At 51.7% G+C, this 57,671-nt stretch carries 47 protein-coding genes (1 of these 47 running past the window's edge); 17 read left to right on the top strand and 30 right to left on the bottom strand.

Annotated elements, in window-relative coordinates; genetic code table 11:
- The 3 genes in view from glgD to glgB are tightly spaced (at most 6 nt apart) and all read right to left on the bottom strand, a layout consistent with a single transcriptional unit that may run on beyond the window.
- On the bottom strand, positions 1–441 hold the 5' end (the start) of the coding sequence (gene glgD, locus O9139_RS18440) for a glucose-1-phosphate adenylyltransferase subunit GlgD (protein WP_270880937.1). 669 nt of this gene lie to the left of the window's left edge; 441 of the gene's 1,110 nt are visible here — the first part of the coding sequence; it begins with the start codon at positions 439–441; its stop codon lies off the left edge, out of view.
- Between the two features lie 6 nt (positions 442–447).
- Positions 448–1,596: a glucose-1-phosphate adenylyltransferase gene (locus O9139_RS18435; RefSeq protein WP_270880936.1), complete on the bottom strand. Its 1,149-nt coding sequence runs from the start codon at positions 1,594–1,596 to the stop codon at positions 448–450.
- Positions 1,539–3,548: a 1,4-alpha-glucan branching protein GlgB gene (glgB, locus tag O9139_RS18430; protein WP_270880935.1), complete on the bottom strand. Its 2,010-nt coding sequence runs from the start codon at positions 3,546–3,548 to the stop codon at positions 1,539–1,541. Before glgB ends, O9139_RS18435 begins: the two co-directional genes overlap by 58 nt.
- Positions 3,549–4,051: 503 nt before the next feature.
- Between glgB and O9139_RS18425 the strand changes: the two genes are divergently transcribed.
- Together O9139_RS18425 and O9139_RS18420 are read left to right on the top strand one after the other, a co-directional pair.
- A complete protein-coding gene (locus O9139_RS18425; protein WP_270880934.1) occupies positions 4,052–4,918 on the top strand; it encodes a class I SAM-dependent methyltransferase in 867 nt (288 codons plus the stop codon).
- Positions 4,919–4,920: 2 nt separating this feature from the next.
- The gene (locus O9139_RS18420; protein ID WP_270880933.1) at positions 4,921–5,634 is read left to right on the top strand and encodes an RluA family pseudouridine synthase; all 714 of its coding nucleotides are present in this window, start codon (positions 4,921–4,923) and stop codon (positions 5,632–5,634) included.
- Between the two features lie 46 nt (positions 5,635–5,680).
- Here O9139_RS18420 and O9139_RS18415 read toward each other — a convergent pair whose 3' ends face one another.
- Entirely contained in the window at positions 5,681–6,085 is a 405-nt protein-coding gene (locus O9139_RS18415; RefSeq protein ID WP_270880960.1) for a MarR family winged helix-turn-helix transcriptional regulator, read from the bottom strand.
- 251 nt (positions 6,086–6,336) lie between these two features.
- Here O9139_RS18415 and O9139_RS18410 point away from each other — a divergent pair, with 251 nt between their 5' ends.
- Entirely contained in the window at positions 6,337–6,504 is a 168-nt protein-coding gene (locus O9139_RS18410) for a hypothetical protein (protein ID WP_270880932.1), read from the top strand.
- Here O9139_RS18410 and gyrA read toward each other — a convergent pair.
- From gyrA to leuC, 15 genes are all read right to left on the bottom strand, one after another.
- Positions 6,495–8,936 carry a DNA gyrase subunit A gene (gene gyrA / locus O9139_RS18405; RefSeq protein WP_270880931.1) on the bottom strand — a complete coding sequence of 814 codons (2,442 nt, stop codon included), beginning with the start codon at positions 8,934–8,936 and terminating at the stop codon, positions 6,495–6,497. The genes O9139_RS18410 and gyrA overlap by 10 nt on opposite strands.
- Before the next feature lie 24 nt (positions 8,937–8,960).
- Positions 8,961–10,934, bottom strand: a complete 1,974-nt coding sequence (parE, locus tag O9139_RS18400) for a DNA topoisomerase IV subunit B (protein WP_270880930.1) — start codon at positions 10,932–10,934, stop codon at positions 8,961–8,963.
- A gap of 29 nt (positions 10,935–10,963) precedes the next feature.
- Positions 10,964–11,956 carry an ABC transporter permease gene (locus O9139_RS18395; protein WP_270880929.1) on the bottom strand — a complete coding sequence of 331 codons (993 nt, stop codon included), beginning with the start codon at positions 11,954–11,956 and terminating at the stop codon, positions 10,964–10,966.
- A complete protein-coding gene (locus O9139_RS18390; RefSeq protein ID WP_270880928.1) occupies positions 11,949–12,908 on the bottom strand; it encodes an ABC transporter ATP-binding protein in 960 nt (319 codons plus the stop codon). Before O9139_RS18390 ends, O9139_RS18395 begins: the two co-directional genes overlap by 8 nt.
- A gap of 13 nt (positions 12,909–12,921) precedes the next feature.
- Complete coding sequence (locus tag O9139_RS18385; RefSeq protein WP_270880927.1) at positions 12,922–13,737, bottom strand: GDSL-type esterase/lipase family protein; 816 nt, start codon at positions 13,735–13,737, stop codon at positions 12,922–12,924.
- Between the two features lie 202 nt (positions 13,738–13,939).
- A complete protein-coding gene (locus O9139_RS18380) occupies positions 13,940–15,787 on the bottom strand; it encodes an ABC transporter ATP-binding protein (protein WP_270880926.1) in 1,848 nt (615 codons plus the stop codon).
- On the bottom strand, positions 15,784–17,616 hold the full coding sequence (locus tag O9139_RS18375; protein ID WP_270880925.1) for an ABC transporter ATP-binding protein: 1,833 nt from the start codon (positions 17,614–17,616) through the stop codon (positions 15,784–15,786). The genes O9139_RS18380 and O9139_RS18375 overlap by 4 nt, the downstream gene beginning before the upstream one ends.
- 270 nt (positions 17,617–17,886) lie before the next feature.
- Positions 17,887–21,630 carry a dynamin family protein gene (locus O9139_RS18370; RefSeq protein ID WP_270880924.1) on the bottom strand — a complete coding sequence of 1,248 codons (3,744 nt, stop codon included), beginning with the start codon at positions 21,628–21,630 and terminating at the stop codon, positions 17,887–17,889.
- 74 nt (positions 21,631–21,704) lie between these two features.
- Positions 21,705–21,980, bottom strand: a complete 276-nt coding sequence (locus tag O9139_RS18365; RefSeq protein ID WP_270880923.1) for an NAD/NADP transhydrogenase alpha subunit — start codon at positions 21,978–21,980, stop codon at positions 21,705–21,707.
- 25 nt (positions 21,981–22,005) lie between these two features.
- A complete protein-coding gene (gene nth / locus O9139_RS18360) occupies positions 22,006–22,677 on the bottom strand; it encodes an endonuclease III (RefSeq protein ID WP_270880922.1) in 672 nt (223 codons plus the stop codon).
- 191 nt (positions 22,678–22,868) lie between these two features.
- Positions 22,869–25,595, bottom strand: a complete 2,727-nt coding sequence (locus tag O9139_RS18355) for an S-layer homology domain-containing protein (RefSeq protein ID WP_270880921.1) — start codon at positions 25,593–25,595, stop codon at positions 22,869–22,871.
- 29 nt (positions 25,596–25,624) lie between these two features.
- On the bottom strand, positions 25,625–26,218 hold the full coding sequence (locus tag O9139_RS18350; protein WP_270880920.1) for a GerMN domain-containing protein: 594 nt from the start codon (positions 26,216–26,218) through the stop codon (positions 25,625–25,627).
- Between the two features lie 52 nt (positions 26,219–26,270).
- Positions 26,271–27,761, bottom strand: a complete 1,491-nt coding sequence (locus tag O9139_RS18345) for an N-acetylmuramoyl-L-alanine amidase family protein (RefSeq protein ID WP_270880919.1) — start codon at positions 27,759–27,761, stop codon at positions 26,271–26,273.
- Positions 27,762–28,053: 292 nt separating this feature from the next.
- Complete coding sequence (gene leuD, locus O9139_RS18340; protein WP_270880918.1) at positions 28,054–28,659, bottom strand: 3-isopropylmalate dehydratase small subunit; 606 nt, start codon at positions 28,657–28,659, stop codon at positions 28,054–28,056.
- Between the two features lie 49 nt (positions 28,660–28,708).
- The gene (gene leuC / locus O9139_RS18335) at positions 28,709–30,130 is read right to left on the bottom strand and encodes a 3-isopropylmalate dehydratase large subunit (protein ID WP_270880917.1); all 1,422 of its coding nucleotides are present in this window, start codon (positions 30,128–30,130) and stop codon (positions 28,709–28,711) included.
- A 163-nt stretch (positions 30,131–30,293) separates the two neighbouring features.
- On the opposite strand from leuC, the gene O9139_RS18330 reads away from it, so the two are divergent.
- The 4 genes from O9139_RS18330 to O9139_RS18315 all read left to right on the top strand — a co-directional run bounded on the left by O9139_RS18330 (position 30,294) and on the right by O9139_RS18315 (position 33,947).
- Positions 30,294–31,187 carry a LysR family transcriptional regulator gene (locus O9139_RS18330; RefSeq protein WP_270880916.1) on the top strand — a complete coding sequence of 298 codons (894 nt, stop codon included), beginning with the start codon at positions 30,294–30,296 and terminating at the stop codon, positions 31,185–31,187.
- Positions 31,188–31,202: 15 nt separating this feature from the next.
- Positions 31,203–32,153: a helix-turn-helix transcriptional regulator gene (locus O9139_RS18325; protein WP_270880915.1), complete on the top strand. Its 951-nt coding sequence runs from the start codon at positions 31,203–31,205 to the stop codon at positions 32,151–32,153.
- A 277-nt stretch (positions 32,154–32,430) separates the two neighbouring features.
- Positions 32,431–33,315: an SDR family NAD(P)-dependent oxidoreductase gene (locus tag O9139_RS18320; protein ID WP_270880914.1), complete on the top strand. Its 885-nt coding sequence runs from the start codon at positions 32,431–32,433 to the stop codon at positions 33,313–33,315.
- Positions 33,316–33,455: 140 nt separating this feature from the next.
- Positions 33,456–33,947: a cysteine dioxygenase gene (locus O9139_RS18315; RefSeq protein ID WP_270880913.1), complete on the top strand. Its 492-nt coding sequence runs from the start codon at positions 33,456–33,458 to the stop codon at positions 33,945–33,947.
- Between the two features lie 50 nt (positions 33,948–33,997).
- Here O9139_RS18315 and O9139_RS18310 read toward each other — a convergent pair whose 3' ends face one another.
- Positions 33,998–35,380, bottom strand: coding sequence for a glycine--tRNA ligase (locus O9139_RS18310; RefSeq protein ID WP_270880912.1), 1,383 nt, complete (start codon positions 35,378–35,380; stop codon positions 33,998–34,000).
- 360 nt (positions 35,381–35,740) lie between these two features.
- The gene (locus O9139_RS18305) at positions 35,741–36,541 is read right to left on the bottom strand and encodes a carbon-nitrogen family hydrolase (RefSeq protein WP_270880911.1); all 801 of its coding nucleotides are present in this window, start codon (positions 36,539–36,541) and stop codon (positions 35,741–35,743) included.
- A 160-nt stretch (positions 36,542–36,701) separates the two neighbouring features.
- On the opposite strand from O9139_RS18305, the gene O9139_RS18300 reads away from it, so the two are divergent.
- The 8 genes from O9139_RS18300 (at position 36,702) to mtnB (ending at position 45,925) form a co-directional block, all read left to right on the top strand.
- Entirely contained in the window at positions 36,702–37,904 is a 1,203-nt protein-coding gene (locus O9139_RS18300) for a pyridoxal phosphate-dependent aminotransferase (protein WP_270880910.1), read from the top strand.
- A 377-nt stretch (positions 37,905–38,281) separates the two neighbouring features.
- Positions 38,282–39,382, top strand: a complete 1,101-nt coding sequence (gene proB / locus O9139_RS18295; RefSeq protein WP_270880909.1) for a glutamate 5-kinase — start codon at positions 38,282–38,284, stop codon at positions 39,380–39,382.
- Positions 39,383–39,407: 25 nt separating this feature from the next.
- Complete coding sequence (locus tag O9139_RS18290) at positions 39,408–41,117, top strand: proline--tRNA ligase (protein ID WP_270880908.1); 1,710 nt, start codon at positions 39,408–39,410, stop codon at positions 41,115–41,117.
- A gap of 15 nt (positions 41,118–41,132) precedes the next feature.
- Positions 41,133–42,380: a glutamate-5-semialdehyde dehydrogenase gene (locus O9139_RS18285; RefSeq protein ID WP_270880907.1), complete on the top strand. Its 1,248-nt coding sequence runs from the start codon at positions 41,133–41,135 to the stop codon at positions 42,378–42,380.
- Positions 42,381–42,450: 70 nt separating this feature from the next.
- Positions 42,451–43,311 carry a pyrroline-5-carboxylate reductase gene (proC, locus tag O9139_RS18280; RefSeq protein WP_270880906.1) on the top strand — a complete coding sequence of 287 codons (861 nt, stop codon included), beginning with the start codon at positions 42,451–42,453 and terminating at the stop codon, positions 43,309–43,311.
- A 51-nt stretch (positions 43,312–43,362) separates the two neighbouring features.
- On the top strand, positions 43,363–44,631 hold the full coding sequence (locus O9139_RS18275) for a 2,3-diketo-5-methylthiopentyl-1-phosphate enolase (RefSeq protein WP_270880905.1): 1,269 nt from the start codon (positions 43,363–43,365) through the stop codon (positions 44,629–44,631).
- Positions 44,628–45,290, top strand: a complete 663-nt coding sequence (locus O9139_RS18270) for a 2-hydroxy-3-keto-5-methylthiopentenyl-1-phosphate phosphatase (protein WP_270880904.1) — start codon at positions 44,628–44,630, stop codon at positions 45,288–45,290. Before O9139_RS18275 ends, O9139_RS18270 begins: the two co-directional genes overlap by 4 nt.
- On the top strand, positions 45,287–45,925 hold the full coding sequence (mtnB, locus tag O9139_RS18265; RefSeq protein ID WP_270880903.1) for a methylthioribulose 1-phosphate dehydratase: 639 nt from the start codon (positions 45,287–45,289) through the stop codon (positions 45,923–45,925). The genes O9139_RS18270 and mtnB overlap by 4 nt, the downstream gene beginning before the upstream one ends.
- A 114-nt stretch (positions 45,926–46,039) precedes the next feature.
- Here the strand turns inward: mtnB and O9139_RS18260 are convergent, their stop codons facing one another.
- From O9139_RS18260 to O9139_RS18225, 8 genes are all read right to left on the bottom strand, one after another.
- Entirely contained in the window at positions 46,040–46,720 is a 681-nt protein-coding gene (locus O9139_RS18260) for a DnaD domain-containing protein (protein WP_270880902.1), read from the bottom strand.
- Between the two features lie 42 nt (positions 46,721–46,762).
- Positions 46,763–48,052 carry an asparagine--tRNA ligase gene (gene asnS, locus O9139_RS18255; RefSeq protein ID WP_270880901.1) on the bottom strand — a complete coding sequence of 430 codons (1,290 nt, stop codon included), beginning with the start codon at positions 48,050–48,052 and terminating at the stop codon, positions 46,763–46,765.
- A gap of 101 nt (positions 48,053–48,153) precedes the next feature.
- Positions 48,154–49,353: an acetate/propionate family kinase gene (locus O9139_RS18250; protein ID WP_270880900.1), complete on the bottom strand. Its 1,200-nt coding sequence runs from the start codon at positions 49,351–49,353 to the stop codon at positions 48,154–48,156.
- On the bottom strand, positions 49,350–50,222 hold the full coding sequence (locus tag O9139_RS18245; protein WP_270880899.1) for a 3-hydroxyacyl-CoA dehydrogenase family protein: 873 nt from the start codon (positions 50,220–50,222) through the stop codon (positions 49,350–49,352). Before O9139_RS18245 ends, O9139_RS18250 begins: the two co-directional genes overlap by 4 nt.
- A gap of 217 nt (positions 50,223–50,439) precedes the next feature.
- Positions 50,440–51,942 (bottom strand): AAA family ATPase, encoded by a 1,503-nt coding sequence (locus O9139_RS18240; protein ID WP_270880898.1) that lies wholly within the window; start codon positions 51,940–51,942, stop codon positions 50,440–50,442.
- Positions 51,935–52,465 (bottom strand): hypothetical protein, encoded by a 531-nt coding sequence (locus tag O9139_RS18235; protein WP_270880897.1) that lies wholly within the window; start codon positions 52,463–52,465, stop codon positions 51,935–51,937. The genes O9139_RS18240 and O9139_RS18235 overlap by 8 nt, the downstream gene beginning before the upstream one ends.
- 144 nt (positions 52,466–52,609) lie before the next feature.
- Positions 52,610–53,098, bottom strand: coding sequence for a cell wall elongation regulator TseB-like domain-containing protein (locus tag O9139_RS18230; protein WP_270880896.1), 489 nt, complete (start codon positions 53,096–53,098; stop codon positions 52,610–52,612).
- Positions 53,099–53,119: 21 nt separating this feature from the next.
- Positions 53,120–54,415, bottom strand: a complete 1,296-nt coding sequence (locus O9139_RS18225) for an amidohydrolase (protein ID WP_270880895.1) — start codon at positions 54,413–54,415, stop codon at positions 53,120–53,122.
- A 243-nt stretch (positions 54,416–54,658) separates the two neighbouring features.
- Here O9139_RS18225 and O9139_RS18220 point away from each other — a divergent pair, with 243 nt between their 5' ends.
- Together O9139_RS18220 and O9139_RS18215 are read left to right on the top strand one after the other, a co-directional pair.
- Complete coding sequence (locus tag O9139_RS18220) at positions 54,659–55,285, top strand: DUF47 domain-containing protein (RefSeq protein ID WP_270880894.1); 627 nt, start codon at positions 54,659–54,661, stop codon at positions 55,283–55,285.
- 148 nt (positions 55,286–55,433) lie between these two features.
- Positions 55,434–56,435, top strand: coding sequence for an inorganic phosphate transporter (locus tag O9139_RS18215; RefSeq protein WP_270880893.1), 1,002 nt, complete (start codon positions 55,434–55,436; stop codon positions 56,433–56,435).
- A 549-nt stretch (positions 56,436–56,984) separates the two neighbouring features.
- On the opposite strand, the gene O9139_RS18210 is transcribed toward O9139_RS18215, so the two are convergent.
- Positions 56,985–57,278, bottom strand: coding sequence for a hypothetical protein (locus O9139_RS18210; RefSeq protein ID WP_270880892.1), 294 nt, complete (start codon positions 57,276–57,278; stop codon positions 56,985–56,987).
- Between the last annotated feature and the right edge of the window lie 393 nt (positions 57,279–57,671).

Raw genomic sequence — 57,671 nt, 5'->3', positions numbered from 1 at the left:
CGTAATATCGGCTTGCGTATCCTCATGATAGCGCACAGCATCTTCCAGATCGATATTGCACACCATATGGCTGCGGGAAATAATGACGAGCTCTTCTTTGCCACGGTAAAAATAATCGCGATGGCTGTAGAACTGGTATAAGTCTCCGCGGGAAATGCCCGTAGGCTCATCCAGCACGGACGGAAGGACGAACAACCCCCCGCGCTTGCGGTCCAAGTCCCATTCTTTGCCTGATCCTAAGTGATCCATTAGGGAACGATATTTGTGCTGCGTAAACACAGCTACGTTATCAATCCCCGAATTAACCATGTTGGATAACGAAAAATCGATCAACCGGTAGCGGCCGCCATAAGGAACCGAGGCCGGGCAGCGGAAATAAGTTAACTCCTCCAAATCATCTGGTTCATTCACTAAATTGATGACACCCATCACATGCTTCATTTGAACTCATCCTTTCTGATTTGCAGTCGCGATAACCCGTTCATTGCCGCCTATCAAAACAATTTCCCCATTGCCGTCAACAACAGCACCATCTTCAACGACCGTATTTTCACCGATGATCGCTTTATGAATGGTGACATTGTTGCCAATCTTGACGTTCGGCATGATCACGGAGTCGCGAATGACGCTGCCCTCCCCAATCTGCACACCGTAGAACAATACGGAATGGTCAACATCGCCGAAAATCGCGCAGCCCTCGTTGACGAGTGAGCGTTTCACATTCGCCGTAGGCGCAACGTATTGCGCAGGCTGATATGGCGACTGCGAGTAGACGCGCCAGTTCTTGTCGTTCAGGTTCAGCTCATTGCCGTCGTCGAGCAAATCCATATTCGCTTCCCACAGACTGTCGATCGTACCGACGTCTTTCCAGTAGCCATCGAACGGATAAGCGTACATCCGAGCCTGATCGGCCAGCATGGTTGGAATAATGTCCTTGCCGAAATCTTTGCTGGAACTCGCATTCTGATCGTCGTTCATCAAATACTGCTTCAGCGCGCTCCAGTTGAAAATATAGATGCCCATCGAAGCCAAATTGCTGTTCGCCGCCTTCGGCTTCTCGGCAAATTCCGTAATCGCTTGCTCTTCGTCAACGCTCATGATGCCGAAGCGGCTCGTTTCCTCCCATTTCACTTCAATGACGGCAATCGTGGCGTCCGCTTGCTTCTGCTTATGGAAATTCAGCATTTTGTCGTAATCCATTTTATAGATGTGGTCACCGGAGATAACCAACACATATTCAGGGTCATACTGCTCGATAAATCCGATATTTTGGAAAATCGCATCCGCTGTGCCTTTGTACCAGTCGCCACCTTTTTGCTTCATGAAAGGAGGAAGTACCGTCACGCCGCCATATTTGCGGTCCAAGTCCCAGGAGCTTCCAATTCCGATATAGGAATTCAAAACAAGTGGCTGATATTGTGTAAGCACCCCGACTGTATCGATGCCAGAATTCGTACAATTACTAAGCGTAAAATCGATAATCCGGTATTTCCCACCGAAATGTACGGCTGGTTTGGCCAAATTGTTCGTCAGTACGCCTAATCTTCGTCCTTCTCCTCCAGCGAGGAGCATGGCAACACATTCTTTGCTGCGCATAGCTGATTTCCCCCTTTATCATCCTCAAGCTCTGATTGAAACACTTCGATGCATTTGATATATACAGCCGCAAGCGGCGGGATACAGAGAGCCAGACTATAAGGCATTCGGTGCCATGGCTTTGGATCACTTGAACGGGGTACCGGGTTACCTTGGCCGGATCCGCCGAATTCGGTGGAATCGCTGTTAAATACTTCCTTGTATTTGCCAGGTCGCGGAACACCGATTCGATAATCCGGATGGACGACAGGTGTAAAGTTGCAGATCAGAATCAAGTCATCCTCAGGCTTCTTGCCTTTGCGCATAAATGTAACGACGCTTTGGGTTTCATCATGCGGATTGATCCACTCGAACCCGTCGGGGTGGTGATCCAGCTCCCAGAGAGCCGGTTCCTGTAGATAGAAGTGATTAAGCTGCTTCACATATTGATGCATCTTGCGATGCATGTCATATTTCTCAAGCAGGAACCAATCCAATTCTTCCATATCTTTCCATTCATCAAATTGACCGAATTCACTGCCCATGAAAAGCAGCTTTTTCCCGGGGTGACCCGACATATACCCGTATAAGGCGCGCAAGTTGGCAAATTTCTGCCAATAGTCGCCGGGCATCTTATGAAGAAGCGACCGCTTGCCGTGAACAACTTCATCGTGCGAGAGCGGCAAAATATAATTTTCAGAGAATGTATACATGAAGGAAAATGTAATGAGCTTGTGATGATATCTTCGATGGATCGGATCTAATTTCATATAGCGGAGCATGTCGTTCATCCAGCCCATGTTCCATTTGTAATTAAAACCAAGGCCTCCGTCATGGACGGGAGCTGTTACCAACGGCCAATCTGTGGAGTCTTCAGCCATCATCAGTGCGTGCGGGTAATAGGAGAAAATAACTTGATTCAATTTGCGTAAAAAAGCTACGGCTTCCGGATTGTCGAGACCTCCGAATTGGTTGCGGATCGGTGCTTCGTTCCAGCGGCCGAAGTTCAGATGAAGCATGCTGGCGACAGCATCCACGCGGATTCCATCAATGTGGTACATGTCCATCCAGAAAACTGCATTGGAGATTAAAAAGCTCTGTACTTCCGGTCTGCCGAAGTCGAACGTCAGCGTGCCCCACTCCACCTTCTCCGCTTTGCGCGGATCCTGGTATTCATAGAGCGCCTTGCCGTCAAACTGCCGCAGTCCGTGATCGTCCTTGCAAAAGTGGCCAGGTACCCAATCCATAATGACGCCGAGTCCACGCTGGTGAGCGCGGTCCACGAAGCGCATGAAATCCGTAGGTGTCCCATGGCGGCTGGTCACTGAATAATAGCCTGTCGCTTGATAGCCCCAGGAACGGTCAAACGGATGCTCAGCCAGCGGCATTACCTCAAGATGGGTGTAGCCCATTTCGATGGCGTAATCGATCAATTCATCAGCGAGCTGCTCGTATGTATACAGTTCTTCGCTGTGCCTGTCTTTCTTCCGCCATGTGCCGAGGTGCACTTCATAAATCGACAAGGGCTTGTTGTAAATAGCGCCATCTTCCTGCTTGCGCTGCTGCCACGATTGATCCTGCCAATCGTAGCCTTCGAGGTCATAGACCCGTGAAGCCGTACCAGGACGGAGCTCAGAATAAAAGGCATAAGGATCAGCTTTCAAAAGAATGCGTCCGGATTCAGTATGAATTTCATACTTGTAAAAGTCGCCTGCGCGGGCTTCCGGAATTAGCAGCAACCAGACACCTAACGTGCTGATGCGTTCCATGACATGACTCCCGGACTTCCAGCCGTTGAAATCGCCGACGACATGAACCTGTCTGGCATTCGGCGCCCATACGGCAAATCGCACTCCTGCCTGACCCGGAATTTTACAAACATGCGCCCCTAAAAGCTTATAGCTGTGGTGCAGGGAGCCTTCATGAAGCAAAAATAAATCCTCTGAGCTGGGAATCACGCTGCTCTTCACCATATCCCCCCTATTCAGCTATTCTTCAAAGCGAAATGCTTACGCACTCCTCTTACAACAAATACTACAAACAGACAAAGAATTCCTTTAAGTAAGAAGAATAAAAACAGGAAATTCATGAAACTTCATACAACTTTAAAATACTAGCTATCGCGCTTATATGTACGACCACGCAAAGCAGCCTTCCGAAATCTCAAGTATATGCAGATGATGCGGAAAAAGAACCACAGTGTGCGTGTAGCATTCGGTAACCGCAGCGTATCAGACACGGCATTAGCGAGAGCTTAGGAGAGCGCTGCGGCCATCGCCACCGTCATCGCTGCCCATATCAACTACACAACTCGTTTTTTTCAAACATCAGCTGATTCTCCCAAGCATTTTGGTTGAAAATATCGATTTAGGTCAATAAATGGTGTACAATGGATATTTAATCAGGATCTGAACCTACAGCACATCAATGGCGCATTGAAGTTCAGAAGTAAATAAGTTGAAGGATGGATTATAGCATGTTTTATGCAAAAAATTGGCTCGATTATGAACTTCTCGATACAGGCGGCGGCGAAAAGCTGGAGCGCTGGGGCACTTACGTGCTCCGCAGACCCGACCCACAAATTATTTGGCCGCTGGAGAAAGAAACGCAGCCTTGGCGGACCGCAGACGCGCACTATCACCGCAGCTCCAGCGGCGGCGGCCAGTGGCAGTACCGCACCGAGCTGCCTGAGCGCTGGACGATCACCTATGACGAGAAGCTGACGTTCTACATCAAGCCGACCGGCTTCAAGCATACCGGATTATTTCCCGAGCAAGCGGTGAACTGGAAATGGATGATTGAAAAAATCCAAAACGCCGGCCGCCCGATCAAAGTGTTGAATCTGTTCGCCTATACAGGAGGCGCATCGCTCGCTTGCGCATATGCTGGCGCCGAAGTATGCCACGTGGATGCCTCTAAAGGCGTCGTCCAGTGGGCGAAGGAGAACCTGCACCTGTCCGGGCTTGGCAGCCGTCCGGTCCGCTTCATCACCGACGATGTATTTAAATTCGTCCAGCGGGAACAGCGCCGCGGTGTCAAATACGACGCGATTATCATGGATCCGCCATCTTACGGGCGCGGACCTAATGGCGAAACCTGGAAGCTGGAGGACGACCTCTACCCGTTCATCCAGACCTGCATGTCCATTTTGACGGATAATCCGTTGTTCCTGCTCATTAACTCCTACACGACCGGCATTTCGTCAACGGTTCTGCACAACATCCTGTCCATGGCGATGAAGGCCAAGCACGGCGGCACCATCTCCAGCGGTGAAATCGGGCTGCCGATCACCCATTCCGGCTTGATGCTGCCTTGCGGCATTCTCGGCCGCTGGGAGGCGTGACGGTGGCAGGACCTAAGGATGTCTCGGAAGCAGCAAGCATTCCGATTCTGTATGAAGACAACCATATTCTCGTGGTGGTCAAGCCCGTCAACATGCCGACGCAGGAGGACGAGTCGCGCGACCCGGATCTGCTCAGCGTGCTGAAAGCGGATCTCAAGCACCGGCACCACAAACCAGGGAACGTCTACCTCGGGCTTGTGCACCGGCTGGACCGTCCTGTTGGCGGCGTGATGGTGTTCGCCAAAACGTCAAAAGCCGCGTCCCGTTTGTCGGACGCGGTGCGGACAAGACAGTTCGACAAGACGTATGTTGCTGTCGTTCACGGCAAGCCGCCGCAGCCTGCAGCGACGCTGCGGCACTTTCTTCGCAAAGACACGCGGACGAATACCGTCAGCGTGGTCAAACAAGGCCAGCCGGACGCCAAAGAGGCCGTGTTGGACTATCAAACGCTCGGCAGCGCCGACGGCTTCAGCTTGATCAAGATCAAGCTGCACACCGGGCGGCCGCATCAAATCCGCGTCCAGCTGGCGGCGACGGGCTGCCCGTTATACGGCGACCAGCGCTACGGAAGCACGGTCAACAAGCCCGGCCAGCAGCTAGCCCTCTGGTCGACGGAACTGGCCTTCGAGCATCCGACGCTCAAGGAGGAGCTGCGCTTTCGTTCGGTGCCGCCGGAGCAGCACCCGTGGTTCTTGTTTGCAAGCGACAACTACTAACTTGCAGCCCTGCAATCTTACTGCACAGCACGGGATCAGGTCCGAATTAATTCGCGACCTTCCCCAATAAATAAATAAGCAGTTTCTGATTATGAGCGGAAACGCGACTGAGGTACGTATCCAACAATTGTTCACGGACAACGATGCCCCGCTCGCGTTCCGCTTTTCCTTTGTCGGTCACATTTACCCAAACGATACGGCGGTCTTTCTCATCCCTCTCCCGCACGATCAATTCATTCTTCTCCATGCGGTCCAGCAGCGTCGTAACCGCCGCCGGTGTTGTTGACAAGTGTTCGATTAAGTCGGAGGGCTTCATACGATCGTTCAAGTTAAGCAGCTCTAGTACGCCAAGTTGTCCTTCCGTTAAGGTGGGGGCCAGACCGGATTCCATTTGCGACTTTAATTCTTTGGACAGCCTCTGCCATAACTTTCCGAATTCATCGGAATACATGATCATCAACTCTCTTCCAAATTACTCCTATTTCTAGTATATCATGCCCTATAAGAGGTTTAAAGATTAACGGCATTAATACTTTCAGACAAGACTTGACATTTTCCACCAATTGTGCTGTCGATTCCTATGGATTGCCTTGGAAATGTGTAACATCATGGTGTTGGCGAAGTCACGATTAACATTTGGGCGCACTGCGACATATACTGCACAATCGGGCTTGTAGATTAAACACAGAGGAGTGACTTAAGGTGGAAGCTTGGAAAATAGAGCTAGGCCAAAAAGCGCTGCAGTCGGGCATAATCAAAGACCCACAGTGGCTGGATCGATTGGACGAACCGATGCCCCTGTGGGTCTTATTGGAGATTGCTTTTCAACTTATGGAGAAGCTGGATCCGCCTACCGTCAGTTACGATTGAGGGAATCGCAGCACGTTGAGAATCGTTTCCGTCTTCGTAGCAGATACGACTTGCTTGCCTTGGGATTTGCGGTCTTCGAGCGGCGCCGTCTCTGTAGAGAAGCGAATTTTTTCACCATTGCTCATAATGGCTACTACCGTATAATCCATCTTCACAATAAAGGTGCCGATCAACCCTGATCCGTTCGGTCTCACGCGCTTGCCTTCTTTGAACTCAAATGTCAGAATGCCTTTACCGCCGCGGCCCTGAATCGGATAATCGACCACGAGCGAACGCTTCGCATAGCCGAGATCCGAAATGACGAGAACTTCGCCTTCATCGCCATAGATCCACTCCGCTGCGATCACCTCATCGTCATCTTTGAGTTGGATGCCGCGGACGCCGGCAGCTGCCCGGCCCATCGCGTTCACTTCCTCTTCACGGAAGCGGATGCTCATCCCGAGCTTCGTCACCAGCAAAATTTCTTTCGTATTATCGCTCAAAATAACCTGCAGCACTTCGTCCTGCTCGCTCAGCTTGCACGCTACGATTCCGCTTGAGCGGTTCGTCATATACTCTTTCAGCTCTGTCCGCTTCACCTGGCCTTTGCGGGTGACAAACACCAGCGATTTCCCCGGCTCATCGAAGCCTTTGACCGGAATGACGCTGATGATGCGGTCTTCCTTGGAAATCGGTATAACGTTGACGATTGCCGTCCCATTCTCTTTCCATTTGTACTCAGGCACCTGATGGACAGGCAGCAAAAAGTACTGGCCTTTTTGCGTGAAGATGAGCAGGCTTTCAATCGTATTGACATCCAACAGGAAGCGCACGTAATCGCCTTCCTTGAGCCCTGTGCTGTCTAATTCGCCACCAGAACGGGTGAACGACAGTTTGCTCGTCCGTTTCAAGTAGCCCTCATTGGACAGTGTCACGAGAACGTCCTCAGGCGTAACCATGACTTCCAGGTTCACTTTCAGCTCTTCAACCTCGCCTTGAATCTCTGACCGCCGGTCTATTCCGTACTTTTTACGAATATCGCCGATTTCGTCTTTAATGACGCCGAGCAGTTTCTTCAAGCTGCCTAGGATGCCACGTAAATGCGCGATCGTTTTCTCGACCTCTTTCAGTTCTTTTTCCAGCGACGTAATTTCGAGATTCGTCAAACGGTAAAGTTGGAGCACGAGAATCGCATCCGCTTGCCGCTCGGAGAAGCCAAACTTCGCCACGAGGTTGTTTTGCGCATCTTGGCGGTTCTTGGACGCCTTAATTGTCGCAATGACGTCATCCAGAATGTTCAGCGCCTTCACGAGTCCTTCCAGGACGTGCGCGCGGTCTTCCGCTTTTTCCAGCTCATATTGGGAGCGGTGCGTGACCACTTCCTTCTGATGCTCGATATACGCCTCCAGCATCTCTCGAATGCCCAGCTGGCGTGGCGCTTTATTGACGATGGCCACCATGTTGAAGTTGTAGGTCACCTGTAAATCGGTCTTTTTTAGCAAATATGCCAAAATCCCCTGTGCATCTGCATCCTTCTTTAGCTCCACGACGATACGCAATCCGTTGCGACCGCTCTCGTCGCGAACTTCGGCGATACCTTCCACCTTTTTCTCCAGGCGGATGTTCTCCATGGCGGTTACAAGACGCGACTTCACGACTTGATACGGAATTTCGGTAATGACGATTTGCTGCTTGCCGCCACGCAAATCTTCGATCGCCGTCCGGGAACGTACATAGATTCGGCCTTTGCCCGTGCGATATGCTTCGCGAATTCCCTCCTCGCCCATGATAATACCGCCGGTCGGAAAATCCGGGCCTTTGACAATCGCCATCAGCTCTTCGACCGTGATGTCAGGCTTGTCGATCATTGCGACGCAAGCATCAATGATCTCGCGCAAGTTATGCGTCGGAATTTCCGTCGCAAAGCCTGAGGAGATGCCGCTCACACCATTGACCAGTAAGTTCGGATAACGCGCCGGAAGCACGACAGGCTCCTTGGTTGTATTGTCGAAGTTATCTTTGAACAGTACGGTGCGCTTCTCAATATCGCGCAGAAGCTCCATGGCGATTTCGGACAGCCGCGCCTCGGTGTAACGCATCGCCGCGGCCGGATCGTCATCGATCGATCCCCAGTTCCCGTGGCCGTCGATCAGCGTATGCGCCATTTTCCACGGCTGCGCCATGCGCACCATGCCTTCGTAAATCGAGGAATCGCCGTGCGGATGGTAGTTCCCCATCACGTCACCAACCGTTTTCGCCGATTTGCGGTATGGTTTATCCGGCGTATTGCCGGCATCGTACATCGCGTACAAAATCCGGCGCTGCACCGGTTTCAGCCCATCGCGAACGTCAGGAATGGCACGGTCCTGAATAATATATTTGGAATAACGGCCGAAGCGATCGCCTACGACCTCCTCCAGATAAGCGGGTAAAAAATTCTCCAACATGCTCAACTTTCAGTCACCACTCTTTTTGGTCTACTCTTCGTATTCGGTAAAGTCGACATTCTCGATAATCCAGCGTTTGCGCGGATCTACCTTGTCGCCCATCAATGTCGTTACCCGGCGCTCCGCTTTAGCCGCATCTTCAATCTGCACTTGCAGCAGTGTGCGGCTTTCCGGATTCATGGTCGTTTCCCACAACTGCTCAGGATTCATCTCGCCAAGTCCTTTGTACCGCTGGAGCTCGCTATTTTTACCGAATTCTTTCATGATCACCTGCAGCTGATCGTCGGTCCAGGCGTAGCGCAGCCCTGCGTTTTTGCCGCCTTTTTTGGTCACCTTGTACAGCGGTGGCTGGGCGATATACACTTTTCCCGCATCGATCAACGGCTTCATGTAGCGGTAGAAGAACGTCAGCAGCAGTACCTGGATGTGAGCGCCATCTGTATCCGCATCCGTCATAATAATAATTTTGCCGTAATTGGCTTCATCCGACTCGAATTCTGAGCCCACGCCTGCACCAATTGCGGCGATGATGGCCTTGTACTCATCATTTTTCATAATGTCGAGCAGCTTCGCTTTTTCCGGATTCATCGGCTTCCCTTTGAGCGGGAGAATCGCTTGATACTTCGAATCGCGGCCCTGCTTCGCTGAACCGCCGGCCGAGTCCCCTTCAACGATGAACAGCTCATTGCGCTCATAATCTTTGGACTGGGCAGGTGTCAGCTTGCCACCTAGGTTCGAGCTCTCGCTCTTGCCCTTCTTGCCGCTGCGGATTTCTTCGCGGGCTTTGCGCGCAGCTTCACGCGCTTTGGAAGCCTGTACCGCCTTTTTCAGCATCATTTGCGCGACTTGCGGATTCTCTTCCAGGAATACGGACATTTTGTCTGAAACCACGGCGTCAACGGCACTGCGGGCAATCGCGCTGCCGAGCTGGTCTTTCGTCTGGCCGACGAATTCGACCTCGCCCATCTTAATGTTGATGACCGCCATCATACCTTCACGCAAGTCGGTGCCATCCAAATTTTTATCTTTTTCTTTGAGAATGCCCCCCTTGCGGGCATATTCATTCATCACGCGCGTATACGCCGTCTTGAAGCCTGTCTCATGCGTGCCGCCGCCGCGCGTCGGGATGGAGTTCACGAACGAGGCGATCGTCTCGGTATAGCCGTCGTTATACTGCAGCGCGACTTCGACTTCGATCTCGTCCCGCTCCGCTTCAAAGTGGATGACCGGATGCAGCACGGTCTTCTCTTCATTCAGGAAAGCAACGAATTGGCTGGCGCCGCCTTCATACTGGAAGGACTCTTGCTTGTCCGTACGTTCATCCTTCAAGTTGACCTGCAGGCCGGAATTCAAGAAGGCGATTTCCTGCAAACGCTCGGAGAGCGTGTCATAGTTGATCGTTGTTCCCCCTTGGAATACGCGCTTATCCGGTTTAAACGTAACTTTAGTACCCGTACGGTTCGTATTGCCGATAACTTCAAGCCCGGTTACAGGCTCGCCGACATGCTCAACCCCTGCATCATCCACCCAGTATTCGAACCGCATTTTGTGGATTTTGCTATCGCGATAAATTTCAACTTCCAGCCACTCCGAAAGGGCGTTCGTTACGGAAGCGCCTACACCGTGCAATCCGCCGGATTTCTTATAACCGGCTCCGCCGAACTTACCTCCTGCATGGAGAATCGTAAAAACGACCTGCGGCGTTGGAATCCCTGTCTTATGCAAGCCGGTCGGAATTCCCCGTCCGTTATCCTGCACTGTGATGGAATTATCCTTATGAATCGTCACATTGATTTTCGTGCAAAACTTGGCCAGATGTTCGTCAACCGCGTTGTCGACGATTTCCCAAATCAGGTGGTGCAAACCCGATGTGCTTGTGCTGCCGATATACATCCCCGGCCTTTTGCGCACCGCAGCGAGTCCTTCCAGTACCTGAATATCATCAGCACTATATTCCGACGCCGTCGCGTTAACATTTGTGAATACTTCTAGCTGCTCGGTCATCGAAGCCCTCCTTTTTATCTAAACAACCATTAATTCAAAATATCTTTGCGTGTAAACACCGTAAACGAGACGATGAGCGAAGCGATCGCCCAGATGCTCAATACGCTTAAAGAAAAAGTTAAATTCATTCCTTGAATCGGCGGCACGCCGCCTGTTAAATAATTCGTCAGGTCCAGATTCACCATGAATAAATATTTCGCTGTCTCCCAGGAGGATACCATGTTCGAGAGAATGGTGCCAGAGATTAATACCGCCAGCATAACGCCCATGCCTGCAGCCGTGGAGCGGATCAGCACGGACAGCATCAAGGACATCAGCGCTACGACGATCGCCGAGAACCAGACAAGCCCCATCTCCATCAGCAGGAAGAACCATTGATCCACTGCGCGGACAAGACTGAAATCGACGTCTGAGCCCGATAATTGGATCCCGGTAAATACTGGCATCGTCCATCCGTTATAACCGAAAACAAGCCCGGAAATCAAGTAACACAGCACGCCGGTGGACAATACGGTTAGCGAGGTGAAGAACACAACGGTAATTAATTTACTCAATAGGATTTTCCAACGCCTAACCGGTCTTGTCAACAATAATTTAATAGTCCCCGTAGAATGCTCTGATGATACGATATCAGCGGAAATGACCATAATGATGAGCGGAATGAATAATCCGACGGCATTTTTAACGAACTCGCGGGTAAAGGTTACCGCATTCGGCGAGCTCGGGTCAACCCCTTTGTCCAAATAATAGTTGGCGATCTGGATGCGTACGCGCAGCTGCTGCTTCCATTCGTCGGGCGTACGCGCCGAACTTAAGCGCTTCTCCCAGTCGGCAATTTTTTGCCGCTGATCCGTCTTCCAATCCGTCGTGCCAAACTGCTTTTGCGCCTGCTGCGCCACCCGCAGCTGGGCATATGTAAACATAGGGATGAGGGCCAGCAGAATAAGCAGGATGACATAAAATCGCTTTTTCTTAATCATCTTGATGCATTCGTTGCGGACGAGCGCATACATACTACCCAATTCGTTCACCCTCTGTCAGGCTCAAGAACAAATCTTCGAGCGTCGGATTTTTGATTTCAACAGCATATAGGCGAATTCCTGCATCAATTAATTGTTTTGTGACTAGCGGCACATGTTCTTGGTTCATTTGCGCCTGAAAATACGCCCCATCCGCCACGATGTGAACATCGTCCAACCGCTCCAGAGCGGTCACCGCTGACGCTGCGCCCAGCAGCTCCTCCGCTTGCGCGGCCGGGGCCAAGGACCAAACGACCTGCCCTCCTTGCGCGACAAGCTCATCGACCGCGCCGACTTGAATGACTTCGCCATGGCTGATGATCGCCACACGATCGCACATCTGCTGAATTTCGCTGAGCAAATGGCTGGACACGAATAAGCTGAGACCGCCTGCGGCCAAGCGTTGAATGAACTCCCGCATTTCTTTGATCCCCTGGGGATCAAGTCCGTTCGTCGGCTCGTCCAGAATGAGCAGGCTGGGACGACCCAAAAGCGCTTGGGCTATGCCCAATCGCTGACGCATTCCGAGGGAATAAGTCCTCACTTTATCATGAATCCGCGCATCCATCGAGACGATCTCCACGACTTCCGCAATGCGCTGCGCATCGACATCCGGCAGCATGTTGGCGAAGTGTTCGAGGTTCTCCCAACCGGTCAAATACGAGTAAAGTTCGGGATTTTCCACAATGCAGCCGACATGCCGCATCGCCTGATCGTGCTGCTCATGAACGTCAAAGCCGCAGATCTGAATCGACCCTTCCGTCGGGCGGATCAAATCGACGAGCATGCGGATCGTCGTCGTTTTGCCGGAGCCGTTAGGTCCGAGAAAACCGAAGATTTCGCCGGCGTATACGTCAAATGAGATGCCTTTAATAATCTCTTTGTTCTTAATGCGCTTTTTTACATTTGTAACGGACAATACCGTTGTTCTTGGGGAATCCGCTGAAGCTGTCATCTTGACGCCTCCTCTACTTTAAAATTTGCACGATTCGATCAGCTATACGCTCATAACCGTCACCATTCGGGTGAAAATGGTCGGCTGAGGACAAATACTTGATCAAATTTTGTTCAAACAAGTCATAAGTAGGCACCACAACCATATGCGGATAACGATTCGCCATTTCAAACACACTGTTATTCCAGCGCTGCACGATCAGCGAACCTTCACGCTGCGGATCTAGATCCAGGAACGGATGATAGAGGCCGATATACATCACAGTAGCATTAGGATTCGCCTGATTAATCGCTTGAAACACCTGATCCATGCGCTTCAAAGCCGGATCAATCCGCTTCAGCGCGCCTTCCGGATTAAATTCCGTCTGATTCTCCCCTGTAAAAATGTCTTCGCCGCCTGCGAAAATATCGTTGCCGCCGATCGTCAGGAGAATAATATCCGCTCCGGCGAGCGCGTCTTGCGTTTTTTTCAAGGCTAAATCGCTGAGCAGCTGATCGCTTTTGTAACCGGGAATCGCTAAATTGTTGAGGACAAAAACAGGCTTGCCTCTCTGCTGTTCCAGCTTCTCGCGGACGCGGCCGACATAGCCTTTACCGGTGTTATCCCCTGTGCCAGCCGTCAATGAATCGCCGATGGCCACGATGTTCAGCTTGTTTTTCACGTCAATCACTGTTTCTTGTTTAGGCGCAGGGGTCGCTGCGACAAATTCGCCGGAAGCTCTCGGAAACCAAATTTGATTGGCCGCATAAGCAAAACCGACAATAAAGACGAGAGTAGAGATCGAGGCCGTAAGTCCGACAGCGCCCCAGAGGAATCGAGATGATCGCAAGTGAGTCCCCTCCTGCAAATAATGGCATAATTCACTATTAGAGTATAGCTTCTGCAATGAATTTGCAAACTTCGAGCATTTCACAACCCGAACACACGTTTGTTACCATTATAAAATCAGTCATCCCCAATATCAACAGACGCTGCCAAAATAAAAAACTGCCTGACCGCATTCGCAGTCAAGCAGCCTGGCAAACGTGCTTTTAGCCCACTTCTTTCAAAAATTTGTACTGGGCTTGAATAAGCCCGTAGTAGATTTTTTGCTCGCGCATCAGTTCCTCGTGATTGCCGCTTTCCATCACACGGCCGTGGTCGAGCACGATAATTTTATCTGCGCCGCGAATCGTCGACAGCCTATGCGCGACGATGAAGGAAGTACGGCCGGCGAGCAGCGTCTTCAGCGCTTCCTGAATTTTGAGCTCTGTCTCGGTATCAATGCTTGCCGTAGCTTCATCCAGAATCAGGATGCGCGGATCGGCAAGCAGGGCGCGGGCGAACGAAATCAGTTGCCGCTGCCCCATCGACAGCACGTTTCCGCGTTCCTGAACCTCGGTGTCATAGCCTTGCGGCAGACCGAGGATGAAGTCATGCGCATGCACCGCTTTTGCGGCCATCTCGACCTCTTCATCCGTGGCGTCCAGACGGCCGAAGCGGATGTTATCGCGAATCGTCCCGGAGAAGATAAACGTATCCTGAAGGACGATGCCGACTTGGGAGCGAAGGCTTTGGATCGTCACTTCGCGAATATCCGTTCCGTCGATAAGCACACGGCCTTCCACCGGATCGTAAAACCGGCAGAGCAGGTTCATAATCGTACTTTTGCCTGAGCCTGTATGTCCGACGAGCGCGATCGATTGACCGGCCTCAGCCTCGATGTTGATCCCTTTGAGCGCAGGTCTTCCCGGCTCATATTCAAAGACAAGATTCTCAAACTTCACATGACCGGTGATCGAAGGCAATTCCTTGGCAGCAGGCAGCTCCGCCACGGTAGGCTTTTCGTCCAAATACTCAAAGATACGTTCCGATGAAGCCATCGCCACGAGAAGCTGCGAATACATTTGGCCCAAGCGGGTAATGGGCTCCCAGAAATAGCCGATATATGTAGCAAAAGCAACCAACAAGCCGATCGTAATCTCTTCCGTTTGGATCAGATGCGCACCATACCAGAACAGGATGCAATATCCGATAGCCCCGGTGATCTCAATCAGCGGCCCAAAGCTCTGATTCAGCATGGAGGCGCGGTTCCAGGACAGCCGATTGCCCATGTTCATATGATTGAAAAAGCGGATGTTTTCCTTCTCTTGCGTGTACGCTTGCGTCACGCGAATCCCTTGAATACACTCATTCAAGTGGGAATTCAAGCGGGATTGCTTGATCGTCACGTCCTGCCAGGCACGGCGGATGCGCAGGCGCAGCTTCGTCGATATCAGAAACATGAGCGGCACGGTAATAATAATGGCGGCGCCCAATTTGAAGTTAAAACTGAGCAAAATGATCATGATGCCGCAAAGCTGCACACAGTCGATGAGCAGGTTGACGACGCCGTTCGTAAACAAATCTTGCAGCGAATTGACATAGTTGGTGACGCGCACCAGGACGGAACCCGCCGGGCGCGTGTCAAAAAAGCGGAAGCTCAGCTTTTGAATATGGCTGAATAGATCGTGGCGCAGATCGTAAATGACGCGCTGCCCCACGATATTCGTATATTTGATCCGAAACGTATTCGCAAGCCATTGGATAATATAGACCCCGAGCATGATGCCGACGATCGCAAACAGCAGTTTATTATTTTTCGGCGTAATGGCATCGTCAATGGCGACGCGAATCAGCAGCGGAACGGTTAATTTCGTAATCGCCCCGACGAACATCATGATGATAATAATCGGCAGCATCTGTTTCCGGTAAGGCTTCATGTACGTAAACAATCGTCTTAATTGATTCCAGTCAAACGGTTTATCGATAAGCTCATCGTCCTGATAGACAAAGCGCTGTCCAGCCTGCGATTCAGCCGGATTCTCAGCCGGATTGGCTTGCTTGGCGTGCGTGTTCAATGCGCTAACCTTCTTTCCAGAGAAGATACGTGTTTGTCAGCTTTCAATGCCGGTTCATAGGCAGCTGCCGCAGCCTCGCCCGCGCCAGACTGCTCGCGCGGCTGGTCGGCATATTGAATATTATACGTCTGGCGGTACAGCCCTTCCTGCTGAAGCAGCTCTTCATGGGTGCCCCGCTGCACGACCCGGCCTTCATCAAGCACAATAATCTCATCGGCATGCTTCAACGAGGAAATCCGGTGCGCAATAATAAACGTCGTGCGCCCTTTCATCACTTCACCGAAGCCGGCTTGAATCTCGTGCTCGGTCTCCATATCGACAGCGCTTGTCGCGTCATCGAGAATGAGAATCTTCGGATCTTTCAGCAAGGCGCGAGCGATGGAAATCCGCTGCTTTTGCCCGCCGGAAAGACCCAATCCGCGTTCCCCGACGACCGTGTCGTAGCCTTCAGGCAGCTCCATGATGAAGTCATGCGCTTTGGCAAATTTCGCGGCGCGGACAATCTCCTCCATGGTCGCATCCTTCTGTCCATAAGCGATGTTATTGCGGATCGTGGATGAAAATAGGAATGTTTCTTGAAACACTGTCGCAATCTGATCGCGGACGCTTTTCACTTGCAGGGAGCGGACATCTTTGCCGTCTAAGGTAATTTTGCCATCCTTGACATTGTAAGCCCGCATCAGCAGGGAAATCACGGTGGATTTACCCGAACCCGTGCTGCCGAGCAGACCGATCACCGAGCCTGGAGGCGCATCGACGGAGAAATTATACAGAGCCGGTTGCTTTTCCGGATATGCAAAGGTGACATTTTCAAAGCGGACATGTCCCTTCACTTCAGAGTCGTTCAAGGCTGCAGCATTCGGCTGATCTTTGACATGCAGATATTGGTGCAGCACATCCAAAATTTTCTCACCGGAAGCCTTTGTATTCGTAAAGTTGTTGATATGGAAGCCAAGTCCCCACATCGGGCTGATAATGTACCAGATCAAACTGAAGCAAGCGACAAGCTCGCCGAGCGTAATGGTATTGTTAATTACCATGTAGCCGCCGGCACCCAGCAGGATGATGACGCTGAGGTTCGCCAAAATCTCCATAATGGGAAAATATTTCGCCCAGATGCTGGACGTTTGAATATTCATGGAACGATACGTTTCGTTGCGCAGCGAGAATTTGTCAACTTCATGCGGTTCGCGGGCGAATGATTTGACGGTGCGCACCCCGGTAATATTTTCCTGAACAGCCGTCGTCATCGTGCTGAGCGATTGCCGTACTTGGCGGAACGCCGGATGAATTTTGCCTTCGAAGCGGATCGCTGTGTACGCCAGGAATGGCATGGAAATCATCGTAAGCAGCGCAAGCTTCCAGTTAATCGAGAACATCATGGCCGTCCCGAAAATCAGCATAAACATGACGTTCAACAGTTGGGCAAAGCCAAAGCCAATAAATTGGCGAATTTGTTCCAAATCCGCTGTCAAACGTGACATTAGATCCCCTGTACGCGCTTGATCATAGTACTGAAAAGATAAGTACTGCAGCTTTTCATAGAGTGCGTTTCGCATGTGAAAGGCCACACGATTGCCTAGGCGTCCTCCGCTTAGACCATGAAAAAACTGAAACATACCTTTGAGACTGACGACACCGACAACGAATAATGACAGCTTCGGCACGAGCCCGAAATTCTTTTTGCTAATGACGTCATCGATCAAATACCGAAGCAAGTTCGGATACACGAGGCCGAGTCCAGTGGCCACCGCCAAGCAAAAGATTGAAACGAATAACAATTTTTTCTCTGGCCAATAAAACTGTTTCAATTGCCTGAAGACATCCACCTGTAGAAGCCCCCTCCTCAAGAAGGAAAAATTGGAAAAGCCTAAGAAAGCGTTTTAAAACCTTTATGAATATTAACACCATCCCTATAATGGGGCAAAGAGAGAATAAGAGGATTTAAACGCTTAAATGACCATAATTTCACAAAATCAAGCAGGAATCCACCCTATTCTTGGAAATCATCCAGATAACCGCCAATGTAAGCCTTTACATGATGGCACAAAAAGAAGCCGATCTCGTGAAATCTCACGAATTCGGCTTCTTACGATTTGTCAATCCATAAATGCTTTTAATTGATGCTGTTTGGAGATGAGTTCGGTCAAATCAATCTTCATTTCCAGTGCATCCCGCATGCCGCTGACATGCTCATGAAGCTGCTGAAGCATCAGTTCCTTCAAGCTGCCCAGCGACACTTCCAACTGATCGGCATAAGCGAGCTCAAGCTCCTTCGTTTGCTCTTCCATCAGCGCAGCGACAGGCGCATTCATCCGGCTTTCGAGCTCCGCACGCAGCTTGCTCTTGCCGTCGCCTTCAAAGAACTGCTTCGCGTTCTTGAAGTAGCTTTGCAGCAGCTTAATGGTGACGTCTTGCACCTGCACATTCACCGCGACTTCAGGCGTATTGAACTTGCGCTCCTCATAGCCGCCGCTCTCGAATCCGTCGATCAGCTCGCCGAGCTGTTCATCCCATCGGCTTACACGGCTTTTGCTGAGCTGATTCATTTTGTTCTCGACGCGCAGCGTCGTCGCCAGCACTTCCTGCGACAGGTCAAAAGCGATCATGCGCAGAAGCTCCGCCCAAGCGCCTTGCAGCGCCTGTTTCGGATCGCGCGCTTCCTCGCGGAATGTCGAAGGGTTGAAGGCGTAATTATAGAGCTCGCCAAAACGGAACATCGTCCGCTGTTTGACATAGTAAAGAAGCTCTTGGATTTCCTTCTTCATCTCTTTAAGCTCGGTCCCGTACTCGGTATTCTGAAGCAGTGTCACGGCCTCAGCTTCCGCAGATTGCAAGCCGGCAATACGCTGCTTCCGCTGCTCCTCCCCGGACTGGGCGCTGGTGACCCATTGCTGCATTAGCTGCACCGCTCGCCCCAGCTCCAGGTTAGCCGCATGGATCGCCACGTCGCTCAGTTCATTAAACGTAAAGTTTACAAAATCGTGCTCAAACGGCCGGATACCCGACTGTTCGATCAGCGCTGCACTGTTTTTAATTTTGCCTTCAGCCGCCAAATAACTGGAGATCGGATAAATCCGCGGATTGCGGATGCCGTGCGCAAGCAGATTCGTCTCCACATGCTTCACGACGCCCTCCAGCTCCTCCGTACTGGAAGCCAAGTCCGCCGCGTTGACGATGAAAAACATTTTATCCATCTCAAAGCTGTCCTTCACCCGGCCGAGCTGGAGCAGGAACTCGCGGTCCGCTTGGGAGAAGGCGTGGTTGTAATAAGTGACGAACAAGATCGCATCTGCGTTCTTGATATAATTAAACGCTACGCCCGTATGACGCGCATTGATGGAATCTGCGCCCGGCGTATCGACGAAGATAATGCCCTGCTCCGTGAGCGGATTCGAATAATACAATTCAATAAATTCAACAAAACAAGATTTGGACTCATCCGCCACATAACCGGGGAATTCGTCTTTCGTAATTTTCAACTCTTGGCCTAGATGCGATTCAGCCAAGGACCAGCCCTTCTCCACCGCTTTGAGGAAGGAATAGTGGGGCTTGCCTTTAGGCGTCACGCCCGCCGGCGACAGCGCGCTGATGCGCTTGAGCGCAGTCGCCATATCATCTGCCGCAAGGCCCAGCAGCTCCAAGGAATAGAAGACGTCCTGGCGGATCGCATCCGCGGACTTCATCTTCACCTTGGCTGTGCCGTGCGGCCAGCCGTCTTGCGGCGGCATGATCTTATTGATCGCCGCCGTCGTCGGGTTCGGCGACACCGGCAAAATCCGTTCGCCAATGAGTGCATTGGCGAACGACGATTTGCCGGCGCTGAAGGCGCCGAACAGCGCAATCGTAAACGTCCGGTCTCGCAGACGTTCCGCTTTGCCCTGCATGGAGCGCGCGATCGACTTCATCGACGGCAATCCGTCGATGAGAGCCGCCGCCGCCTCGAGCGAGGCGGCCTTGCGCTCCATGCGCTTCCCGTGTTCACCCGAGGAGAACGCGGAAGGCGCCGCCGTTGCCGCTGCTGCAGTGTCGCCAGCGGGAGCGGCCGTACCAGCTGCCGCCTGCGCGCTCGCAGCGTTGGCCGCATTGGCAGCGGCTTGTAAAATCGTATCCATGGCTGTCACGTGCAGCCTTGAAGCAGCATCGGCCGCCGCGTTACCGCCGGCCAGCCCAAGAGCCGCCGCAAACAGCGCGGCGTCCTGCGCTGTGAACTGCTGCAGATCCGGCATGGCCGGCAAGGACGGCTTCGGCCAGTCCGCCATTTGCAGCAGGGCAGCTTGGGCAGCGGCTTCTTTGTCTTCGAGCCGCTGCAGCTCGCGGTAAGCGCTAAGCCGATCGTTCAGCCCCGCCAGCTCTTCCTCAAGCGCAGAGATCGCTTGTATAGAGCGCTCGCGCACAGCGTCTGCGACCAGATCAATGACCGCAAACGCCTGTCTGCGGTACAGCTGCTTGAGTTCTGCCGCAACCTGCTTCATGTAGTTGAGCGTGTATTCGCCGCCGAATACGGCTCCCGCAAGCACTTGCGCGGCGAGCCAGTCCGGCGTCACGTCGACCTTCAATGCCTCGATCTGACTCAGCAGCTCGGCATCGTGCAGCCCTTGCTGCTGCGCGCTCTTCTTCAGCGCATCCCGCAAATGCCAATCGAGCTGGGCTTCCACCTGCTCGGCCAGATCGTCACGAAACGCTTGCAGCCGTTTCGCGATCTCCGCTTGCGTCTTCTCCGCACGCGCGAACAATCCGACCTTGAACCCTGGCTTGCGGCTCTCCAAATACGTGTGAGCCTGATCCCGGGTCAAGGCTGGCGTAATATTGGCGTTCTCGATGATGCCGCCAATATCTTTGCGCAGTGCTGCCGTCAGCGTCTCCGGCAGCTCGCGCAAGGCCGCGAGCTCGCGCTGCTTGGCCGCCGCCAGCTCCTGCGCCTCCTGCACGTCGCCCTCCTGGCGGATTTGCTCCATGAGCTCCGCCTTCTGCGGCTCATGCTGCTCCGCCAGCCAGCCTCCGTGCTCCGTCGCCAAATAGCGCGCTGAGGCGTCGAGGCTTACGCTTTGCAGCGCCTCTCCGCGCTCGATCAGCGCGCCCAGGAGCCACTTCAGCTTCGCGAATTCGTTATGGGCATGGTTCGGCTCCTTCATCGTCACATAGAGCAGCCCATCAGGCTCAATACCCCAGCTTAGAAATGCCTGCTTCGTGCCTTCTTGATATTGCGTAAAGGACAGTTCCCATTCTTTATGCTTATCAATCATGTTGACAATCAGATAAAGCGGTTTGCCCCACTCTTTCATCTTCTTCGTGAATGCCAAATTCACTTCCGACTGCACATGGTTATAGTCCATGACATAGAAAACCACATCCGCCAAATGCAGCGCAGACTCGGTCGACTGATGATGCGCATCGTCCGTCGAATCGATCCCCGGTGTATCCAGCAGCGCGGCGTGCCCGCCAAGAAACGGTATCGGATACGTAATTTCCACCGATTCAATATCGGTCCCATTGACCGCATAAGCTTCCAGCTGCTCAAGGGCGATCGTCTGCATCGCCTCGCTATCTTTCAGCTTCACATGCGCCCCAGGCTCCCCATTGCGAATGCTTACGATATTCGCACTTGTCGGAATCGGACTTGATGGCAGCAGCGGATGTCCGCATAGCTGATTAATCAAAGTCGACTTGCCTGCGGAAAAATGTCCGCAAAAAGCAATGTTCATGCGATCCAAGCTTATTTTTTCAAGCAGCTGCTCCATTTTCGCCGCATTTTCCTCATCGCCGGTTTGACGGAGGATGCCATGCATTTGCTTCATTGCAGCCGACATCGCTGTCATTTTCGTTTCAACCATTTGATTCATCGTCAATCTCCCCCAGCTGAACTTGCCCTCTACAACCTAACATTATAACAGAAAAAAATCTCCCTGAGGGAGATTTAGGACATGACTACTTTTTCGTTTTCCGGTAAGAAAATTTCGAATACATCACGATGTTGCAAAATCGTAATATCGGAATCTTTTACTTTCATCACGACAACTTCAGGCTTCGTTTTCATTTTGTCTATGTAGTTTTGCGGAACCTCACCGGATTCGCTGACCGTAATGCCTTCGATGACTTTCTCTTCGTTCTCTTTCAAAGGAGTCTTAATCACTTGCTCATAGATATCAGAGAACATTTCAAAACTGCTTGTGTATACGGCGATGCATTTCATTTCCATCCCATCCTTTGTTTGCATATCAATTGTTGGTACTAGTTTTTCTACGTTTACTTGGTTTCATACGTTGTTTGCCTTCACGGCATTTATCCAATAAGGGACAAACGTCGCATGCCGGATTTTGCGCTTTGCAGTGGTACCGTCCGAAAAAAATTAAACGATGATGCGTCTGTGTCCATTCATCACGCGGCACTTTCTTCATCAGCTTCTTCTCAACTTCAAGTACAGAGTCTTCCTGACCGGCAAGACCGAGTCTCTTGGAGACGCGCTCCACATGCGTGTCTACAGCAATCGCAGGCACGCCAAACGCATTCGAAACAACGACATTCGCCGTTTTCCGACCGACGCCAGGCAGTTCAACTAGTTGCTCGTGTTTTTCCGGGATTTGACCGTCATACTTGTCCAGCAGCAGCTGACATAGCTTCTGAATGTTGCTGGCCTTGTTGCGGAACAAGCCGATCCGGCGAATATCTTGCTCTAACTCCTCAAGCGGAACGGCTAAGTAATCTTCTGGCCGCTTATACTTTTGAAACAACGTATGCGTCACTTTATTGACTGTTTCATCTGTACACTGTGCTGAAAGCAGCACGGCAATAGTCAGCTCAAACGGGTTGCTGTGGTGCAGCTCGCAATGCGCATCCGGAAACAGCTCACCAATCGTATCTAAAACATGCCTTACCAGCTTCTGTGTCATCTCAGTTCTTCCTTGAGGCGTAATATTCTTCAGTTTAGCGAATTGTGCAGGCAGAATCAATGCTTATCAGCAGTTAAATGCGAACATTTTTTAAAAGTTGAGCGAATTTTTATTAACTATGACAAAAAATCCGTCTGCATAAGGAACAGCGTTCCTACATAACAGACGGATCACCTTGAAATTAGTTCAACTTATTGCTTATCCAGCTCGACAATTTTATCATCCAACACATATACCATCACTTGGTCGCCAGCTTGGAACGACGAAGCGGTTAGAACATCAGCGCCTTTATGATAGTACGCGCGCGAATACAGATTAAACGCCGTCTTATCGCCGGAGCTTACAGCTTTGAAATTCATCTGGTTCACGATGTTGTTGTAGCTGACAAATTCACGTTTGGCCGAAGTAGCGACTTGTACCAGCATGCGGCTGCTCGCATCTTTCATCACTTGAATGCGATCGCCGACTTTAATCGAATTGAAGCTTAGTGCCGCGCCGCCATTCATCGTGACCGCATAGTTGCCGCCTAGCGCAATGACTTGGCTATTGCCGCTATAATCTTGCACAGTCAAACTGTTGCTCGCCGTATCAACGGCTGTAACTTTCCCACGCACCGTGTTCACGATCTCAGCGCGAGTGGCTGACGAACCTTTGAAGGAAAGCAGCACGTATTCATCGGTTACGAAATCGGAAATCGCTCCCGTATTTTGATCGGCTCTCACGATTGGCACGCCGTCCAAACTGACGACATACGTCTTATTCGCTGAATCGGATACAGTTAACTGATTGCTGTTCACACTCGCCAGGACGGTTTTGAACATCTCGGTTTTGCTTGTGACGATTTTCGTGACGATGGATTGATCGTAGCTCAACATCAGGCTGATTTTATCGCCGATCGACAAGTCGGACAGCGTGCTGCCCGTTCTGTTGGCCAGGTCCACCGTTGGCGAGAAAGTCAGCTTAAAGCTCAAGCTTTGTCCGCTGTCTGTTTTCAACGTCAGATCGCTTGTCGTCAAGTTCAGCTGCGTCAGCACGCCATCCAGCTGCTGCGACATTTGGATCTGTGTGACATTATTTTTGGAAACCAACAGGTCTACATACTTCCCAGGTATAAACGTCACGGCAAAGCTGCTGAAAGGCAATTTCGTGCCGGCATACATGATGGTCATTGTATCTGTCAATTGATACGCGTGCGGTAGCCCGGAATTATCAGTTACCGTCAAAATTTTGTTCGTTTGATCATAAGAAATAATTTTAGCAAAATATAAGTTCTCGATCGAGCGGTTTACAACTGTAATTTGCGTTACTTTATTGTTGAGGATATCCAGCTTCAATTGGTCTCCAGGAGCAATATCGTAAAGACTGGCGTTCGTCAGGCCGGTTATGTTGATCTTCACGTTATCTCCGATCAAATAAGCACCCAGCTGTGCATCTTGCGTTTTGCTAATAGTCAGATACGTTTTGTCGCTGCTGATGTCCTTCAAGGTGCCTTCTACCGAGACGCCGACTTCCGCTTGTTTCTTCACGACAATTTTGACAATTTCACTGTTCTGCACCGTATAGTCGATCGTATCGCCAACATGTAAAGATTGCAGATCGACGAGCGTGTTATCAGATAACGTCGCCACCAGCTTACTGGAGAAGCCATACGTTTCCGCTTGACCAGAAGTGCTGTCCAATACCGTTAGCTGCAGCGTGTCTTTATTCAGTGTCTGAATCGTACCCGATGCCGTCTTGTTGACCGGAACTTGCTTGACGATCACTGATGTAATTTTGTCGCCCTGCACCAGTTTGCTCTTCCGCAGTTCTAGCGTACTGCCGGCAACTAGCGCGCCCAAGCTGAGGCCATGTCCATCCGCATCCGTGACTGTAGCATCCGGCGCCAAGTCGTAGACTTCGTAATTGTCCAGCGTCGCCTTCAGCGCATTCATATTTAAGTTCAAAAGCTTGCCTTGGTAAATATCCATTTGCAGCTCATCGTTCAAAACTTCAACGTAATACGCAGTTCCGTTGACTTGCACAAGTGAAACCTGATAAGTCTCTTGGATCGTTTTGGGATCAATCGGTGTATCATTTTTCAAGCCGTAGAACGTCGTGTTCGAAGCTAGCTTGTATGTACTCGTGTTACCTTCATCATCCATAATGGCGATACTGCCTGTTGTCAAACCTGTCACGTAGCCTTTCTTTGCGCGTGCAGGCAGCGTATCCAGCTCTTTCTGCGAGCGGCTTAAGAAAGCGGCCATTTGCGCACGTGTGACGGCGCCTTTCGGTTGGAAAGAGCCATCTTCAAAGCCGTTGACGATGTTAAGCGCAACCGCCGCATTCACATACCCAAGCGTCGAAAAGCTGATCGCGCTGTTGTCGTTGAATGCGCTTGGCGAAGAGCTCATGCTCTGCGCCAAGGACGCTTTGCCAATAGCACGAATGACAACTTCGGCGACCCATTCACGGCTTGCTTTGCGCTGTCCCCAGCTATCCTTGGACGTTTCGTTCTGGGCTCTTGCTTTCTCCTCTTCATTGGAGATCAGGCCCTTCTGCAGTGCAACGGCTACATAATTACGGGCGTAGGAATCCACCTGCATGAAATCAGGGAATACAGTAGCAGCTGTCAGGCTGTCCACTTGGCTCTGCAGCCCCATCATACGGACCGCCATAATCAGCACGTCCTGCTGGGAAACGGAATTTTCCGGACGGTATGCCCCGTCTTCATAACCTTGAATAATGCCTTCAAGGGCCAGCTTGGAAATATGGCGAATTCCCCAATAATCCGATGTGACATCCGGGAAAGAAAGCTTCACTGCATCGGAGCTTGTATTGGATGTTGTTGACGTAGTAGAAGCTGCCAAAGCAGGCGTTCCCGCCAAGCTTGTCACGATTAATGAGCTTACAATTGCGCTTGCTAATTTCCTATTTTTCATTGATTCATTGGACTCCTCTGCTTGATCCTTTAATTAGGACGCTTAATTGGATAAGGCAATTCGAGATGGCCCATCAAGCTCTCCACTTGTTTGCCATCCTTCAGCACATAAAGCGTTTTGACTTCTGGAAACTGGAATGCGGTTTTCTTCAAAGCCTGTAGAAAAAGATCCTCGCCTGGCGCTCCTAATTGCGTCTTCGGACCGAACTTCATATCCACATGCAGTTCGCCTTTGGCTGCATCCAGCTTCACGCTCGTAAACGCCATATCGTCGAACAGCGATACGGCGTTCGCATCATTGCTCGATTTCAGCGCGTTAAAAGCAGCTTCATACATGCCGCTGTCCTGCTTGTAACTGACGGTAACTTCCTTCTCGACCAGCTTCATCTCGTCCGGATCGCTGTAGTACGCTTTTACCTTCTTCTGGTGCAGTGGCTCCTGCGTAGGCTGTGGCGTAGCTGTCGGCGTCGGTTGCGGAGTTTGAACGGCCGGCGAAGTAGCTTGACTTGTAGACTGAGGGGCAGCGCCTCCAACCAGCAGCTGTTTCTGCCCGCATGCAGTTAATGTTAAGGTGAGGGCACCTACGAGAAGCGCCCCTTGCACCAGGCGGCTTGTTTGAGACATCTGATTCACTCCTTAAGGGCTTCCCGACGGAAAGCAGGTTTCATCCGCGAAGCTATTTGAGATTCAAGTATTCTTTGATTGCTGCTACAAGGGATGCGGCTACCTGACTTTGAAAATCATCCTTATACATGGCGGCTTCGTCATTAGCGTTGGACAAATATCCGACTTCGACCAACACGGCCGGCATCGTCGTTTTATTAATGACCCGATAGTCGGCTACACGTACTTTGCGGTCTGGAAAACCGGTTGCAGCCGTTACATATTTATGAACGACTTTCGCAAAATCCAAGCTTTCCGGTCTGTAATAGTACGTTTCCGTGCCGGAGATCGTCGCTTTGGCGCTGTTGCCGTGAATAGATAGGAACAGGTCCGCCTGCTGGTTATTCGCAAACGCCACACGGTCGTCCAGCGGAATAAATGTGTCATCCGAGCGGGTCATCAACACGTTAATACGCTTGTCCTGAGAGAGAAGCTGCTGTACTTTCTTCGCTGTAGACAGGGTAAAATCCTTCTCATGCCTGCCGGTAATGGACAGCGCCCCCGGATCTTGATCGCCGTGTCCGGCGTCGATTACGACGGTCAAACGGCGTTCTTCAATGACGGCATTCCATTGATTAGGCGTCTTAACGGGCTGTACGCGGTAATCCGCACCGCCGTCTTTGAGATCCAGAATCACTCGTACCGTAGCAGGACTATCGGAATAATTGGAAAATCTTACTTTCTGAACGAGCGGATGTTTAGAAGGCATCTCACCGGCGTTCTTCACAAGCATCTTCTGGAAAGAGTCATCCAGCGCCATATTCGGAAAATCAAAAACGATCCGTGTCGGATTGCTTAGTTTCATTACTGCTGGCTGCAAGGTTCCGTCCTTTGATTTGACGATTAATTCTTTATCCGTCAGCTCGATGGACGTGATGAGGCTCGCCTGTACCGAAGGCTTCGTCCCCGTAGTCGGCGGCTGATTCGTCGCGGTTTGACCTGAAGTTGATTGGCCCGGTGCCGGTTGGTCCGGCACTACTGCGGGTGGAGTCCCTTCGTTCTTATCGTCACCTTCGCCGTCAGGTGTTGCTGTTACAGGAACGGATGCCGAATCGTCCTTTTTGAACATATGTACGGAAGACGTGATAGCGTCCCAATTGAACTCAATGCCCAGCTGTTCGCCAACAAAACGCAGCGGCAGCATCGTATTGCCGTTCATAATGACAGGAGCGACTTCCATCGTCTGCTTCTTGCCCTTGATGATCGCCGTCGTGCTGTCAATCGTCAGCTGTAAGTTCATATCGCCTTTGGCAATTGTCACCTTGCGAGTGGCTCCGTCCCACCCTACCTTGGCGCCGATTTCCTCGGCAATAATCCTTACAGGTACGATGGTGTTGCCATTGACAATAGTCGGAGCTACCTCGCTTACGACCAGTTGCTTTTCATTCATAAAAAGCTTGATGGCCGGTTTGGCAGCTTCAGCTCCAAACGCATAGGCAGGCATGGTTAGGATGAAAACGATGAGAATTAAAAAAATAGCGGGTAATTTTGCACGCAGTTTCATTATTCACCTCTATGTAAGTCGGATTGTAATTTTCATAATCGCACCCATGGTTTCGTCTTCTAGCAGCAGCTCTATTATTATAGCAAAATCACCATTGATCTGACAGCACAACCTCCGTTCTTACGACAATCTAGTAAAAAGTTAGACGCGGAAAACTGCCAAAAGTTGCAAGATGACTAGAAAAAAAGAGGAGGCTCTCCTCCCCTTGAAAACGCACAAAAAAGCAAATAGCGGAAGAATCTCTTCCGCTATTTGCTGTATGAAACCTTACCTGGCGCTCGCAGGAGGCTAATTATTTATAAGCCAGACGCTGTTTATGCAACTCTTCGTATGCGGAAATTTTGTCCGCATGCTGAAGTGTTAAGCCGATGTCATCCAAGCCTTGCAGCAGGAACTGGCGGCGGTGCTCATCCAGCGCGAATTCAATGCTGAGGCCGTAATCGTCCGTCAGCTTGTTGGTCTCCAAGTCAACATGCAGCTTGTAGCCATCATGCTTTGCTGTACGCTGGAACAAATCTTCCACTTGCTCTTCAGAAAGCTTGATCGGCAAAATGCCGTTTTTGAAGCAGTTGTTGTAGAAAATGTCCGCATAGGACGGTGCGACGATGACGCGGAAACCGAAATCTTGAATCGCCCAAGGCGCGTGCTCACGGGATGATCCGCAGCCGAAGTTGGCTCTGGAGATTAGCACGGATGCTCCTTGAAAGCGCTCCTGATTCAGCGGAAAGCTCTCAATGACGTTGCCCGCTTCGTCCCATCTCCACTCGAAGAATAGGAACTGGCCGAAACCTGAGCGTTCAATGCGCTTCAAAAATTGTTTAGGGATAATTGCATCTGTATCTACGTTCACACGGTCAACAGGACCGACAAGGCCTGTATGTTGTTTAAAAGCTTCCATATTCACATTCTCCTTTAACTAAGGTAAGCTCAGCTTTCCCTCATGCAAATTAAGCTTGTTGGTACGCTTTGATTTCCCAGTCGCGCACATCGACGAAACGTCCTCTGATTGCGGCAGCAGCTGCCATTGCCGGCGATACCAGGTGCGTACGCCCGCCACGGCCTTGACGGCCTTCAAAGTTACGGTTCGACGTTGATGCACAACGCTGTCCCGGTTGCAGAACGTCCGGATTCATCGCCAGACACATGCTGCATCCCGCATCGCGCCATTCAAATCCTGCTTCGGAGAAAATTTTGTCCAAGCCTTCTTTTTCGGCTTGAATTTTAACGCGTCCGGATCCCGGTACGACGATCGCCGTTACGGAAGGATCCACTTTGTATCCTTGCGCGATTTGTGCTGCTGCGCGAAGATCCTCGATACGTCCATTTGTACAAGAGCCGATAAAGACATAGTCCACGTTCAGCTCCGTCATTGGCGTTCCAGGCGTTAAGCCCATATATTCAAGCGCCTTCTCAGCCGCTTTGCGTTCGTTCTCAGTAGCGAAGCTTTGCGGATCCGGAACCAATGCGTTCACGTTCGTTCCCATTCCTGGGCTTGTGCCCCAAGTCACTTGCGGAATCAAGGAATCGGCATCAAAGTCAACGGTCCAGTCATAAACCGCGCCTTCGTCGGTAACATAATGCTTCCATTGATCTACAGCAGCATCGAACGCTGCGCCTTGCGGCACATATTCACGTCCGCGCAGATAGTTGAATGTCGTCTCATCCGGTGCGATCAGACCTGCTCTAGCACCAGCTTCGATGGACATATTACATACAGTCATACGCTCTTCCATCGAAAGACCGCGAATCGCTTCGCCTGTATATTCGATAACGTAGCCCGTCGCGAAATCCGTGCCGTATTTGGCGATTACGCCCAGAATCAAGTCCTTCGCCGTAACGCCCGGCTTCAAGCTGCCGTTCACGCGCACTTCCAAAGTTTTGGCTTTGGATTGCTGCAAAGTTTGTGTCGCCAAGACGTGCTCAACTTCACTCGTTCCGATACCGAAAGCGAGCGCGCCGAACGCGCCGTGCGTGGACGTGTGGCTATCGCCGCAAACGATCGTTTTGCCCGGGTGTGTAAGTCCAAGCTCAGGTCCCATAACGTGTACGACGCCTTGATCAATGCTGTCAAGATCAAATAAAGTAACGCCGAAATCACGGCAGTTTTGCGAAAGTGTATCAATTTGCTGTTTGGAGATCGGATCTGTGATGTTGTAGCGATCCTTCGTCGGAACGTTGTGATCCATCGTTGCATACGTCAGGTCCGGTCTGCGGACTTTGCGTCCCGACATGCGGAGACCTTCAAACGCCTGCGGCGAGGTTACTTCGTGCACCAGGTGCAAGTCAATATAAATGACGCTAGGCTTGCCAGCTTCCTGGTGAATGACGTGATTTTCCCAAATCTTTTCAAACATCGTTTTTTTACTCATTTCCAGTCACCTCTTATCATTATCCGCTCTACATTGATAAATGTATTACCCTCATAACGTATACTAGCATGGATTTCGTCATAGTTCCAAGATATAATATCTATAGAGTTGATAGGTAAAAACAATAATAAAAGCGACGAATACGTACGAGGAGTTATCAATTATGGAATTGCGCCAACTACAATATGCCATTCAAATCGCCGTGGAACGCAACTTTTCACGTGCAGCCGAGAAGCTTCATATCGCTCAGCCTTCGCTCAGCCAGCAATTGTCCAAGCTGGAGAAAGAGATCGGCGTGCTGCTCTTCCAGCGGAGCACGAATTCGGTCGAGCTTACGCATGCGGGATCGCTGTTCGTGGAAAAATCGCAAAAAATTCTCGACATGGTCGAGCAGTTAAAAAAAGAGATGGAAGACATCTCGCAAATGAAAAAAGGACGCCTCGTCGTCGGCAGCATGCAGATTACAGGATCTACGATCCTTCCGTTCGTCGTGCCGGCCTTTCAAGCGGCTTATCCGGAAATTGAAATTTCGCTTGTCGAAGAAACATCGGCGAATCTCGAGACGCTGACAAGCAACGGGCAGACGGACATCAGTCTCCTTTCGCTTCCGCTGCGCGAAGACTCATTGATCTACGAAACGCTGCTGGAGGAAGAGATCGTGCTCGCTGTCCCGCCGAAGCATCCCCTTGCAGACTCGGCGCAGCCGATCCGCATCGAACAGCTGGCAAATGAATCGTTCATCGCATTAAAAAAGGGTCAAGGCTTCCGCACCCTGACGCGGGACTTGTGCCAGAGTGCAGGCTTTACGCCTAACATCGTATTTGAATCCAGCAACATGGAGACGGTGCAATCGCTGGTAGCCGCCGGAATGGGCATCGCCTTCGTTCCTTATCTGATATCCCGGCGAAGCTACAGCGAGCTTGCGCCTGTTCATGTGCCTTTGGAAGGGCGGCCTGTGCGGACGCTCGTGATCGCCTACAAAAAAGGGAGATATATATCCAAAGCGGCTGAAGCCTTCATCTCCACCATGAAAACAGTGATGAGCGGAATCGTCTAAAGGAGGCTGCTTCAGGTGAACAAGACGCAGAGACTGATTCAGTTGATGCTGACCGTCAACGAGCGCATGCAGTTTACCTTGAAGGAAATGGCCGATGAATTCGGCGTTTCCGAAAGAACGATGCATCGCGACCTGCAAGAGTTGTCCGAAATGGGCATGCCGCTCTATACAGAGTTCGGCCCGCACGGCGGTTACCGGGTGCTCAAGAAACGCATGCTGCCGCCTATTTTATTTTCCGAGCAAGAGGCTGTGGCGATGTTTTTTGCTTTTCAGTCTCTGCAGTACTATCGTGCGCTTCCTTTTGAAGCGGAAACAGCTTCGGCGCTGAACAAGTTTTATCACTACCTCCCTGCGGATGCCAAAGCTAAAATAGATGCCATGAAGGATCGCGTTGTATTTTGGACGCCATATCGGACCACGAGCTCCCCGTATTTGCAGCAAATTATGGAAGCTGCACTGGAAGGCAAGGCACTAAACATCGACTATGCTTCAAAAAATGGAGCCAGGCCAAGAGTGATTCAGCCTATTGGCCTTTACGCCAATCAGGGCTATTGGTATATGCCGGCCTACTGTTTCGAGAGGGAGAAAAATCTTTTGTTCCGCTGCGACCGAATTCTCGCCTTAGCTCCTGCAGAAGACAGTCATCCGGTACGCGAGATCAAGAGTATGACGATTACAGAGTGGCTCCGCAAAGCTCCTGCTGACGGCAGCAGGGTGACACTGCGCGTTAGACTGACGCCGGAAGGCGTACAGATGTATGAACGCGGACAAGGGATGAGCGGCTCATTGCAAAAGCAGCCCGATGGCAGCGCAATCCTGCTTGACGAAATGCATGAAGAGAACATGGGCCACTTCTCTCAATACTTTTTAAGCTTCGGGGGCAACGCCATCGTCGAAGAGCCGGAAGCAATGGTGACTTGGATTCGCGAGCAAGTTCAAGCCATGGCCAAAGCTTACGGCGGATAAAGGTTTCTGGCCACTATCCCTTAGGCTCAGGAGCACTCTTCCTTGGTCGCCTTCTTCTGTGCAGGATCCCCTTGACTCAGGAGCTCACCTTTCTGAGCAAACGGGATCATCGTGGTGTGAGCACGGGCTGCCAGGACAAAGTGATGGCAAGTACATAACCTCTTTCAAATACCATGACAGAATCTGTCATGGTTTTTCTGTATCATTAGCGGTATAGGGATTCCTAAACTATTTTAGGCTAACCTAAATAGATGAACGATATGAATTGGAGGCGCTTATGAAACAATGGACAATTCCTAACTTGAAAGGGAAAATAGCACTCGTTACCGGCTCCAGCAGAGGTGGCGGGCGCGGAATCGCCCAAGTGCTTGGCGAGGCCGGGGCTACGGTGTACGTCACAGGGCGCAGCACCAGACAAAGCGCCAGCAGAAGCGATGTGACGGGTACCATCGAAGATACCGCGGAAGCCGTGACGAGACGCGGCGGCATCGGGATCGCGGTGCGCTGCGACCACACAGTCGATGCCGACGTAGCCTCCTTGTACGCGCGGATTAAAGAGGAGCAAGGAATGCTCGACATCGTCGTGAACAACGCTTGGGGAGGATATGAAAATTACGATGACGTTGATTTTCTCGCCCCGTTTTGGGAGCAGCCGATGAAACGGTGGGACAATATGTTTCAGGCCGGGCTGCGTGCGCAAATGCTTTCAAGCCGCTTGGCCATGAGCAAATTTTTTCTCGAACAAAAAAATGGACTGATCATCAATACCGGCGTCTACCCGGACATTGGCGGCAATTATCCCGTGAACGTCTTCTACGACACGGTCAAAAGGGCTGTTGCCATCATGACGCGCGGCATGGCGGCGAATCTCCAAACGGGCGGCATAGGCGTGACCGTACTGGCGCTTGCGCCGGGCTGGATGCGTACGGAAGCTGTCAACCAACATTACGGACTGGAGCCGGACGACCCGGATTTCATGAAGGTAGAAGAGCTTCATCCTACCGAGTCGGTGGCGTACATCGGCCGTGCCGTAGCCGCGTTAGCTGCAGATCCGGTCGTTCACAACAAAGCGGGCTTGCTGCTCGAGGTCGGCAACCTGGCGGCCGAATATGGTTTTACGGATATTGACGGCAGACAAATCCCCCCTTTTCGAGTCGTGTAAGCTGAAGTTACTTCCATTTTTTTCTTAATTGCACAAACCGCTTCGCCTCCTACTGCATACGATATATCAGAAAATCTTATCAAATCCCTAATAAAAATTGATAAGAAAACCGAGGCATTAGCCTCTAGGAGGCGGACATCATGACATTCCTAAAAGCAATTGAGCAGACATTCTGCAAGTTGCAGCAACCTACCCTGGAAGATCTAAAAGCTGCGCTGACTGCGCTGGGACCTAATCTGCAGCATGTGCCAGCGTATAAAACGGAGCCTGCGCACCTGCCTTATGGTCGTAATGTGATCTATGGCAACGATCAGATTGAAGTGATTGTGATTCACATTCCAGCGAACCGGTCGACGGCGATTCATAACCATGGCGCGTCCATCGGCTGCGCCTATCTGGCTGAAGGGTCGCTGGTGAATACGACGCATGTGCTGGATGAGCACGGGTATCCGAAACCGCAAAAGGATGATTTCATTCAAGCCGGGCAGCTGTTCGTGGCCCCTGCTGACCAAATCCATCAGCTCAGCAACCCGTTTCCCGAGCGTGCGATTTCCCTGCATGTCTATTCTCCACCGCTGAGGAATACGAACCGATATCTTCCCTATACTGACGTGCTCGATTATGTCATATAAAAAAATCCCCTGCACGAGCTCTCACGAGCCCGCTACAGGGGATTTTTGCATTAAAATTGCAGCTTGCTTTCGATGAACGCTTTCAGCTCGCTGATCGGCATGCGCGTTTGCTCCATCGTGTCACGGTCACGAACAGTCACTTGGCCATCTGTTTCCGATTCAAAATCGTATGTGATGCAGAACGGTGTGCCGATCTCATCGTGGCGGCGGTATCTTTTGCCGATCGAACCGGCATCGTCATAGTCTACCATGAAGTGCTTCGCCAAATCGGCGAACACTGCTTGCGCGCCTTCCGCCAGCTTCTTCGACAGCGGGAACACCGCCGCTTTGATAGGCGCAAGCGCAGGGTGGAAATGCAGCACCGTGCGGCTGTCATCACCTTCGAGCTGCTGCTCCTCGAATGCATCGATGAGCAGCGCCAAAGTTACACGGTCAGCGCCGAGGGACGGCTCGATGCAGTAAGGGATGTAACGCTCATTCGTTTCTTGATCGATATAGTTGAAGTCTTCGCCGGAATGCTCCATGTGCTGCTTCAAGTCAAAATCCGTACGATCGGCAATACCCCACAGCTCGCCCCAGCCGAATGGGAATTTGTACTCGATATCCGTCGTTGCGTTACTATAGTGGGACAGCTCATCCTCGTTGTGATCGCGCAGGCGGAGATTTTCTTCCTTCGCGCCCAAGGACAGCAGCCAGTTATGGCAGAAGCTTCTCCAGTACTCGAACCATTTCATGTCTTCGCCCGGCTTGCAGAAAAATTCAAGCTCCATTTGCTCGAATTCACGTGTACGGAACGTAAAGTTGCCCGGCGTGATCTCGTTACGGAAACTTTTACCAATTTGGCCGATACCAAATGGCAATTTTTTACGCATCGTGCGCTGCACGTTTTTAAAGTTCACGAAAATACCTTGCGCCGTTTCCGGACGCAGATAAACAACGTTAGCGCTCGACTCCGTTACGCCTTGGAACGTTTTGAACATCAAGTTGAATTGGCGGATGTCCGTGAAATCGTTGCTGCCGCAATCCGGACATACGATGTTGTGCTCCTTGATGAGCGCCGCCATCTGATCGAACGTCATGCCGTCGACGATAATTTCGATATCTTTTTCAGCCAGTTTGTTCTCGATCAGTTTGTCAGCACGGTGGCGTGCTTTACACTGTTTGCAGTCGATCATCGGGTCATTGAAGTTGCCCACGTGGCCGGATGCGACCCAAGCTTGCGGATTCATCAGAATCGCGGCGTCCAAGCCTACGTTGTACGGGGATTCTTGAATGAATTTTTTCCACCATGCCCGTTTGATATTGTTCTTCAGCTCAACGCCGAGCGGACCGTAGTCCCAAGTGTTGGCCAGACCGCCATAAACCTCGGAACCTGGAAATACAAAACCTCTGTGCTTCGCCAGTGCGACGACTTGATCCATAGTTACGCTCATGTTCATACTCTCCTTCATCTGTTGAAAAATGGGTCCTTCGACCAGCGACACCGTTGTGAAGATGAGCATACAAAAAAGGCTCATCATCCAAAGGCATCTAAATATGCCTAGGGACGAGAGCCTTACGCACCCGCGGTTCCACCCTAGTTGACACGCGCCTAAACACTCGCGCATCCCCTTTATCGACACGGCTCCGGATTGCCTTTTCCCCGAACTTCATCTCTGGGCTTGCACCGACCCCAGCTCGCTGAACATGAAGGCGCTTCGAGTACTATTCATCCATCACTGCCGCCATTGTTATCCAATTGCTCTAAGTGTACAAAAAAACGCGAAAAAAATCAAATGATGTTCGCCCTCATTCTAATACAATTGCGGACGGCGGTCTTCGAAAACAGGGATTTTACCACGCACACGCACAACTTCGCTCAAATCGATCGTCGCCCGCAAAATCGCTTCGTTCTCGTCGCCCTCGACCAACACCTCGCCCCACGGGTCGATGACCATGGAGTGGCCGAAGAAGTTCGTCGTTCCGCTCGTGCCGACGCGATTGCAGGAGACTACGTACATTTGATTCTCTATGGCTCTGGCCATGAGCAATGTACGCCAATGATGCAAACGCGGATGCGGCCACTCGGCCGGCACAAACAAAATGCGCGCGCCATCTAGGGCAAGCTTGCGCGCAAGCTCCGGAAAGCGGATGTCATAGCAGATCATCGCGCCCGCCGGCACGCCTTCCAGCTCAAAGCGGCCAAGCTGTTCGCCGCTGTGCAAGTATTTCTCTTCATCCATCAGGCGGAACAGATGAATCTTGGAATATTCGGCGATTTCCGCGCCTTGGCGGTCAAAAGCATAAATCGTATTAAGCACGCGATCCCCGCGCTTATCGGCAATGGAACCGCCAATGAGGTTCACTTGATGGTTGCGGGCAAATTCGCTTAAAAAAGCTCTCGTGCGCTCGCCTTCCCGATCGGCCAGCTCGTGGATCTCGGTCAGCGCGTAACCGGTGTTCCACATTTCCGGGAAAACGATGACATCCGGCTTCACTTCAGCGGAAACCGCTTCGCCCAGAAGCTTTTCCAAATGCGTATAGTTGGTATCGGGTTCCCCGATGGCAATGTCCATTTGAATCAATGCAACATGCAATAGCTGTGTTTCCTCCATCTGAATGCCCCTTTCAGCCTCATCGCTGATCTTTTTTTTCTATATTAGTCGAATCGGATATTCCCGGCAAGATGGGAACAATCTTACTATACACCACAGGGCAATCGTGGTACATTAGTGTTATTATGCCAATCCCGACCTACGGAGTGTGAATTAAATCGTGTCTAACGTACCCCAAACACAATCTGCCTTTTCCATACATCCCGCCGAGCGGATGCAAGGTCTGCCTACGCAGTTTTTTGCGACGCTTGTAGGCAAAGCCAATGCCCAGATCACCCAAGGCCATGACGTCATCAATCTGGGGCAAGGCAATCCGGACCGTCCGACGCCTCCCCACATTGTGAAAGCGATGCAGGAAGCGTCTGCCAACCCGCTGTACCATAAATACCCGCCTTTCAGCGGTTTTCTTTTCTTGAAAGAAGCGATTGCGCAGCGCTATAAGGAAGATCATGGCGTTGAGCTTGATCCGGAGACGGAGGTCGCGATCCTATTTGGCGGCAAAACAGGGCTGATCGAAATTGCTCAATGTTTGCTCAACCCAGGCGACGTTTGTCTCGTTCCCGACCCGGGTTACCCGGATTATTGGTCAGGCGTAGCTCTGGCCGGTGCGCGGATGTCCTTCATGCCGCTCAAAGCGGACAACGCCTTCCTGCCGGACTATTCCGCGATCGAGCCAGCTGATCTGGAGCGCGCGAAGCTGATGTTCATCAACTATCCGAACAATCCGACCGGCGCGACGGCGCCCGCTTCTTTTTACCAGGATACGGTAGAGTTCGCCTATAAAAATAACGTTGTCGTCGCCAGCGATTTCGCGTATGGCGCCATCGGTTTTGACGGCCAGAAGCCTGTCAGCTTCCTCTCTACGCCCGGCGCGAAAGAAGTCGGCGTGGAGTTCTACACGCTGTCCAAAACTTACAACATGGCCGGCTGGCGCGTCGGTTTTGCCCTCGGCAACCGCGAAGTCATCCGCCTGATCAACCTGATGCAGGATCATTATTACTGCTCCCTGTTCGGCGGCATTCAAGTTGCGGCGCAAACAGCGCTGACAGGCCCGCAGGACTGCGTCAACGAACTGCGCAGCGTCTACGAAAGCCGCCGCAATGCGCTTTATGCAGCGCTGCACGAAATCGGCTGGCAGGCCAAACCATCGCAAGGCTCGTTCTTCTCCTGGCTGCCTGTGCCTAAAGGCCATACGTCGCAAAGCCTGTCCGATTTGCTCCTGCAGGAAGCCAAAGTCGTTGTCGCACCCGGCGTCGGGTTCGGCGAACATGGCGAAGGCTATGTCCGGCTTGGCCTGCTCTCGACGGAAGCCCGCTTGGAGGAAGCTGTGCAGCGAATCGGCAAGCTTCGCTTATTTGAATAAAAGCCGCTTTACAAAGGCTTGTACAGCGTGCTATTCTAGATAGAACAAAAAACGGAAACGATCGGTGTAACGCCACGTCTTCCATATAGCAACGTTATGATGGGAATAGTAGGAAGTGTGCAACACGCTGCAGAGAGTAAGCTCCATCGGCTGTGAGAGCTTACCGTGATCCGGTTCCGAACCCGCCCCTGAACGGTCAACGATGAGTTGAACAGTCCCCTGCTGTTATATAGGGATTCCAGAGTTGGGTGCAGCCTATAAAGCGTGCGCCAATCTAAGGTGGTACCGCGGAAGTGTCAGACTTTCGTCCTTATTTGTCATGAGGACGGAAGTCTTTTTTGCATTTACATAATGATGATTAAAAGGATGGGATCAAGATGACTCAGCGAATCGTTGTCAAAATCGGCAGCAGTTCATTAACTTCAGAAACGGGTGGCTTGAACCCGGATAAAATACGGTTCTTCGCCTCCGAGCTGTCGCGGCTTCAGGAGGACGGCTACCAAGTGCTGCTCGTCACCTCCGGTGCCGTAGCCGCAGGCTTTACGTCCTTGGGCTACAAGACGCGGCCCAAGGTGCTGCACGAGAAGCAGGCCGCCGCTTCGGTCGGCCAGGCACTGCTGATGCAGTCGTACCACGAAGCTTTTGCCACCCATGGCATCCGTGTGGCACAAATATTACTGACCCGGTACGACTTCTCCAACCGCAAGCGCGTGCAGAACGCGCTGATGACGATCGACGAGCTGCTGCAGCGCGGCGTCGTGCCGATCATCAACGAGAACGACACGGTGTCGGTGGATGAGCTCAAATTCGGCGACAACGACACGCTGTCGGCGCTGGTCGGCAATCTGGTGAAAGCGAGCCGATTGATCATCATTACCGATATGGACGGCCTGTACACGGACGACCCGCGCAAAAACGCGAACGCGCAGCGCATCGAGCGCGTGGATGCGATCAGCGACGAGCTGTTCAGCTTCGCTGGCGGGTCCGGGAGCGCGGTCGGCACCGGCGGCATGCGCTCCAAGGTCGAAGCCGCCCGCATCGCGATGCGCGGGGGCGTGCCGGTCTTCATAGGGCGCGTGCTCGAGCCCTATGATCTGCCGCTTGCCGTCGACGGACGCGGCAAGGGGACGTATTTTGACACGTCGCTGAACAATCTGCCGGTCAAGAAGCAATGGGTCGGCTTCCACTCGCTGCCCCAAGGAAGAATCCTCGTCGACGCAGGCGCCAAAGCGGCGCTGCTCTCCGGCGGCAAGAGCCTCCTCCCCGCCGGCATCACCGCCGTGGAGGGCGACTTCCACCCCGGCGCTGTCGTCGAGGTGGCAACGAGCGACGGCGCACTGCTCGGCCGCGGCGTCGTCAACTATGCGGCCTGGCAGCTGCAGGCCGCCGCAGGCTTATCGACCGATGAGGTGCAGAGGCGCGTCGAGGTCGCCCGCATTGAAGTCATTCACCGGGACGAATGGGTCCCATTAACGTAAATATCGGAAAGCGAGGCGCATCGTCATGCGACAACAACATTTGCTTCATCCGACGCTGCGCGACAATCCGGCGGAAGCCGAAGCGCTGAGCCACCGTCTCATGCTTCGCGCGGGCTTGATCCGCCAGTTATCCAGCGGCGTCTATACGTATTTGCCTCTCGGCTTCAAGGCGCTGCGCCGTATCCAGGACATCGTCCGCCAAGAAATGGACGCAGCCGGCGCGCAGGAGCTGCTGATGCCTGCCCTGCATCCTTCCGAATTATGGAAGGAATCGGGACGCTGGGACGTTTACGGTCCAGAGCTGATGCGGCTCGAAGACCGCAACGGGCGCGAATTCGCCTTAGGCGCTACACACGAAGAGGTCATCACCACACTTGTCAGAGATGAAATTCAATCGTACAAAAAACTGCCGGTTACTTTGTACCAAATTCAGACGAAGTTCCGCGATGAGCGCAGACCGCGCTTCGGGCTGCTGCGCGGGCGGGAATTTCTGATGAAGGATGCCTATTCCTTCGACCGTTCCGCAGAAGAACTTGATGAGAGCTACCAGCGCATGTATGACGCTTATACTTCTATTTTCACGCGAATAGGGCTGAACTTCCGTGCGGTGGAAGCCGATTCAGGCGCGATCGGCGGCACCGATACACACGAATTTATGGCGCTCGCGGACATCGGCGAAGATACTATCGTGCACTGCCCGGCTTGCAAGTACGCCGCCAATATCGAAAAGGCGGCCGGCGTTGCCCCTCCGCTAGCTAAAGCTGCCAACCAGTTCGCCGCAGCCGAAAAAGTGTATACACCGAACACGACGAGCATTAAACAGTTGAGCGAATTTTTGCAAGTATCTCCGCAGCAAATCATTAAAGCGATTGCGCTAAAAGCGGACGGACGGCCTATGCTGGCTTTATTGCCAGGACACCGCGAGCTGAATGAGATCAAGCTGAAGGCGATCATCGGCGCCACGCAGGTGGAGATGCTGAGCGAAGATGAGATCGCCTCTGAACTTCAATCCGTTCCCGGATTTATTGGACCAAACGGCTTAAGCCACATCCCGATTATCGCCGACCAAGAAGTTCGCGGAATGACGGATGCCGTGATCGGAATGAACGAACGGGATTACCACCTCGTTCATGTCGACGTCAGCCGGGATTTACCCGAGTTCACCTATCGCGATTTACGCAATGCCGCCGAAGGCGACCGATGCACGCGCTGCGGACATGAGCTTGCTTTTACCAAAGGCATTGAAGTCGGGCACGTATTTAAATTAGGTACCAAATACAGCGAAAAGCTGGGCGCGCTCTTCAGCGATGAACATGGCGCATCCATGCCGATGATCATGGGCTGCTACGGCATTGGGATCTCCCGCGTGCTCGCCGCCGTGATCGAGCAGCATGCCGACGAGCAAGGCATCGTCTGGCCTCACACCATCGCCCCGTTCGCGGTTCATCTGCTCACGGTGAGCATGCAGGATGACACGCAGCGGAACGTGTCCGAGGACATCTATCACACTTTAACGCGTGCAGGCATTGAAGTGCTGTGGGACGACCGTGAAGAGCGTGCAGGCGTGAAGTTTCACGACGCCGACCTGCTCGGCATCCCGCTCCGCCTTACCGTCGGGCGCAAAGCGTCCGAGCAGATCATTGAATGCAAAGAACGCCGCAGCGGTAAGCAGTACGAACTGAATGTGCTGCAGTTGCTGGCGCATTGCCAGTCCTTTTATTCAACCAACGACTAATTAGGAGGTTTTCCCATGAGTGAAGTTGTACAGAAATCCAAGCTCGCCAAACAAGCCGCCCGCCAAATGGGCAGCTTGACCACCGAGCAAAAAAACGCTGCTTTACTGCTGATGGCCGACAGCCTGATCACAGAGCAAGCAGCCATTATTGAAGCGAATGCCAAAGATTTGCAGCGGGGCAAAGAAAATGGTCTCAGTGCCTCCCTCCTCGACCGGCTTGCGCTGAACGAAGGGCGTATTGCTGCCATGGCTGACGGCTTGCGGCAAATCACCGAGCTGCCGGATCCAATCGGCGACACGCTCGAATCGTTCGATCGCCCGAATGGGCTGCATATCCAAAAAATCCGCGTCCCGCTCGGCGTCATCGGCATTATTTATGAAGCTAGACCGAACGTGACTGTCGATGCAGCAGGCTTATGCCTGAAAACAGGCAACGCGGTCGTTTTGCGCGGCGGCTCTTCAGCTCTATTTTCCAATGAAAAAATTGTCGAAGTGCTTCATGGCGCCCTCAGCCGCTCGGCGATTCCGATGGACGCTCTGCAGCTTATATTGAATCCGGACCGCTCGTCGGTCGATGAAATGCTCAAATTGAACGGGTTGATTGACGTTCTTATTCCACGAGGCGGCCATTCGCTAATTCAAAATGTTGTCAATAACGCTTCGGTGCCTGTCATTGAAACGGGCGCAGGTGTATGTCATACTTTTATTGATGAAAGTGCACAGCTCGACATGGCGATCCGCATCGCGGTCAATGCCAAAGCTCAGCGTCCTTCCGTTTGCAATTCCATGGAGACGATGCTGGTGCATAAGGCTTTCGCTGAACAGCATTTAGACGCGCTGGCCGTGGCTTTTGAAGCAGCCCGCGTCGAATTGCGGGGCGATGAACGCGCACGGACGCTAGTTCCTTCCATGAAGCAAGCAGAAGCCGGCGATTGGGGCACGGAATATGGGGATTACATTCTAAATGTGAAAATCGTGCAAAATTTGGATGAGGCTTTGACGCACATCCGGACGTACGGGACCATGCACTCCGAGTGCATTGTCACCGAACATGCGGAGAACGCCAGCGTATTCCTGCAGGAAGTCGATGCCGCAGCGGTCTATCATAACGCGTCAACACGCTTCACAGACGGCTTCGAATTCGGCTTTGGCGCCGAAATCGGCATTTCCACGCAGAAGCTGCACGCTCGCGGTCCGATGGGATTGCCAGCGCTGACTTCAACCAAATACCGCATTTATGGAAACGGCCAAATCCGCGAATAGCGAATCCCGTTAATTCCGGCGGATCTGCCGCCCCCTATTCAGGCTATTGCAATCATAAGGAGGAAAACTCATGTCGAATTTATTATCTCAAGTTAAAATTGCTTTTGTCGGCGCAGGCTCGATGGCGGAGGCCATCTTCCGCGGCCTGATCGAACGCAAGGTCGCCAGCCCGCAGCAGCTGTATGTCATGAACCGCGCGAATCAGGAGCGCATGGAACAGCTCCGCGCGCAGTACGGCGTCCACACGACGAACGATGCGCAGACCCGGGAAGCTTATATCCGCGAAGCTGACGTCGTCGTCCTTTGCATGAAGCCGAAAGATGTGGAAACGTCGTTCCAAGATTTGAAGCCGCTTTTCCGTGAAGAACAGCTGCTCATCTCCGTCATCGCCGGCCTTACGACCGACAAGATCGAGCGCTTGCTGGCGACGCGCATGCCAATTGTCCGTACGATGCCGAATACGTCCAGCACGATCGGCTTAGGCGCCACAGGCATGTGCTTCTCTTCCACCGTCACGCCTGCCAACCAGCAGCTTGCTATTGACATGTTTGAAGCCGTTGGCATCGTAAGCGTGATTGAAGAGGACAAAATGGAAATCCTAACCGGTGTATCCGGCAGCGGCCCTGCTTACGTGTATTATCTCATGGAAGCGATGACGAAGGCCGGCATTGAAGGCGGGCTTACAGAGGAAACCGCGCGCGAGTTGACGCTGCAAACGGTGCTCGGCGCCGCCAACATGGTCAAGTTAACCGGAGAAGATCCGGCAGAACTGCGCCGCAAGGTCACTTCGCCTAATGGTGCCACTCATGCGTCCATCCAAGTGCTGGACCAGTACGACTTCGGCGAAGCCGTCTCGCGCGCTGTAGCCCGCTCCGGGGAACGCTCCAAAGAAATGGGCGATGCAATCGCAGCCCAAAGCACACAAGCGTAACCATCTTCATGGTTGCTGCTCATATTATTTGAAGCAGGTGAAATTAGAACAATGAGCGCATATTGCTTAGCTACATATCGGTGTTTCGACGAGAAGGCCGATTTTCATAAAAAAGCGACCGGCATCGCCGTCGGCTTGACGGTTGGCAGCTGGACGGAGCTGCCGGAAGCGCAAAAAGCGCAGATGGAGAAGCATTTGGGTAAAGTGGTCGCTGTTGAAGTCCATGAGCCTGCTCCCGGACAGCCGCCGTCCGAGCGCTATGCGGACATCCAAATCGCCTATCCGGACGTTAATTTCAGCCGGGATATCCCCGCGCTGCTCGTGACGGTATTCGGCAAGCTGTCCATGGACGGCAAAATCAAGCTGATCGACCTGAACTTCTCCCCTGGATTTATGGCCGGCTTCGCCGGTCCTAAATTCGGCATGCAAGGTGTGCGCGACCTGTTAGGCGTACATGATCGTCCGCTATTGATGAGTATTTTTAAATCTGTCGTCGGCTATGAGCTGCCTGCGCTGCGCGAGCAGTTTTACTTGCAGGCTGCCGGCGGCGTTGATTTGATCAAGGATGACGAGATTTTATTCGAAAATCCGTTGACGCCGCTGGAGAAACGCATCGAGGTCTGTCTTGAAGCCGCTGAGCAAGCGACAAAAGAAACCGGTCAAAAGCTGCTCTACGCTGTCAACTTGACCGGCCCGACGTTCCAACTCGCCGAACAAGCCAAGAAGGCGATTCGTGCGGGAGCGAACGCTTTGCTGTTCAACGTGCTGGCTTACGGATTTGACGTCCTGCAAGCGCTTAGCGCAGATCCGGAGATCAACATTCCGATCATGGCGCATCCCGCTATGGCAGGCGCGACGTATCCGTCGCCGCATTACGGCATCTCCGCTTCCGTGCTGCTCGGCAAGCTTATGCGTCTCGCCGGTGCGGACCTGGTGCTGTTCCCTTCTCCGTACGGCTCTGTCGTGATGCCGCGAGAAGAAAACTTGGCGATCAAGCAGGTGCTGCTCACGAATGATTTGCACCGCGATTATGCCTACGGCGCCGCATCGGATACGGACTTGAAGCTGGCTGCCAGTTTTCCTGTGCCATCGGCTGGCATTCATCCAGGGCTCGTGCCGCTGATCCTGCGTGACTTTGGCGGCGATGTTGTTGTCAATGCCGGTGGCGGCATTCACGGTCATCCGCTGGGCACGATCGCCGGCGGACAAGCGTTCCGTCAAGCGATTGACGCAACCTTGCAAGGGATCACCCTACGCGACTATGCCAACAATCATCCAGAACTGAAAGCAGCTATTGACACTTGGGGGATCAAAGAATGAAGAAGGAACGAATTATTTTCTGCGATTTCGACGGCACGATTACCGTGAGCGACAACATCGTAGCGATTATGAAACATTTCAACCCGCCGGGCTGGGAAGATTTGGTGCAACAGCTGGTAGATAAAAAATTGTCGCTGCGTGAGACGGTTGGCGCAATGTTTGCGCTATTTCCCGCTTCCCGCAAAGAAGAAATCGTTAGCTATGCCATTCAAAATGCAATCATCCGCGACGGCTTCGGCGAATTTGTCAGCTATTGCCAAGACAACGGCATTAAGCTGCTCGTTACCAGCGGCGGCATTGATTTCTTCATCTATCCGCTGTTGAAGCCGTTCCCGATCGCGAACGAGAACATTTTCTGCAACGCCAGCTCCTTCGAAGGCAGCACGATCGAAATTCTCTGGCCGAATAAGTGCGACGCGCATTGCCAAGCGGATTGCGGCATGTGCAAGACAAGCATCATTCGCTCCTACGATGCGAACCGCTATGAGCGCATTCTGATCGGTGACAGCATCTCCGACTTTGAAGGCGCGAAGCTGGTGGATACGATCTTTGCTAGAAGCCACCTGATTGATCTGTGCAAAGAAAAAGGATATGCATATTATCCGTTTGAAACGTTTTTTGATATTATGAAGCAATTGGAGGCTGAACCGGTTCGATGAGTATTTTATTGGAGGAGAAACAGCGCGCATTCGCTGAATTGCGTGACATCAAGGCTAACTTGGCCGCTAGAGGCTGGTTCCCGGCTACAAGCGGCAATCTTTCCGTACGTGTAGGCGGATTCGATCCTGATGTGTTTACATTTGCCATCACTTCGAGCGGAAAAGATAAATCCGTGCAGACGCCGGAAGACTTTTTGCTCGTGAATGAGAAAGGCAAACCGACGGAAGCGACAAGTCTCAAGCCTTCTGCAGAAACGCTGATTCACAGCGAAATTTACCGTTTAACCGGTGCTGGCGCTATTTTTCACGTACATACGATTTTTAACAATCTCGTTTCAGAGCTTTATGGGGAACGCGGCAGCATTCCGGTGGATGGCGTCGAACTGATTAAGGCGTTCAACATCTGGGAGGAAGAAGCCCACATCGATATCCCGATTTTGCCTAACTACGCGGAAATTCCACGGATCGCCGAGCTGGTAGAAAGCGCAATCGTCCCTCGTATTCCTGGTATTGTGCTGCGCAAACACGGCATTTACGCTTGGGGAGCGAACGCTTTTGAAGCGAAGCGCCACTTGGAAGCTTTTGAATTCCTGTTTGAGTATGTGTATCGCTCGCATTTGCTGTTCAAAGCTTAATGCTCTTAATCAAGTCAGGCTATCTCCCCAATGGAGGTTGGCCTGATTTTTTTTGTGCTGACGCTATAAAAAAACGCCCTGACTTCCACGTGGGAAATCAGGACGTTCATTCCGTTATCTCGACTGCCGGTATCGCTGCGAATATTCTTTCGCCTGTTCCACGGTGGCAACCCGATTGCGGCTCCATTCGAGCAAAATCCGGTCGATGTAGCGGAAATATACTTTACCGGCGAAAACAGCCTCTTTCAAGGCGGTAAGAATGAGATCTTCGCGGTAACGGTCTTTGTCCAGCCAACCGCTGATCGTTTCCAGCTCCATGGGCGTAAGCGGCCGTGCGAACTCTTGTTCGAAGGTGCTGAAAATGTCCTTGAATGCAGCATCGCTGGCCACTGGCGCGCGCGGCGCCGTAAGCGCGGCTGCCTCAAGCTCAATGACATGCTGCGCCAGCTTGCTGTACAACGAGGACAAGTTGTACCGTTCAATCCGTATGTCTGTCGCCAGATCCGTTTCCTCGTCGATGGCAATGAACTGATCGTGCAGCAGCTTCTGCAGGCTAGCGATCACTTGGTCTGGCGAAGCCGCCATGCGCGATTGAATTTCCTCAATCGTCGGAAAATCTTTCTTTTCCTTTTCCACAAAAGCAAGCAAGTGAATAATCGTCATGACATCGATTTCGGTCAATGATAACGCACGGTAATGCTTCAAGAGAAGGGTCGGGACGCCCACGCTCCCCTCTCGCACGCCGATCAGGAGAGCGGATTCCAGTTGTCTGCGTTGTATGTCCAGTTTGCTCATCCGAGTCGTTCCCCCCTTAATACCTGCGGTCTATCCACCTTATTACGGATACAAGCGGTACAGCAAGCGAGGGAATGGAATGGTTTCACGCACATGATCCAAGCCGCAAATCCAAGCTACCGTACGCTCAAGGCCAAGTCCGAAGCCGGAGTGAGGCACTGTGCCGTATTTGCGCAAATCGAGGTACCATTGGTACGCCTCGTTCGGCAGATCATGCTCCTTGAAGCGCTGCTCCATCAGTGCGGGATCGTCGATCCGCTGACTGCCGCCGATAATCTCGCCATAGCCTTCTGGAGCGATCATATCCGCACAAAGCACAACTTCAGGACGGTTCGGATCCGGCTTCATGTAGAACGCTTTAATCTCCGTCGGCCAATGCGTAATGAATACCGGCGTTTCGTACGGGGATGCAATAGCCGTCTCATGCGGCGCGCCAAAATCTTCGCCCCACTCGAATTCGTGGCCGTTATCCTTCAAATATTTAACAGCATCGTCATATGTAATCCGCGGAAATCGGCCTGTGATTTTCTCCAGCTTGCTCGTGTCGCGCTCCAGCGTTTCCAGCTCGGCTTTGCAATTCGCCAGAACCGTTTGCACGATGTGGGAAACAAACTGCTCCTGCACTTCCAAATTCTCTTCATGGTCGACGAACGCCATCTCCGGCTCGATCATCCAGAACTCAATCAAGTGGCGACGCGTTTTGGATTTCTCGGCACGGAACGTCGGACCGAAAGAATACACTTTGCCCAATGCCATCGCGGCTGCTTCCATGTACAGCTGACCGCTCTGTGTCAGGAAGGCGTCTTCATCAAAATATTTGGTGTGGAACAAATTGGTTGTACCTTCGCAAGAAGAAGGCGTCAAAATTGGCGGATCTACCAGATGGAAGCCGCGTTCGTTGAAAAACTGCTGAACAGCTTGAATGATCTGCGCGCGAATGACCAGCACGGCGCGCTGACGCGGGCTGCGGATCCACAGATGGCGGTTATCCATCAGGAAGTCGACACCATGCTCTTTCGGCGTGATCGGATATTCTTCCGTCAATTGAATGATTTGCACGTTGTTTACTTCCAGCTCGAAGCCGCCTTTACTGCGGGTATCTTCTTTGACAATCCCTGTCACATAAAGCGAGCTTTCTTGTGTCAGCTTCGTAGCCGCTTCCCAGGCTTCCTCGCTGACATCGCTTTTGACAACCACGCCTTGTATATATCCGGAACCGTCGCGCAGCTGCAAAAATTGAATCTTTCCGCTGGAACGCTTCTTGTTTAACCAGCAGCCAATCGTGACCGATTCGCCAACGTGATGTTTAACTTCTGAGATCGTACACTTCATACTTCTTTCATGCCTCCTGTAAAATACCGGAAACCCGGTTTATGAACATCTTCTCTATTGTACACTATTTCCACAAAAGAAACAGTTGCTCCATGCGATGTTCAATGTTTCACGAGCGCGTAAGTGTCACGGGCGATCATCCATTCCTCGTTGGTCGGAATGACCAGCACTTCCACCTTCGAGCCTGGCTTCGTGATCCGCTTCTCAAGCCCCCGCCCGGTGAGGTTCGCTTCCTCATCGAACTCGATGCCGAGGAACGACAGCTGCTCGCACACGGCTTTGCGCAGCAGCGCCGAATTCTCTCCGACACCGGCGGTAAAGACGACCGCGTCGAGCCCGTTCATCGCCGCAGCGTATGCCCCGATATATTTACGTATCCGATATTCGTACATGTCAAATGCGAGCTTGGCGTTGCGATCGCCCGCTTCCATCGCTTCCACGATCTCCCGCATATCGCTGCTGAGCCCGGAGATCGCCTGCAGCCCGCTGTGCTTGTTCAGCATGGAGCTGATCTCGCTCAGCGTCAGATCCTCCTTGCCCATCGCATAAGGTACGATGGCCGGATCGAGATCGCCGCTGCGCGTGCCCATCATCAGCCCTTCGAGCGGGGTCATGCCCATGCTCGTATCGACCGAGCGGCCGCCTACGATAGCTGCGCAGCTTGCGCCGTTGCCGATATGGCACGTCACGAGCTTCAGCTGCTCCAGCGGGCGGCCGAGGAAAACGGCGGCACGTTCGCTGACGTAGTTGTGCGACGTGCCATGAAACCCGTAACGGCGCACTTTGTGCTTCCGGTACAAGGCCATTGGTACCGGATACAAATACGCCGGCGCCGGCATCGTCTGGTGGAAGGCGGTGTCGAACACAACGGCCTGCGGCACGCCCGGCATGTTCGCTTCCACCGCCGCGATGCCGAGCATCGCCGCCGGGTTGTGCAGCGGCGCCAGATCGAAGAGGCGCTTGATCTCCCGCTTCACTTCGTCATCGACGAGGACGGAGCTCTTGAACGCCTCGCCTCCGTGAACAACGCGGTGGCCGACGGCGTCAATCTCTTCGATCGCGCCAAGCACGCCGTGCTGTGCATGCAGCAGCATCTCGAGCACTTTGCGAATCGCGGTCGTATGCTCCAGAATCTCACCGACCTCACGCGCCTCTGCCTTGTCGGCAGGTTCATGCGTAACGATGGCGGTATCCATGCCGATGCGCTCGACTTTCCCTTTTGCCAGCACCGAATCATTTTCCATATTAAATAACTGGTATTTCAGTGAGGAGCTGCCTGCATTAATGACGAGTATATTCACAGCCGGTCACCATCCTTGTCATAACGGAAAAAGCCTTCGCCCGTTTTAACGCCCAAATGGCCGGCGCGTACCATCTGCTTGAGCAGATAGGAGGGGCGGTATTTGATATCCCCGTATTCACGGAACATGCCTTCCAGCGCGGCCTGGACCGCATCCAGACCGAAGCGGTCGCACATCTCCAGCGGACCATAGCGGAAATCGTAGCCGATGCGCATCGCGGTATCGATATCTTCTGCTGAAGCCACACCTTCCGACAACGTGTGCAGCGCTTCATTTATCAACGTACAAATCAGCCTTGTCGTAATATAGCCCGGCGATTCGTTCACTTTGATGCTTTTTTTCTGGATTAGCTCTGTGACGAATTTGCGGGTACGCTCATAGGTCTCATCTGTCGTTTTCATCGCACGGACAATTTCGACTAAGTCAATTTTGGCTACCGGATGCAAGAAATGAAGTCCGATAATCCGGCCAGGGTTCGTCGTGACCGCGGCAATTTCAGTGACGCTAAGCGTCGACGTATTGCTGGCTATAATGACCGATGGCGGACAAATTTGATTCAGCTGAAAAAAGACGTGCTTTTTCGCATTCAAATCTTCTTTGATCGATTCAATGACCATATCGCAAGTGCCCATTTCCTGCAGAGAATCGGTCACTTTAATTTTATTCAGAATGAGCTTCTTCTCTACTTCGGTAATCGCCCAGCGCTCAATCTGTTTATCTAAGCTTACGGTTATCATTTCAAGGGCATATGCGGCCTTCTCCATTGTTTTCTCGGCAATCAGCACGTCTAGCCCGCGAGCCGCCAACATCTCCGCGATGCCTTGTCCCATCGTGCCGCCGCCGACGACACCTATCGTCTTGAATGTCATAGCAGTATCTCCTTTGCACACCTGAACTTGCACGTTCTCAATGTATTCTCAATTGCTATCATGATTAAATATACTGGTTTTTATAGCTCTTTGCATTAGTATACACTAAACATTCATAGCCTTTGTGGGCGTGGACACAAATTCGACAAAACCGATGCTAGAAACGCAAAAAAAAACCGTTGACCATTGGTCAACGGGAATGGATACGGATTGCGCACTAGGCCACTTGCGGCGCGTCCAGCAGCTTCCGGAACGTATCGCCCGACAGCACTTCCTCTTTCATCAGAATGTCCAAGGAATGAACGAACACATGGCGCTGTTTTTCCAATAGTTCTTTCGTGCGGCGCATTAATTCATCGAGGATTGCCGCGTTTTCTTTCATCAACTCTTCTTTTGTCACCATATCGCGGTCGATAATGCCAAGTCCAGTCAAACCGGCATCCATCATGTTGCGCACCATCGACAACGCTTGTTCAAAGTCGTTGCGCGAACCTGTGCTGCGGCCGCCGTAAAAAATCTCTTCCGCCGCCGCGCCACCAAGCGAGATAATAATTTGCTGCTCGATGTAATCTTTCGTGTACAAGTAATGTTCCTGCGGCGGATTGTGGCGTACATAACCGAGCGCTTTGCCGCGCGGGCTCACCGTTACTTGCTGTACGGAACCTGGACGGACGAGCTCTGCGGCAATCGCATGGCCCAGCTCATGGTAAGCGACCCGCTCTTTTTCACCTTGCGCCGCTTCTTTGTCAGTCCGCTCACCCATCATCACTTTATCAATCGCAGAAGCCAAATGCTGCTGCTCAATCGCATCTTTCTCTTCACGCAGCGCATAGATCGCCGCCTCGTTCAATACACTTTCCAGCTGCGCGCCGGAGAATCCGAACGTTTGTTCGGCAATGCGATCCAGCGATACATTTTCCGCTAAAGGCTTATTTTTCACGTGGATGTTCAGAATGGACAAACGGCCTTTTTTATCCGGCAAGTCGACATCAATATGACGGTCAAAACGGCCTGGACGCAGCAAGGCGCTGTCCAGCATCTCTTTGCGGTTCGTCGCTGCCATGATCAGCACACGCGGCGCATCGCCAGTATGAATACCGTCCATCTCGGTCAGCAGTTGGTTCAGCGTCTGATCGTACTCACGATGCTGGCCGCCGTCGCGCTTACCGCCGATGACATCAATCTCGTCGATGAAAATAATCGCGCTCTCTTTGCCTTCTTTTTGGGCACGCGTTCTCGCTTCCTTGAACAAATCACGCACACGGCTTGCGCCGACACCGACATACATCTCGACGAATTCACTGCCTGATGCAGCGAGGTAAACCGAATTCGTGTAATGCGCGGCTGCTTTCGCCATTAATGTTTTACCTGTTCCCGGAGGGCCTGTCAGCAAAATACCTTTCAACGGACGAATACCCAGCTTTTGAATCTGTTCATGCTTAATCAGAAAATCCAAAGCTTCCATCAATTCATGCTTCGCTCGATCCTGACCGCCGATTTGATCAAAGGTCAAATAAGCCGGCGTCCGGTTCTTACTTTCCCGCTTGCCGCCACCGCCGCCGGAAATGCCGATGTTGCCGCGGCTGCGAATCACAAAGAATAGAGAAATACCCATTACAGCGATAAACAATAACGGAATTACATTCACGCCAATAAACGCCAGAAAAATAAGAAGCACAGGAACAAAGCCTATGCCGATTTCTTTATAAATTTTACTCATTCGGCCACACTCCTATCTGAGAGACTCTAGGGAGCATTTCGAACTTGGAAGATTCACCATCTGTCATGCGAATATAGACGTACGTGCTGTCCATTTCACTATCGACTTTCAAATTCGGCATGTCAGTCGCATATTTCTGAAGAGTTGCCGGAATATCGGCATAATGCTTCGTTTCCATCGCTTGCGCGACATCAAATAATGCTTTGGACCACCACTCATCTAGCTTGGCAGAAGGTGTGCCTGTCAAATCAAAATGAACCGTGCGCTTTCCAATAATCGAAGCACCGTCGGTTTGAATATGATTCACAATTTCCCGCAAATTCGCATCAGGCTTCAATTGCAGCTTTATATTCACTTGGGTGCTATCCAGCTTCATTTCACTGCTCGTAACCCCTTGCGATTGATTAATAATCGATGATAACGGATTTTCCATAGCTAAACTTGTATAAGTAAACCAACCGCCGAACAAGACCGCGGCAGAAATTACAACGCTCAAGACAACAGGTAAGAGACGTAGCTTCATCAGACAACGTCCCCCTTTCTTTGTTCTATTTTGTCGAACATGCCATACGAACAATCTCGAATTCCATCAACTCGCTACACACAGAGTATATCACTCCGTATATCAGATAGCTCTATGAAATGAGTGGAAACAACAAAACTCAGCCTATTGCAGGCTGAGTCTGAATGTATCGATATAAGTTCCGTCTTTGAAGCGGTAATAATCATAATAATAACGCGTGCCCGCGCCTTCATCTTTTTTGTAGAACACTTCCCATACGTAATCATTGCCTAACTTGCCAGGGAGTACGCGCTCAATCTCGTACCCAGTTCCCTTCTTGGCCATCACGTCTCGCACTTGCGCTTCTGTGAAAGCTTCCGCGGCCATTTCGGTGTGAACTTCCTTATCCGATACCCACACCGTGACCGGCTGACCGATTTTATCCTCGCCCATGACCACCTTGTAAGGCTCATCGCCGTAGAACGACTCGACCCGCGTCGCCTTGGTCAGAATCGATTTTTCATAAGCGGTTTCGACGGCCTGGCTGTTATCAGCCCAATGCTGATCCTGGATGTTCAAGTAAAATCGGCTAAGCACGACGCCAAGGGACACAATGATGAACGCACACAAGACCGCGATTCTCTTCCAATTCATGTGCGTCACTCTCCTTCTCATTTATCCGATTAAGCGATGAAAAGAGAGCTCGAACTCACGCTTGATTTGCTCTTCATCCAACGTCAAACATTCGTTGTTGCGAACGATCCAGTTGCCGTCGACACACACATCGACCACATCTTTGGCGGATGCGGAATACACCACATGGGACACGAAATCCGTCTTCGGCAAGAAATGGGGCTGATCGATATCCAAGGCGATGAAATCTGCCTTCATGCCTGCAGCCAGCAGACCTACATCCTCCAGCCAAATCGATTCCGCCCCCATCTTTGTGCCCATGAGAAGCGCTTCTGCAGCTGGAACGGCAACCGGATCGCCGGATACGCCTTTGTGGATCAGCGCCGCCAGTCTCATCTCCTCGAACATGTCCAAATTGTTGTTGGACGCCGCGCCGTCTGTACCAAGCGATACTTTTACACCGGCACGCAGCAGCTCAGGCACACGCGCAACTCCGCTGGCGAGCTTCAAGTTGCTGCCCGGGTTATGGGAAATACGAACATCATATTGCTTCAGCACTTGAATCTCTTCATCGGTCAAATGGACGCCATGCGCCACCAGCGTAGGTCTCGAAAAGACGCCGATCTTCTCCAGATGAGCTACTGGACGAAGGCCGTACTGATCGACATTCGCTTGTACTTCGCGGCTGGTCTCTGACATATGCGTATGGATCGGCAGGTTTAAGTCGTGAGCCACTTGGACAATCTTTTCAATATAGTCCGGAGGACATGTATACGGCGCGTGCGGAGACATCATTGTCGTAATCCGGCCATTCGCTTGTCCGTGCCAGTTGCGGGCGAACTCCGTCGCATCCTTTAACTTGGCGTCCTGAATTTCCGGCGGACATAAGCCGATCACCCCGCGGGTCAGAACACCGCGCATACCGGAAGATTCAATCGCCATCGCGACTTCATTCATATGATCATACATATCGACAATGGTCGTCGTTCCGCCTTTGATCATTTCCAGGATGGCGAGGTACGAACCCCACTTCACATCGTTCGAGCTGAACTTGGCTTCCATCGGCCACATTTTCTCTTCGAGCCAGATTTGCAGGGCAAGGTCATCCCCATAACCGCGAAGCAGCGTCATCGCCGCATGGCCATGTGTGTTGACAAGGCCTGGCATGTACAATTTATGCGAGCCATCGATGATTTCATCATATTGCTCATTCGGTTCTGGCGCTTGTTCGCCAATATATGTAATGCGGGAGCCTTCAATGACCATAAAACCCTTCAGCCAAGATTTCGATTCATTTAATGTAATGAAAATTCCATTCTTAATTAATGTTTTTTTCATACTAAAAAACCCTCTCTATGCTCATTCTAAAAACAACGACCGCCTTTTCAAATGTACATCTTCATGCTTGTAAAATCAAGAAATTGCGAAATGTTGAGGAATTGTAAAAGTACACACTTTTTTCGTTGATTTAGTCTCCTACAATATGATATTTTTAATTTCGTGAGTTTTTTCTACAAATTGGTCTGTTTATTTACAAAAATTAGACAATCATTTGTACATAGAGACAATTGGGAGGTTTTTATGACTACGTTATTTACTAAAAAGAACGAGATTGACTTCTTACAGCTTTTGATCCGTTCTGCGGAAAATGCTCTACAAACCGCACAGCTATTTCGCACAGCCATGATGGGTGACAAGTCACCGGTTGAGTATGTCAAAGCGATCAACGATCTGGAGCACCAAGGCGACTCGATTACTCATGAGATTTTCAAAGGCCTTAATAAGGTGTTTATTACCCCTTTGGATCGTGAAGATATTATGGAATTGGCGTCCAAAGTGGATGACGTTACAGACGGCATTGAAGCAACGATTGCACGTTTCGACTATTTGAACGTTACGCAAACCGATAATTTCATGAGAGACTTTTCCGCTGTCATCGTCGACTCCTGCCAACATATGCTCGATTCGTTCAAGTTGCTGGCGAAAAAAAAATATATGCAAATCCCTGAACATACCGTTGCTATCAACAGCCTTGAAAATGAAGGCGATCGCTTGATGCGGGAAGGTATCCGGCAAATTTTTATCACTCGCAAAGATCCGTACGAAGATTTTAAATTGAAAGAAATTTATGAGCGCCTGGAAGAAACGACAGATGCTTGCGAAGATGTTGCCAACATCTTGGATAGCGTTGTCCTTCGTTACTCATAATAAAGTTTTACATACTTATCGTTTCCATAGCGGAACACCCAGCATATGCGGCTGGCATCGGTTTGGGCTTGTTTGGGCCATGCCTAAGCTTCAGCCTATGCGCACGAAGAAAGCTTCCTTAAATCGCGGAGGCTCCTAGGAGGAACTCATGCTAACCTATCTGATCGTCATCGTGGCCCTGGCATTATTGTTTGATTTTATTAATGGATTTCACGATACGGCGAATGCAATTGCTACATCTATTTCAACTAGAGCACTCAGTCCCAAAATTGCGGTCGTGATGGCCGCCGTCCTCAATTTCGTCGGTGCGATCGTCTCCTCAGAAGTTGCCAAGACCGTAGGTGGATCCATCGCTAACCCGGCGAAAATTGAAAACGGTGTTGAAATCGTCATCGCCACTCTCATTGCGGCCATCATTTGGAACTTGCTGACCTGGTATTTAGGGATTCCGTCCTCTTCATCACACACACTGCTCGGCGCACTCGCTGGTGCTGTTATTGCCGGAGCCGGATTCCATTCAGTCAATTGGGGCGGCTTTACGCAAATTATTATTATTTTGATTTTATCGCCGATTATTGCATTCGCACTGGGTTATGTCATCATGGTGCTTATCAAATATATCGTCATCTGGTCAGGCAATACTTCGAGATCAAAACTGAACCGCATGTTCCGTACGCTGCAGATATTATCAGCTGGTTTGCTTTCCTATTCCCACGGCGGTAATGACGCTCAGAAAGCGATGGGCATTATCGTATTCGGTCTGGTTGCAGCAGGGTATCAAACCGATCTGAACGTACCGCTATGGGTGAAAATCGCCGCTGCCCTAGCCATGGGTCTCGGCACGTCGATCGGCGGCTGGCGGATCATTAAGACGGTTTCCGGCAAAATCGTCAAAATCGAACCGATCAACGGCTTTGCAGCTGATTTAACTTCCTCTTTGGTCATCCAATTTTCTACGCACCTTGGAAAGCCATTGTCCACAACGCATGTTATTTCGTCTGCGATTATCGGGACAGGCAGCGTCTTAAGATTCCACGAAGTTCAATGGGCAACGGTCGGGCGTATGATTATTACTTGGGTTATCACGATTCCAATCAGCATCGCGCTGGCGTATGTCATCTATTCCGTGTTGTTTAATTGGATTTTATAGCGTGTATAAACTGCGGCATAAGGGAATTATCCTTGTGTCGCAGTTTTTTTGTTGGGAGCGGGGCTGGTGCGGCTCTAAATGCGAATGCGCGGCTGATCTTAGGCGATAGAGTATCGATTGTTCCGCTATCCCTATCGGATTCGCCGGTTTACGGCCTTTAGGGGAACCACGCTTCCGCTAAACCTCCAAAACGCGCGAGTTGCGACGGATCTTACGGAATAGCTGAAAATTTGTTCCACTATAGCGTCGGATCCGCCAGTTTCCACCAATTTAGCGGAAGGATTGTTCCGCTGTTCGCATAATAACATGCGGTGAGTGGCGTTTCAGCGAAGCGGATCGCTCTCGAGTCCGATTCTGCCCACTTACAGCAGTGTTTCCGCGCGTTGGCAGCCATATTCCGCGCTGTAGTTCGGCAAAATCGGACTACAGCATACTCACCCACCCCGAACCCTGCTGCAAGTGGGCTTTTTCGGACTACAGCGGCTATGTGAGGTGTGAGAAAAGGAGGACGGGTTGCATTAGCTACTCCAAAAGCTCCGAGTACAACTGTTAGTCCAGTTTCGCCCACCTGAGCAGCTTTCGCCGCACTTTCCACGCTCTAGTCCGGTTTTGTCCAATTGGAGCAGCCTCCTCAGCACTCTTCCTACGCTCTAGTCCGGTTTTGCCCAATTGGAGCAACCTCCGCCGCACTTTCCCACGCTCTAGTCCGGTTTTGCCCAATTGGAGCAGCCTCCTTAGCACTTTCCCACGCTGCAGTCCGGTTTTGCCCAATTGGAGCAGGGTTTCCGCACCCTGGCACCCAATCTCCATGCTGTAGTTCGGCAAAATCGGACTACAGGACACTCACCCACCCCAAGCCCTGCTCCAAGTGGGCTTTTTCGGACTACAGCGGCTATGTATGGTGTGAGAATAGGAGGACGGGTTGCATTAGCTACTCCAAAAGCTCCGAGCACGACTGTTAGTCCGGTTTTGCCCAATTGGAGCAGCCTCCTCAGCGCTTTCCCACGCTGCAGTCTAGTTTTGCCCAATTGGAGCAGGGTTTCCGCACGCTGGCACCCAATCTCCATGCAGTAGTTCGGCAAAATCGGACTACAGCACACTCACCCGCCCCGAGCCCTGCTGCAAGTGGGCTTTTTCGGATTACAGCGGCTATGTATGGTGTGAGAATAGGAGGACGGGTTGCATTAGCTACTCCAAAAGCTCCGAGCACGACTGTTAGTCCGGTTTTGCCCAATT

The organism is Paenibacillus aestuarii (genome assembly GCF_027789125.1).
GTDB lineage: Bacteria > Bacillota > Bacilli > Paenibacillales > NBRC-103111 > Paenibacillus_E > Paenibacillus_E aestuarii.
Note: the sequence above shows the minus strand (reverse complement) of the source record. Positions and strands in the feature narration are given on the sequence as shown.

What these genes read in the sequence shown, in the direction of transcription:
- O9139_RS18235 (WP_270880897.1), bottom strand. Translation starts at nt 52,465, where the DNA reads ATGAAGCTACGTCTCTTACCTGTTGTCTTGAGCGTTGTAATTTCTGCC.
- O9139_RS18240 (WP_270880898.1), bottom strand. Translation starts at nt 51,942, where the DNA reads ATGAGTAAAATTTATAAAGAAATCGGCATAGGCTTTGTTCCTGTGCTT.
- O9139_RS18415 (WP_270880960.1), bottom strand. Translation starts at nt 6,085, where the DNA reads ATGTATTCCGATGAATTCGGAAAGTTATGGCAGAGGCTGTCCAAAGAA.
- O9139_RS18285 (WP_270880907.1), top strand. Translation starts at nt 41,133, where the DNA reads ATGAGTGAAGTTGTACAGAAATCCAAGCTCGCCAAACAAGCCGCCCGC.
- O9139_RS18310 (WP_270880912.1), bottom strand. Translation starts at nt 35,380, where the DNA reads ATGAGCGTAACTATGGATCAAGTCGTCGCACTGGCGAAGCACAGAGGT.
- O9139_RS18260 (WP_270880902.1), bottom strand. Translation starts at nt 46,720, where the DNA reads ATGAGCAAACTGGACATACAACGCAGACAACTGGAATCCGCTCTCCTG.
- proB (WP_270880909.1), top strand. Translation starts at nt 38,282, where the DNA reads ATGACTCAGCGAATCGTTGTCAAAATCGGCAGCAGTTCATTAACTTCA.
- O9139_RS18290 (WP_270880908.1), top strand. Translation starts at nt 39,408, where the DNA reads ATGCGACAACAACATTTGCTTCATCCGACGCTGCGCGACAATCCGGCG.
- nth (WP_270880922.1), bottom strand. Translation starts at nt 22,677, where the DNA reads ATGACACAGAAGCTGGTAAGGCATGTTTTAGATACGATTGGTGAGCTG.
- O9139_RS18315 (WP_270880913.1), top strand. Translation starts at nt 33,456, where the DNA reads ATGACATTCCTAAAAGCAATTGAGCAGACATTCTGCAAGTTGCAGCAA.
- O9139_RS18225 (WP_270880895.1), bottom strand. Translation starts at nt 54,415, where the DNA reads ATGAAAAAAACATTAATTAAGAATGGAATTTTCATTACATTAAATGAA.
- O9139_RS18320 (WP_270880914.1), top strand. Translation starts at nt 32,431, where the DNA reads ATGAAACAATGGACAATTCCTAACTTGAAAGGGAAAATAGCACTCGTT.
- leuC (WP_270880917.1), bottom strand. Translation starts at nt 30,130, where the DNA reads ATGAGTAAAAAAACGATGTTTGAAAAGATTTGGGAAAATCACGTCATT.
- O9139_RS18370 (WP_270880924.1), bottom strand. Translation starts at nt 21,630, where the DNA reads ATGAATCAAATGGTTGAAACGAAAATGACAGCGATGTCGGCTGCAATG.
- mtnB (WP_270880903.1), top strand. Translation starts at nt 45,287, where the DNA reads ATGAGTATTTTATTGGAGGAGAAACAGCGCGCATTCGCTGAATTGCGT.
- O9139_RS18305 (WP_270880911.1), bottom strand. Translation starts at nt 36,541, where the DNA reads ATGGAGGAAACACAGCTATTGCATGTTGCATTGATTCAAATGGACATT.
- O9139_RS18365 (WP_270880923.1), bottom strand. Translation starts at nt 21,980, where the DNA reads ATGAAATGCATCGCCGTATACACAAGCAGTTTTGAAATGTTCTCTGAT.
- O9139_RS18350 (WP_270880920.1), bottom strand. Translation starts at nt 26,218, where the DNA reads ATGTCTCAAACAAGCCGCCTGGTGCAAGGGGCGCTTCTCGTAGGTGCC.
- leuD (WP_270880918.1), bottom strand. Translation starts at nt 28,659, where the DNA reads ATGGAAGCTTTTAAACAACATACAGGCCTTGTCGGTCCTGTTGACCGT.
- O9139_RS18345 (WP_270880919.1), bottom strand. Translation starts at nt 27,761, where the DNA reads ATGAAACTGCGTGCAAAATTACCCGCTATTTTTTTAATTCTCATCGTT.
- O9139_RS18425 (WP_270880934.1), top strand. Translation starts at nt 4,052, where the DNA reads ATGTTTTATGCAAAAAATTGGCTCGATTATGAACTTCTCGATACAGGC.
- O9139_RS18220 (WP_270880894.1), top strand. Translation starts at nt 54,659, where the DNA reads ATGACTACGTTATTTACTAAAAAGAACGAGATTGACTTCTTACAGCTT.
- parE (WP_270880930.1), bottom strand. Translation starts at nt 10,934, where the DNA reads ATGACCGAGCAGCTAGAAGTATTCACAAATGTTAACGCGACGGCGTCG.
- O9139_RS18355 (WP_270880921.1), bottom strand. Translation starts at nt 25,595, where the DNA reads ATGAAAAATAGGAAATTAGCAAGCGCAATTGTAAGCTCATTAATCGTG.
- O9139_RS18270 (WP_270880904.1), top strand. Translation starts at nt 44,628, where the DNA reads ATGAAGAAGGAACGAATTATTTTCTGCGATTTCGACGGCACGATTACC.
- glgB (WP_270880935.1), bottom strand. Translation starts at nt 3,548, where the DNA reads ATGGTGAAGAGCAGCGTGATTCCCAGCTCAGAGGATTTATTTTTGCTT.
- O9139_RS18390 (WP_270880928.1), bottom strand. Translation starts at nt 12,908, where the DNA reads ATGACAGCTTCAGCGGATTCCCCAAGAACAACGGTATTGTCCGTTACA.
- O9139_RS18330 (WP_270880916.1), top strand. Translation starts at nt 30,294, where the DNA reads ATGGAATTGCGCCAACTACAATATGCCATTCAAATCGCCGTGGAACGC.
- O9139_RS18435 (WP_270880936.1), bottom strand. Translation starts at nt 1,596, where the DNA reads ATGCGCAGCAAAGAATGTGTTGCCATGCTCCTCGCTGGAGGAGAAGGA.
- O9139_RS18230 (WP_270880896.1), bottom strand. Translation starts at nt 53,098, where the DNA reads ATGAATTGGAAGAGAATCGCGGTCTTGTGTGCGTTCATCATTGTGTCC.
- asnS (WP_270880901.1), bottom strand. Translation starts at nt 48,052, where the DNA reads ATGAAGTGTACGATCTCAGAAGTTAAACATCACGTTGGCGAATCGGTC.
- O9139_RS18215 (WP_270880893.1), top strand. Translation starts at nt 55,434, where the DNA reads ATGCTAACCTATCTGATCGTCATCGTGGCCCTGGCATTATTGTTTGAT.
- O9139_RS18245 (WP_270880899.1), bottom strand. Translation starts at nt 50,222, where the DNA reads ATGACATTCAAGACGATAGGTGTCGTCGGCGGCGGCACGATGGGACAA.
- O9139_RS18275 (WP_270880905.1), top strand. Translation starts at nt 43,363, where the DNA reads ATGAGCGCATATTGCTTAGCTACATATCGGTGTTTCGACGAGAAGGCC.
- proC (WP_270880906.1), top strand. Translation starts at nt 42,451, where the DNA reads ATGTCGAATTTATTATCTCAAGTTAAAATTGCTTTTGTCGGCGCAGGC.